This is a genomic window from Cellulomonas denverensis, assembly GCF_012396125.1.
In the GTDB taxonomy this organism is placed as follows: domain Bacteria; phylum Actinomycetota; class Actinomycetes; order Actinomycetales; family Cellulomonadaceae; genus Cellulomonas; species Cellulomonas denverensis.
Genome location: NZ_JAAXOX010000015.1, coordinates 1 through 57,671, shown reverse-complemented (window position 1 = coordinate 57,671; position 57,671 = coordinate 1). Strand labels below are relative to the sequence as shown.

The window sequence follows — 57,671 nt, the reverse complement described above, 5'->3', positions numbered from 1 at the left end:
GCTCGAAGGGCTCATGGGGCCGGTATCCTACGAAAGGCGAACGTTCGCGGCAATCGCGGACCCGCTCCGTTCAGGGAGGATCGCACCCGTGACGACTCGACCGGCCGCCCCCGCACCCGCCGCCTCCACGCAGCGCCGGACCTCGTCCTCGCGCTCGGCGAACGTCGCACGGGTGCTCGACAGTCTCCGAGCCGAGGGGCCGACGTCCCAGGCCACCCTCGCCCGCCGCACCGGGCTGGCGCCGGCGACCGTCAACTCGATCGTCAAGGCGCTGCGCGAGGACGGCCGTGCCGAGATCAGGCCGGTCAACGGGCGCGAGGCGCATGTCGCGCTGGTGTCCTCGACCACCACGCTCGTGGCCGCGGAAGTCATGCACGACGCCGTGCGAGCGAGCGCCTACGCGTTCACCCAGGGACACAGGTTCGACGTGCTCGTACCCGGCAGCCGGCCCGAGGCGGTCACCGAGGCCGCGCGTGCGGTCGCCGACGCGAGCGGCACGCCTCTGGACCAGGTCGGGGGCGTCGCCGTCGCGGTCCAGGCGCCCATCGAGCGGTCGAGCGGCGCCGTCGCCGGGTGGGTCACCGACCGTCTGCCCGAGTGGCGCGGCGTGCCGCTGCGCGCGACCTTCGAGCGCGCCCTCGGTGTCGAGGTGCTCGTCGACAACAACGTGAACTTCGCCGCACTCGCCGAGTGGAGCTGGGGCGTGGGTCGCGGGGTGGACGACTTCCTGTACGTGCACGCCGGGCAGGGGGTGGGGGGCGGCCTGGTGATCGACGGCTCGATCTACCACGGCGGCAGCGGCATGGCCGGCGTGCTGGGGCACATCGTGCTCGAGCCGTCCGGCGAGGTCTGCTACTGCGGGAGCCGAGGGTGCCTGACCACGCTGGTCTCCGAGGCGGCCATCCTGGCGCAGCTGCACGCGTCGCACGCGTCCCGCGACTCGCTGCGCAGCGTGATCGCCGGCGCCCGGGACGGGGACCCCGCGTGTCAGCGGGTGGTGGGCGAGGCGGGGCGTCACCTGGGGCGCGCGCTCGCCAACGCGGCCAAGGTCGTCGCCCCGAGCGTGATTGCGATCGGCGGCAGCCTGGGCACCGCCGGGCGCCTGCTGTTCGAGCCCCTCGCCTCGACCATGGCCGTCAACAACCTGCGCCTGGTCGCGCCGGCCACCCGGTTCCGCCCCGCTCACCTGCACCAGCGCCCCGCCATGCTCGGCGGCGTCGCGGCGTTGCTGGCCGAGGCGGGACAGGGCCTGAGCGACCTGCCCGCCTGGGCGTCGGAGAGCGCCGCGCCTTCCGCCTGAGGCACAACCGTTCGTAAGTCAAAGGGTTCCGGCAGAGCGTCCTTGCTGGTGTTCCGATCATTCGCCTAGGTTGAGCGCACTTCCCTCCCGATCCTTCGGATCCCAAACGGTTTGAGGAGCTCAACGATGAGCGGACACGCGACGACGCCGTCCCACGCGTCTCCCACGACCACTGGTACCACCTTCGATCACCCGGCCCCGGCGCGGGCCATGGGCATCCGCCTCGTGGCGATGATGCTGCTCGAGTTCGTCGTCTTCGGTTCGTGGTTCGCGACCTTCGGGCTCGTCCTGGCCAGCAACGGACTGCCCACGATCATCGGCACCGCCTACACCCTCGCCGCCGTCGCCGCGATCGTCTCCCCGATGTTCCTCGGGGCCCTCGGTGACCGGTTCTTCTCCTCGCACCGGGTGCTCGGGGCCGCCCACCTGCTCGGTGGCGCACTGATGTTCCTGCTGCCTGGGGTCGTGACGTCCGGCAACGGCACCCTGGTGCTCGCGCTGATCTTCGGCTACATGCTCCTGTTCCAGCCGACGCTGGGCCTGGCCAACTCGATCGCGTTCCGCCACCTCGGCGCGAACGGCCGGCTGTTCCCGTACATCCGGGTCTTCGGCACCCTCGGGTGGGCCGCCGCCGGACTGCTCGTCGGGGCCCTCGGTCTGTCGGCCTCGCCGAACCTGTTCCTCGTCACCGCGATCGCCAGCCTCGTGCTCGGCGTCTACGCGTTCACGCTCCCGGCGACGCCGCCGCCGGCGAAGGGTGCGAAGTTCTCGCTGGGCGACGTCATCGGCGCCCAGGCGCTGAAGCTGTTCCGGCACCGCAACTTCGTCGTGTTCTTCGTCTGCGTGCTGCTGACCGCGGTCTCCCTGGGCGTGTACAACTCGTTCGCCGCGACCTACCTCGGCGCCCTCGGGATCGAGAACGTCGCCGGCGTGCTGGCCCTCGGCCAGCTCTCCGAGGTCGTGTTCATCCTGACCATCCCGTGGGTCATCAAGCACCTGGGCACCAAGTGGGCGCTGTTCGGCGGCATGGTCATGTGGGGCGTGCGGTTCGCGCTGTTCGCCCTGGCCGCGGCCAACGGCGGCGCCTGGATCGCCGTGGTCGCCATCTGCCTGCACGGCATCTGCAACGACTTCTTCCTGGTCGTCGGCGCGATGTACATCGACCAGGTCGCCCCGCTGGAGATCCAGTCCCAGGCGCAGAACCTGCTCATCCTCGCCGTCTCCGGCATCGGCGCCTTCATCGGCTCCTTCGTCTCCGGCGAGGTCTACGGCCGGGCGATCGCGCCGCACGAGGCCACGCTCGGCGCCGCCGCGTGGACGCCGCTGTGGTGGATCCCGATCGGCGCCGCGGTCCTCACCGCGATCCTCTGGATCGGCTTCTTCCGCTACGACCGCCACGTCGGCGTCGAGCGGTGGAGCGCGGACGTGCCGGCGCCCGCACTCGCCGCCTCCTGACCCCCGAAACAGCACCACCGAAGAAAGGACGACACCGTGTTCGACAGGTTCCTTGTCCGCGCGGACAGCCTGCGCAACGAGCGGGTCGGCGACCAGATCATCGGGTTCACCCTGGCGGTCAAGCACGCGAACTACCGCGGCTGCTACCTCTCCCTGCACAACGGCTACTTCCTGGAGATCGACGGGGTCGAGTACCCCGTCGAGGCCCAGACCTTCGAGATCAACGGCAAGCCGCCCCGCACGTTCGCCGAGCTCACGACCCGGGTCTGGGAGCACTGGGACTACCCGGACGAGGCCATCCTGCACGTCGCCGCGCCCGGCGGGCTCACCCCGGGCGACCACACCATCCGGTTCCAGCAGTCCGTCCTCGCGGCCTACGGGTACCAGCCCACCGACGAGGAGTGGGTGGCGAACCCGCCGAAGCCGGGCACCGGTGCCGGGTCGGACAAGACGCCCTACATCGTCACGTACACCCTGCCGCTGCAGGACGAGAAGGAGGTGGTGCGCCGATGACCATCAAGCGTGGCGTGTCGCTCTACAGCTACCAGCAGGCCCAGTTCCTCGAGGAGCTGACCCTCGAGGACGAGATCCGGGAGGTCGGCACCAACCTCGAGGGCGCCACCGGCATCGAGATCGTCGACGAGATGTCCCTGCGCTACCCGGACCCCGGCGAGGAGTTCGTCTCCCGCTGGTTCTCCTGGATGGACACCTACGGCACGACCCCCGTGACCATGGACGTCTGCATGGACGTCCTGCAGTTCCGCGACCATGTCATGACGTACGAGGAGTGCGCCGAGCGGCTGCGTCACGACCTGCGCCTGGCCAAGCGCCTCGGGTTCTCGAACGTGCGCGTCCTGTCGATCGTGCCGTTCGAGATCATGAAGATGGTCCTGCCGCTGGCCGAGGAGCTCGACATCCGACTCGGCAAGGAGATCCACCAGCCGATGCCGCTCGAGGGCGGCCAGGTCACCGAGATCGTCGAGTACGCGCAGAAGGCCGGCACCCGCCACCTGGGCATCGTCCCGGACTTCGGCATCTTCCAGTTCGCGCCCTCCGAGGTGCAGCTGGCGCTGTTCGAGCGGCGCGGCGCCCAGCCCGAGGCGACCAAGGCAGCCTCGGAGCTCTCCGAGCTGCTGCGCGCCGGCGACGCCGGGTTCGGCTACGTCGATCTGTCCTACGCCACCGCCGGGAACTTGCGCGCCGACTTCGGTCGCTTCCTGACCACCGGGGAGCGCACCCCCGAGTTCGCCGACGCGTTCGAGGGCATCAAGCGGTTCGCCGACGAGCGGGTCCCCGACCCGCAGCGCGTCGACTACACCACCGTCGCCGAGGCGCTGATGTTCTCCAACACGTCCGCCCAGACCCTCGGCGAGCTCGCCGACTTCGTGGTGAACATCCACGGCAAGTTCAACCACATGTCGGAGATCCCCGGACGACCCGGCGAGTACCACGACGCGACCATCGACTACGAGGCCCCGATCGCCGCGCTCAAGGCCGCCGGCTGGGACGGCTGGATCAACACCGAGTACGAGGGCCAGCGCTACCACCAGGACCAGGAGCGCGAGCTGCTCATGGACGAGGTCGACCAGGTCCGCCGCCACCACGAGATGCTGCGCCGGCTCATCGGCGCCTGACCTCGCAGGCGACCCGCCGCGCGCACCCGGGCCGGGTGCGCGCGGCACCCGGGCCGCACCCGCGTCGGCCACGCCGGCTGCCCCAGCACCCGCGCCCACCATCGGGCGAGAGCACCATGGAGCGACCTCAATGACGAGCACCCCCGAGCCGACCGCCACGACCCTCAGCACCGAGGTAGTCGACGACGCCACGGCCCCGAGCACGCCCCCGACCGGCCGCGCCGTCCCGTTCCGGCTGATCCTGATGATGTTCCTGCAGTTCTTCGTCCCGGGGACGTTCACCGCGACGCTCGGCCTGATCCTCATCACGTACGACCTGCCGACCATCGTCGGCACGACCTACGCCCTGACCGCGATCGCCGCGATCATGTCGCCGATGGCCTTCGGCGCCGTCGGCGACCGTCTGATGTCCGCCCAGAAGGTGCTCGGCCTCGCGCACATCGTCGGCGGCGCGGTCATGATCTTCATCCCGCAGGCCATCGGTGCCGGCAACGGCGCGCTCGTCCTGGGGCTGATCTTCGCGTACAAGATCTTCTACCAGCCGACCGTCGGGCTCTCGAACTCGATCGCGCTGCGCCACCTCGGCGCCAACCAGCGGATGTTCCCGTACGTGCGGGTGTTCGGGACGCTCGGCTGGGTCGCCGCCGGGCTCACCGTGGGCTGGCTCGGGCTGTCCGCGTCCGTCGACGCGCTCACCCTGACCATCGTCGGCAGCTTCGCGCTCGGCCTGTACGCGTTCACGCTGCCGTCCACCCCGCCCGGCGCCAAGGGCGCACGGTTCACGATCAGCGACATCGTGGGCTCCAAGGCGTTCGTCCTCCTGCGTGACCCGAGCTTCCGGGTCTTCATGATCTGCGCGCTGATGACCTCGATCTCACTGGGGACCTACAACTCCTACGCCTCGCCCTTCCTCGCCGCGCTCGGCATCGAGAACGTCGCCGGCGTCCTGGCGATCGGGCAGGCGTCCGAGGTGTTGTTCATCGTCGTCATCCCGGTGCTGCTCAAGAAGCTCGGCATGAAGTGGGTCCTGCTCACCGGCATGGCGATGTGGGGCGTGCGGTTCGTGCTCTTCGCCCTCGCCGCGGAGAACGGCAACTGGCTGGCCATCAGCGCGATCGCCCTGCACGGCATCTGCAGCGACTTCTTCGTCATCGTCGGTGCCATGTACATCGACCGGGTCGCGCCGGTCGCGCTCGCCTCGCAGGCCCAGAGCATGCTGATCCTAGTCATCCAGGGCTTCGGCGCCTCGATCGGCTCCATCGTGGCCGGGTTCGTCTACAACTCCGTGGTCAGCACCAACGCCGACGCCACCGCCTCCGACTGGCTGCCGATGTGGATCCTGCCGATCGTCGCCGCGGTCGCCACCACGGTCCTGTGGGCCACCAGGTTCCGCGCGCCGCGCGACGATGACTCCAGCCGGATCGTCGTACCCGTCAAGGACCCGGCGCGCGTGTAGCCGCCGAGCGCACCACCGCACCGCCAGGGCGGGCAGGTGGAGCGGCCTCAGCCGTCCGCCATCTGCCCGCCCCGAGTTCGCATCTGAAGAAAGGACGGGGCATGAGCACCCCGACTCACCAGCCGCTCGTCGCGTTCGTCGGCTCCTACACCGGCGACACCACGGCCGGTGGCATCACGGTCCTGAGCATCGAACGTGACGGCGCCACCCTGCGCCTGACCCCGACCAGCCACGTCGGCAAGCCGACCGAGGCCGGCTACCTGATCCACGATCCCGAGCGGGGCACGCTGTACGCCGTCGACGAGCGCAAGACCGACGGCCGCGGCCCCGCGGGTGCACCGGCTGCGGTGCACGCCTTCGCGGTCGACCCGACCGACGGGCATCTCACCGTCCTGAACACCGTGGTGACGCCCGGGCCGTTCCCCACCTACCTCGCGCTCGACGGGGCGCGCGGGCTGCTCGTCAGCGCCAACCACGGCGGGTTCGACCACGTCGAGAAGGTCACGCGCACCGCGGACGGCACGTGGGTCGCGGGCTATGACTACGACGACTCGACCGTCGTGGTCTACCGGCTCGGACCCGACGGCTCCCTCGCCGGGATCACCGACGTGCAGGTCATGGCCGGGCACGGGCTGGACCCCAACAACTCCCTGCAGGCCGGCGGTCACGCCCAGTCCGCGCCCCACGCGCACAGCGCCGTCATCGACCCCAGCGGCGCGTTCCTGCTCGTCGGGGACAAGGGGACGGACCGCATCCGGGTCTACCGGCTCGGTGACTCCCTGGAGCTGGTGCACGAGCTGCACACCGGCGACGAGACCGCGCCGCGGCACCTGGCCTTCGACCCCACCACCGCACTGCTGTACGCCACGTACGAGCTGTCCTCCGAGCTGGCCGTCCTCGAGTTCGACCAGGCCACCGGCGTGCTGCGGGAGCTCACGAAGAGCTCGACCGTGGCCGGTCCGGTGGGCCGGACCAACGAGCCTGCCGACGTCCGCGTCCACCCCGCAGGTGGCCTGGTGTACGTGAACAACCGCGGCGAGGACTCTCTCGCGTGGTTCCGTCACGACGGTGACGTCCTTCGCCGCCTCGGGGCGGTCGAGCTCGCAGCCTCGATCCACCCGGGGCTCGCCGCGCGGAGCTTCGCGTTCGACCCGACCGGGACCTTCCTGCTGCTGGCCGACCGTCCGGCCGGGCTCGTGCGCGCGTACGCCGTCGATCCCGGGACCGGGGCGCTGCACCCGGCGGGTCAGGTCGAGGTCCCCGAGGCGGCGTTCGTCACCGTGATCCAGCTGCCGGGCCAGGCGAGGCGATAGCCGGAGCAGCGAGCACCACCCGTCGACTCCCGAACTCGGCGAACGGCGGCAGGACGGACCGTCAGGCCTGCATGTCCACGAACCGCGAGTAGTGCCCCTGGAACGCCACCGTGATGGTGTCCGTCGGGCCGTTACGGTGCTTGGCGACGATCAGGTCGGCCTCGCCGGCCCGGGGCGACTCGCGCTCGTAGGCGTCCTCGCGGTGCAGCAGGATCACCATGTCGGCGTCCTGCTCGATCGACCCGGACTCACGCAGGTCGCTCATCTGCGGCTTCTTGTCGCCACGCTGTTCGGGGCCACGGTTCAGCTGCGAGAGAGCGATCACCGGCACCTCGAGCTCCTTGGCCAGCAGCTTGAGGGCACGGGAGAACTCGGAGACCTCCTGCTGGCGGGACTCGACGCGCTTGCCGGAGCTCATCAGCTGCAGGTAGTCGATCATCACCAGCTTGAGGTCGTGCTTCTGCTTGAGCCGCCGGCACTTGGCGCGGATCTCCATCAGCGACATGTTCGGGGAGTCGTCGATGAACAGCGGGGCCTCGGAGATCCGGCCCATGGTGCTGGCCAGCTTCTGCCAGTCCTCGTCACCCATCTGCCCGGTGCGCATCTTCTGCAGGGCGATCCGGGCCTCGGCGGACAGCAGTCGCATGGTGATCTCGTTGCGGCTCATCTCCAGGGAGAACACCACCGAGGTCATGTTGTGCTTGATCGAAGCGGCTCGGATCATGTCGATGCCGAGCGTCGACTTACCAATAGCGGGCCGCGCGGCGATGATGATCATCTGCCCGGGGTGCAGCCCGTTGGTCAGGCGGTCGAAGTCGGCGAAGCCGGTGGGGACGCCGGTCATCCCGTCGCCGCGGTGCCCGGCGGCCTCGATCTCGTCCACGGTGCCGCCCAGGACCTCGCCGAGGCGGTGGTAGTCCTCGGTGGTGCGGCGCTCGGAGACGGCGTAGATCTCGGCCTGGGCGTTGTTGACCAGCTCGTCGACGTCGCCGCCGTCGGTGGCGTAGCCGATCTGGACGATCTTGGTGCCGGCCTCGACCAGGCGGCGCAGGACGGCCCGCTCGCGCACGATCCGGGCGTAGTACCCGGCGTTGGCGGCGGTGGGCACCATGCTGATCAGGGTGTGCAGGTAGGAGACGCCGCCGATCCGGCCGATCTCGCCGCGCTTGGTCAGCTCGTCGGCGATGGTGACGGCGTCGGCGGGCTCGCCGCGGCCGTACAGGTCGATGATCGCGTCGTAGATCGCCTCGTGCGCGGGCTTGTAGAAGTCGGCGCCGCGGACCTGCTCGACCACGTCGGCGATGGCGTCCTTGGAGATCATCATGCCGCCGAGCACGGACTGTTCGGCGTTGAGGTCCTGCGGCGGGGTGCGGTCGTACGCCCCACCGCGGCCGGGGTCGGCCGGGGCCGAGTACTCGAGCTCCTCGATCGACACTGTGGTCCTCTCCCCCGCCTCGCGCGTGCTGCCAGGGCACCAGTTGTACCCGGGGCCGCCCACACTCCCGCCGGCGCCTTCGCGAGGTTAGGTGCCTGCGGCCAGGCCCGGCAAACGAGTCGTCCACAGGGCCTGGGGACGACGATGTGGAAGGCTGTGGACGGCCCTCCTACAGTTGTCCACAGGCCGTGGACACAGCTGTGGAGAACGGTGGACGACGGCCGCGGGTCGCCCGTTCTGACCGGCGACAACGCCGTACACCGATGTGGACACCAGAAAGTTGACCGCGATTTCACCCTTTGGACGCCCCACGTCCACCGTCGACCGGCAGATCCTCGGTCTGGCGGTGCCCGCCCTCGGCGCTCTGATCGCCGAACCGCTGTTCGTCCTGATCGACTCGGCCATCGTCGGGCGGCTGGGGACCACCGAGCTGGCCGGGCTGTCGCTCGCCTCGACGCTGCTGGTCACGGTGGTCGGGCTGTGCGTGTTCCTGGCCTATGCGACCACGGCGGTGGTGGCCCGCAAGCTCGGCGCCGGCGACCGGGCCGGAGCGTTGCAGACCGGGGTGGACGGGCTGTGGCTGGCGGCCGGGCTCGGGGTGGTGTTGGCCGCGTTGGCGCTGGTCACGGCGCCGTGGGCGGTGGCCGCGCTCGGGGCGAGCGGGGAGGTGGCGACCCAGGCGGAGCACTACCTGCGGGCGTCGGCCCCCGGGCTGCCCGGCATGTTGCTGGTGCTCGCCGCCACCGGTGCGCTGCGCGGACTGCAGGACACCCGGACGCCGCTGGTGGTGGCCGGGGCGGGTGCGGCGGTGAATGCGCTGCTGAACGTGGTGCTGGTCTACGGGGCCGGGCTGGGGATCGCCGGGTCCGGCCTGGGGACCGCGCTGACCCAGCTGGCGATGGGCGCGGTGCTGGTGGTCGTGGTGGTCCGCGGGGCACGGCGCGCCGGGGCCTCGCTGCGACCGGCGCCGGGCGGGATCCTGGCCGGGGTGCGTACCGGCATCCCGCTGCTGGTCCGGACGGTGTCGCTGCGGGCGGCGATCCTGGTGACGGTGTGGGTGGCCACCGGGCTCGGGCCGGTCGCGCTGGCGGCGCACCAGGTGGTCAACTCGCTGTGGGGCTTCGCCGCCTTCGCGCTGGACGCGCTGGCGATCGCCGCGCAGGCGCTGATCGGGCACGCGCTGGGCTCCGGCGACCTGGCCCGGGTCCGGGCACTGCTACGCCGCACGCTGACCTGGGGTGTCGGGGCGGGGGTGGTGCTGGGCGTGGTGCTCGGGGCCGGCGGCTGGTGGTTGTCCGCGCTGTTCAGCACCGACCACGACGTGCGGCACGCGATCACGGTGGCGCTGGTGGTGGTCGCGGTGCTGATGCCGATGGCCGGCTGGGTGTTCGTGCTGGACGGGGTGCTGATCGGTGCCGGGGACGGGCGGTATCTGGCCTGGGCCGGGCTGGTCACGTTGGCGGCCTACCTGCCGTGTGCGCTGGCGGTGCACGCCTGGGCGCCGGAGGGCTGGGCGGGGCTGGCCTGGCTGTGGGGGGCGTTCGCCGGGGTGTTCATGCTGGCCCGGGCGGTGACCACCGGCCTGCGGGCCCGCGGCGGCGCCTGGATGGTGACCGGCACCTGAGCGCGCCGGCGCCCCGAACTGACCACGACCCTCCCTCGGGCCTGGCTTCCGCATCGAGGGTGCACGAATGCACGCTTCCGGAGGGTGGGAGGCGTGCATTCGTGCAACCTCGGCGAGACGGGGGGTTGCGGGGTCGGGCACGGGGGCGGGTCAGGCGGGGTGGGACGCTCGCGCACTCGCGACGACACGACCCTGACAGTCAGGCGACCAGCCGCGCCACGATCACCACGTTGTCCAGCGACCGGCCCTCGGCGCGCTGCAGGCAGGTGACCACCACCAGGCGACCGGGCACGTCCACCCACAGATCCGCCTCGGTGGGCAGGGCGGTCTTGGCGACCGATCGGGTCTCCTCGACCCGGTAGGTGTGCTCGCCCACCAGGATCTCGTCCCCGGCGGCGACCGTGGCGCGCGCCCGCGCGGTGTCGATCAGGTAGTTGCCCGGCGCCCGGCCGTTCTGCACCGAGTGCAGCGCCACGTACACGGTGCCCTCGGCGGCGTCCGCGAGCGCCACCCCGCGATTGCGGATCAGGTAGGCCGACTGGAACCCGGGCGGCCGGATCATCCCGCCGACCTCACTCATCGCGCCCAGCGGCACGTCCAGCCCCACGGAGGGTGCCTGGAACCGGTCACCGGTGTCGTCGACCAGGTCCATCCGGCCGAGTTCCTCCTCGGTGGGGACACTGCCCGGGTCGGGGTCGACCGGGGTGCCGTCCAGGTCGGTGAGCACCGCGGCGTCGGCGGCCTGCGGCGCGGTGAGCAGCAGGGCGGTGAGCGTCCCGGCCGAGAGCACGGTCAGCAGCACCGACAGCACCAGGACGACCCACTGCCGGCGGCGGCGGGTGCGACGCCCGGTCGCGGCGCGGTGCGCGGAGCGGCGGTCGTCAGTCATGGCGGGCATCCTTCCTCAACCGGGAGCCGGAGCGGACCGCACCACCCGCCCCTACGAGCAGCAGTGAGGCCGGGACGGCCCGAGCCCGAGCCCGCGCGCGGCTCAGTCCGGGTCGCCCTCCGGACGGGGCGGCCGCTGGGCGCGCTGCTTCGCCTGGAGCGAGGCCAGCAACCAGCCACCGCCCACGATCAAGCAGCCGAGGGCCGCGATCTGCAGCAACGGGCCGGCCGCGCCGCCGGCCGGGACACTGAGCGCGAACAGCACCAGGCCCACCGCGCTCAGTGCGGCGCCCCGTGCGGTGCGATCCCGTTCCGGTGCCGGCATGCCCCCCAGCCTAGGGACACCCACCGGCACCCGCACAGCACAGCGCCCCGCCCCGGGAACCCGGGACGGGGCGCTGGGTGCGAAGCGTGGGATCAGGCCGCGACGACCGTGACCTTCAGCTTGGCGGAGACCTCGGGGTGCAGGCGGACCTGCACCTCGTACTGGCCGAGGGCCTTGATCGGCTGGGCGACCTCGATCTTGCGGCGGTCGACCGACGGGCCACCGGCAGCCTTGACCGCGTCGGCGATCTCGGCGGTGGTGACCGCACCGAACAGGCGACCACCGTTGCCGGCCTTGGCGGACACGGTCACGCCGGAGGCCTGCAGGGAGTCGCGGACGGCGCGGGCGTCGTCCAGGGTCGCGATCTCGCGGGTCTTGCGAGCCCGGCGGATCGCCGTGATCTCCTTCTCGGCACCCTTCGACCACGGGGTCGCGAGGCTGCGCGGGATGAGGTAGTTGCGGGCGTACCCGTCCTTGACGTCGACGACGTCGCCGGGGGCACCCAGACCGGTGACCTCGTGGGTCAGGATCAGCTTGGCCATGGTGGTGCTCCTTCTCAGCGAGCCGACGACGAGTAGGGCAGCAGCGCCATCTCGCGGGCGTTCTTCACGGCCCGGGCGATCGCACGCTGCTCCTGGACGGTCACGCCGGTCACGCGGCGGGCGCGGATCTTGCCACGGTCGGAGATGAACTTCCGCAGCAGAGCGGTGTCCTTGTAGTCGACCGACTCGATCTTCGCCGCCTTGAGCGGGTTCTGCTTCTTCTTGGGCTTCCGGACAACGGCCTTGGCCATCGTGGTGCTCCTTCTCTTGGAGCCCGGGGCGTTGCCATGCCCCGGGATGGGGTGTGAATGGGGTGGGCGGCCTCAGGCGACCGCCCGGATACGGATCAGAACGGAGGCTCGTCCGAGTAGCCGCCACCGCCGCCGCCCTGGGGGGTGGCCCACGGGTCGTCGGCGGGCTGGTTGCCCCCGCCGCCGCCTCCAGAGCCGGCGCTGTAGCCGCCTCCGTTGAAGCCACCACCGCCGCCACCGCCGCCGAAGCCGCCGCCACCGCCGGACCGCTGGGTCCGGGTGAGCTTGGCCGAGGCGTAGCGGAGCGACGGGCCGACCTCGTCGACCTGCATCTCGTAGACGGTGCGCTTCTCGCCCTCGCGGGTCTCGTAGGACCGCTGCACCAGCCGGCCCTGCACGATGACCCGGGTGCCCTTGGTCAGGGACTCGGCGACGTTCTCCGCGGCCTCACGCCAGATCGAGCAGCGCAGGAACAGCGTGTCGCCGTCCTTCCACTCGTTGCTCTGGCGGTCGAAGGTCCGCGGGGTGGACGCCACGGTGAAGTTGGCCACCGCCGCGCCGGACGGCGTGAACCGCAGTTCCGGATCGGCAGTGAGGTTTCCGACCACCGTGATGACAGTGTCACCGGCCATGGGTGCTCCTCGGGCTCGTGGGTGAGTGAGTTCCGTTGCACGCTATCCGCGTGGACCGACGCTCAGGCGTCCTTGCGGTGCACCTTGGTGCGCAGGACGACCTCGTTCAGGCCGAGCTGGCGGTCCAGCTCCTTGGCGGTCGCCGGGGTGGAGGAGAAGTCGACCACCGCGTAGATGCCCTCGGACTTCTTCTGGATGTCGTACGCCAGGCGGCGACGGCCCCAGATGTCCACCTTGTCGACGGAGCCACCGTCGGTCGTGATGACCGACAGGTACTTGTCCAGCGACGGGGCGACGGTGCGCTCCTCGATGTCGGGGTCGAGGATGATCATCATCTCGTACTGACGCAGGCTCATACCCACCTCCTCTGGTCTCGGCGGCCACGGTCGTTCCGTGGCAGGAGGGTTCGCACATGACGTGCGAGCTGCGTGATGCGCCGTACCGTCCGGCCCGTCGATGGCGACGGCGGAAGGCACAGCAGTCGAGCAGTCTACCCGGTCAGCCGGACTGCCCGCCCGCATTGTTCGCACCGGCCTGATCAGCGCCGGGCTGTGGCGCCTGGGTGGTCGGGTCCGGTTCGGGTTGCTGGACCTGGGGGCCGGTGGACACCACGACGGTCACCACCGATCCGGGCGCCACCTGGGCACCACCACCGGGACTGATCGAGATCACCCGGCCGGAGGCCACCGACGAGGACGACTGCTCGACCACCTGCACCCCGAGTCCGGCGTTGACCAGGGCGGCCTGGGCATCGCTGCTCAGCCGGCCCTCCAGCCCGGACGGGACCGCGACGGTGGTGGGCTGCTCCGGCTCGACCGGGGTCTCCTCGGTGGGCGCCTGGGTCGGCTGCTGCGTCACCTGGGGGGCGGCGGTGGCACCGACGTTCGCCCGCTCGGGGAAGCTCAGCTCCTCGGCGTACTGCGGCAGCGTGAAGATCTGCTCCATGTAGTTGGCCCACAGTGCGGCCGGCCAGGTGCCACCGGTGACCTCGCTGACCCCGCCCCAGGGCGTGATCGTGGCCCGGTCGGAGCCGTTCTCCCCGACCTCGCTCAGCGCGACCGCGGTGACGATGTTCGGCGTGAAGCCCATGAACCAGGCGGAGCGGTTCTCGTTCGAGGTACCGGTCTTGCCGGCGATCTCCCGGCCGAGCGGCTTGACCCAGGTCTTGCCGGAGCCCTGCTCGACCACCTGGGTCATGGCGTAGGTGGCGTCGGCGGCCACGTCCGCGCTGTAGACGGTGGTGGCCGGGTTCTCGCCGCTGTAGGCGACCTCGCCGTCCGGGTAGACCGCCTCGCGGACCATGTAGGACTGGTGGTGCTGGCCCTGGGCGGCGATGGTGGCGTAGGCGTTCGCCATGTCGACCGGCTTGACGTCGTCGACGCCGAGCACGTTGGACGCCACCGAGGTCACCGGGGTGGTGATGCCGGAGTTGGTCGCGACCTCGGCGGTCCGCTCCGGGCCGACCTCCAGGTTCAGTTCGGCGTAGACCGTGTTCACCGACTGGGCGGTGGCCTTGGTCAGGTCGATCGTGCCGTAGCTGGTCCGGCCGAAGTTGTTCACCGCCGCGCCGTCCCAGCCCTCGATGGTGCGCGGGCTGTTGCCGTTGTAGCGGGAGGTCAGCGGGATGCCCTCCTCCAGCGCGGCGATCAGGGTGAACGGTTTGAACGTCGACCCGGCCTGGATCGGGTAGGTCGCCCGGTTGTACTGGTCGGTCAGGAAGTCGTCGCCGCCGTACATGGACACGATCGCGCCGGTCGCCGGGTCGGTGCTGACCACGCCGACCTTGAGGTTCGGGCTGGGTTGGTCGCCGTCGGACAACTCACCGCTGCGCAGCCGGCCGACCGCCTCGACCGCCATCTGCTGGGCACTGGCGTCGATGGTGGTGGTGATCGTCAGGCCGCCGGAACTGATCTGCTCGTCGGTGATCCCCGCGGCGGATAGCTCGGCCTTCACGTACTGCAGCAGGTAGCCGTTGGTGCCGCCGTAGGTGTCGGAGCGCTCGAAGGGCACCACGGTCGGGAAGGTCAGCGCGTCCCGGTCGGCCTGGGTCAGATACCCGTCCTCGACCATGTGCCCGAGCACGTACTCCCAGCGCTGCTGCGCCTTCTCCGGGCTGACCGCGGGGTCCCAGTTGTTCGGCGAGGGGATGATGCCGGCGATCATCGCGGCCTCGGAGACGGTCATCTCCGCCGCCGGATGGCCGAAGTACGCCTGGGACGCGGCGTCGATGCCGTAGGCGTCCCGGCCGAAGTAGATGGTGTTCAGGTACCGGCCGAGGATCTGCTCCTTGGTCTCGGTCTGGGCGATCTTGATCGCCAGCAGCGTCTCCTGCGCCTTGCCCAGGTAGTCGGTGGTGGTCGAGCCGACGTAGTACCGCTCGACGTACTGCTGGGTCAGCGTGGACCCACCCTGGGTCGGACCGCCGGTGAGGTTGTTCCAGAACGCGCGGGCCATGCTCGGGATCGACACGCCCTGGTTCTCGAAGAAGGTCCGGTCCTCGGCGGCGACCACGGCCTGCCCGACGTACTCGGGCAGCGTGTCGTAGCCGACCAGGTTCCGGTTCGGGCCCGGGAAGGTGCCCAGCTCGGTGGTGCCGTCGGAGAAGTAGGCGGTGCTGGACTGCTCCTCGACGAAGGAGTCCGGCTCGGGCACCTCGGTCAGCGCATAGGCGGCGACCACGATGCCGAGGCACAGGAAGATGAACCCGATGATCGAGCCGACCACGAACCGCCAGGACGGGATCCAGCGGCGCACGCCGGTGTAGCCCCGGCGGGGGTAGTCGATCAGCCGGCGGCGGCCGCCCTTGTCGGTGCCGGCCGTCGTGCGACGCGCGGTGGTGGACCGGGTCGACGCGCTCCCGGAGCGGGAGCCGGACGAGCCGGACGACCGTCGGTTGGTGCCTGCCACGGTGTGCCTTCCTGTCTGCCTGGCCCGCGGCTCGGTGGCCGCCGGGCCCGGATCAGTATGCGTGAGCCGCCCTGGTCGCCCGAACCCGGGGGCGGATCGACCGACGACCTTCACGCGATCGCCACCGGGTGTCCCGCGATCCTCTCAGCCCGCCGCTCCGCCCGGGAGGGACCCGGCCGATCCGGGGTGCTTGCCCGGATCGTCCCACTCCCCTACTCTCACCGATGTATCAATCCGATACATCAAGTCGAGCTCTCGATCCGTACGGGAGCGCACCCTGACCGAGGAGGACCGATGCGCGCACGCTCCGATGTGCTCGAATCGGCGATCCTCGGGCTGCTGCACGACTCCCCGATGCACGGCTACGAGCTGCGCAAGCGGTTGAACCTGCTGCTCGGATCGTTCCGCGCCCTCAGCTACGGGTCGCTGTACCCGTGCCTGAAGTCGCTGGCCGCCCGCGGCTGGATCTCCGGCTCCGACGCCAGCGAGGCCCCGGCCCACGCGCTGTCCGGCAAGCGGGCCCGGATCGTCTACCAGCTCACCGCGGAGGGCAAGGAGCAGTTCCAGACCGTGCTGGCCTCCTCCGGGCCCGCCGCCTGGGAGGACGAGAACTTTGGCTTCCGGTTCGCCTTCTTCGGGCAGACCGACGCCGAGACCCGGCTGCGCATCCTGGAGGGCCGGCGGACCCGGCTCACCGAGCGGCTGGAGATGATCCGCGACTCGTTGAGCCGCACCCGGGTGCGGATGGACGAGTACACCCTCGAGCTGCAACGCCACGGGCTCGACCAGGTCGAGCGCGAGGTCCGCTGGCTCGACGACCTCATCGACCACGAGCGCCGCACCCGCGGCGCCCGTCCCAGCGGAGACGGCGACCATGCCGATTCCCGCACGAACGCCGTGGGTGCTGACCCAGCGGCACAACCTCAGAAGGAGCGAGGATGACTGCCATCCGCGTTGCGATCGCCGGTGTGGGCAACTGCGCCTCGTCGCTTGTCCAGGGCGTGCACTACTACGCCGACGCCGACCCGGCAGGCAAGGTGCCCGGTCTGATGCACGTCCAGTTCGGCGACTACCACGTCTCCGACCTGGAGTTCGTCGCGGCGTTCGACGTGGACGCGAAGAAGGTGGGCTTCGACCTCTCCGAGGCGATCGGCGCCTCCGAGAACAACACCATCAAGATCACCGACGTCCCGCCGCTGGGCGTCACCGTGCAGCGTGGTCCGACCCTGGACGGTGTCGGCAAGTACTACGCGCAGACCATCACCGAGTCGGACGCCGAGCCGGTCGACGTGGTGCAGGTGCTCAAGGACGCCAAGGTCGACGTCCTGGTCTCCTACCTCCCGGTCGGCTCGGAGGAGGCGGACAAGTTCTACGCCCAGGCCGCCATCGACGCCGGGGTCGCCTTCGTGAACGCCCTGCCGGTGTTCATCGCCTCCGACCCGGTGTGGGCCAAGAAGTTCGAGGACGCCGGCGTCCCGATCGTCGGCGACGACATCAAGTCCCAGGTGGGCGCGACCATCACCCACCGGGTGCTGGCCCGCCTGTTCGAGGACCGCGGCGTGATCCTGGACCGCACGTACCAGCTGAACGTCGGCGGCAACATGGACTTCAAGAACATGCTCGAGCGCGAGCGCCTGGAGTCCAAGAAGATCTCCAAGACCCAGGCCGTCACCTCGAACCTGCAGGACGGCCCGCTGGCCGGCAAGAAGGACGACCGCAACGTCCACATCGGCCCGTCGGACTACGTGGCCTGGCTGGACGACCGCAAGTGGGCCTACGTCCGCCTGGAGGGTCGCGCCTTCGGCGAGGTGCCGCTGAACCTGGAGTACAAGCTCGAGGTCTGGGACTCCCCGAACTCGGCCGGCATCATCATCGACGCCGTCCGCGCCGCGAAGATCGCCAAGGACCGTGGCATCGGTGGCCCGATCCTGTCGGCGTCGACCTACTTCATGAAGTCCCCGCCGGTCCAGCACGAGGACACCGAGGGCCGCGGCCTCGTCGAAGCCTTCATCCGCGGGGACATCGAGCGCTGACCGGAGGGCAGCGAAGGGTGAGGCCGAGCGCAGCGAGGACTCGCCCGTAGCGGAGCGCAGGTCAGCGCGAGCAGTGAGCACAGGCGCTGACCGGAGGGCAGCGAAGGGTGAGCCCGAGCGCAGCGAGGTCTCGCCCGTAGCGGAGCGCAGGTCAGCGCGAGCAAAGAAACAGCGCGCGTCCCCTCGCCCGCACACCCCGCACCACACGACCCCGTCACCCCCCCCGGGTGGCGGGGTCGTGGCGTTCCTCGGCGCGGCCGAGCTCACCCCTCGGGGCCGCATGGTGCTGCCGGCGGTTGGCTGGCTACCGTGGCCCGGTGGACTCCCCCGTCCCGGAGCCCGCCGGCTCCGCCCCACTGCCCGCCGTCCCCCGCGCACCCGCCTGGTACGCCCGCCGACTGCTCTGGCGCGCCCTGGTCTGGGCGGTGGTCCTGGTCGCCGCCTACCTGGCGGTCGAGTTCCTGGTCGGCCGGGTGGACTGGGCGGCGGTCGGCTCCGCGCTGGACCTGCTGCCGTGGCCGGCCGGGGTGCTGCTGGTCGCGCTGCTGCTGGTCCGCCAGGCGTGCAGTGCCGCGCCGATGATGTTCTACCTGCCCGGGCTGCGGCTGGTCCGGTCGATGCAGAACGACCTGACCGCGAACCTGGTGGCGACCTTCGCCCCGACGCCCTCGGACCTGGTGATCCGGGTGTCGATGTTCCGGTCGTGGGGACTGGACCCGGCGATGGGCCTGGCTGCGAGCGCGATCAATTCGGTGAAGTTCTACGTGATCCGGTTCGGTGCGCCGGTGGTGGGCCTGGTGCTGCTGGCCGGGCAGGCGGTGGAGCCGGGGCTGTGGTGGTTCGGTGCCGCGAGCGCCGCGGTGTCGGTGGCGATGGTGGTGACGCTGGTGCTGATCGCCCGCGCCGATCACCTGGCCGCCTGGGTCGGGCGGACCGCGGGCCGGATCGGTCGCCGGTTCAGTGCCCGGGTCGATCCGGAGCGGTGGAGCCAGGTGGTGGTGGAGACCCGGGCCGGCACCGCGCGCGGGTTGCGCCGGGGGCTGCTGCCGTCGCTGGCCGAGCTGCTGGTGATGGTGCTGCTGGATGCGGTGATGATGCTGGTCGCGCTGCGGGCGGTCGGGGTGGACGCCGCGCAGCTGCCGACGCTGGCGGTGCTGGGCGCGGTGCTGGTGGCCTACCCGGTGACCTCGCTGCCGCTGTTCGGGCTGGGCGTGCTGGATGCCCTGCTGGTCGGTTTCTGGGTCGGGCTGGCCGGCCCGGAGCTGGAGCCGGCGGCGATCGCCGGGGTGTTGCTCTGGCGGGTGGTGACGCTCGGGGTGACCTACCTGCTGGGGCTGGGCAGCCTGGCCTGGTGGCGGCTGGACCAGCGCCGCGGGCACTGATTGCGTGCCACGGCGCGCGTTCTAGGTGGTGACGGCGCCGGATTGAGCGGTCCGGGGGTGCGGCGCGTGGGTTCCCGGGGGATGTCACCTGTCTAGCGTCATGCCCGACCGGTGCGAGGCCGGACACGGGAAGCACGAGGGGACGCGATGACGGGCGGCACGGGGCAGTCCTGGTGGCACGGCGGGGCGAACGGGTTCGGTGTGGGCGCGGAGATCGTCCCGGCGCCCGAGTGTGGCCGCAGCTGGGTGCCGGTCAGCACCGACCGGGAGCTGGCCCGGGCGGACGCGTCGGTGAACACCCGGCCGCGCGGCGGCACGCTCTACCGGGTGCAGCCCGGCACCGAGCCGGTGGCCGAGCCCCGGGACGGCAGCGCCGCCGGCTGGTCGACCACCGACCGGGTCCGGGTGCTCGCCGTCGAGGAGGTCAACCCGGTGCTGGACTGCCGGGAGCACACCCGGCTGTGCGCCCCGGCGATGTTCTGGGTGGACGACAGCCCGGTCTACGACCCCGAGGGCCATCTGCTGCCCTCCCCCGCCCAGCGCCGTCGTGGCGTCGACCCGGTGCGGCTGCGCGAGCTCGGGCCCTGGCTGCCGCTGGTGGTGCTGCAGGGCTGGCTGGGCCAGCACGAGGGCGAGCTGCCCGGCCCGGAGGGTGCCGCGTGGTTGGTCGAGCAGGAGAACCGGCGGTTGCAGGCGCTGAAGGAGAACGCCGACCGGGCGGCCGAGTCGGTCAGGAACGGTCGAGCTGCTCCTGGATCACCCGCTGGAACTCCGCCAGAGGCTGCGCCCCGACGACGAGCTCATCCCCGATGAGGAAGGTCGGCGTGCCGGTGACCCCGGCCTGCTCGGCGCGCTCCACGTCGGCCTGCACGGCGGCGCGCAGCTCCGGGTCCACCAGTCCATCGGCGAACCGGTTCAGGTCCAGGCCGTCGATTGACCCGCCGAGCTCGATCAGCGCCTCGGAGCTCCACACGGTCTCCCGGGTGGGCATGGTGGCGTACAGCGCGTCGACGAACTCCCAGAACAGGCCCTGCTCGGCGGCGGCCCGGGCGGCGATCGCGGCCTCGGTGGAGGTGTCGCCGAGCACCACCGCGGGGTGCCACTCGATCCGCACCAGCCCTTGGTCGACGTACTCGCTGATCAGCGCGGGCAGGGTCTGCTCGGAGAACACCCCGCAGTAGTAGCAGCGCAGGTCGGCCCACTCGATCATCAGCACCGGCGCATCCGGGTCGCCCAGCGCCATCGGGTCCTGCGGGTCGGAGCGGGCCAGGTCCGCGGCGGCGGAGGCCGTGACATCCGGCACCGGCTCACCGGCGGCCGGGCTCCCGGCGGTCAGGCCCACGGCGACCAGGGCGGCGACCACGGCCGCCGCGGCGGTGACCGCCCATCCTCGGGTACGTCGGTTCATCGCTCTCCTCACCTTCCGGAACTGGCGGTCACCCGGGCGGCCGGCTCACCGGCCCGGGCAGCACCAGCCTGCGGGGGCACACCGGGGTCCGGGCCGGGCGGGTGCGCCCCACCGGCCACAGGTGGCCGGATTGAGGGGCACGGGGGCGGCACTGGGTGGCGGTTCAGCGGCGATGGAGTGCTCGCTCCAGCAGCGCCATCAGGTCGCCCCGGGGCAGTCGGCGACCCCGCGGGAGGCGCCCGGCCAGGCCGGTGCGGACGCTGAGCATCCCCAGCCCGGCCAGGCCGAGCCCGAGCAGCACCGGCCAGGTCGCCTGCCACAGCGTGACCAGGTCCAGCGACGGCACCGACAGCACCGGCACCCAACGGGCGACCAGCACCCAGGCCAGCACCGTGCCGCCCAGGCAGAACCCGCTCCAGGCCAGCAGCTCGAGGTCGGCGCCCACCGTGCCGGGCCGCAGGTGCCGGCGCAGGGTCAGCCCGGCCCAGATCAGCAGCAGGGTGGACCCGGTACTGATGAACGGCAGCGCCGCGACCACGTCCACCACGAACGGCGCCTCGGACAGGGTGCGCTTGGCGGCGTACTTCGCCACCGCCCCGCTGCCCAGTGGCGCCCCCACCACGGCCAGGGCGAGCATCGCGCTGCCGCCCAGCACCCACCAGCGCAGCCGGCTCGCGCCGTGCCGCTCCCAGATCGACACCGCCAGGATCAGCCCGCCCTTGGCCATCGCGTGGTGCACGGCGTAGACCACCGCGGACAGCACGCACGCCTCGGCCAGCTCCGGCACGGCCAGCGCGGCCCCGATCAGCACGGTGACGAAGCCCAACTGGCTGACCGTGCTGTACCCGAGCGAGATCTCCGGGTCGGGGTCGAGCAACGCGGGCAGCACCACCAGGAACGACCCGGTCAGCGCGAAGGCGACCAGCGCACTCCCCCAGCCGGGCAGCGCGGTCTCGCCGAGCGGCAGCAGCCGGATCCAGCCGATCAGCCCGGTGCTGACCACCATCCCGCTGAGCACTGCGCCCACCGGCACCGACGACCGGGACTCCACCAGCGGCAGCCAGCCGTGCACCGGGAAGACGCAGGCCCGGACCCCGAAGCCGAGCAGCAGCAGGCAGACGATCGGCACCAGCTGCGGCGACCCGGCCACCACCTGGGGCACCTCGGACAGCCGCCAGCCGCCGGACCGCAGGATCAGCACCAGCGCACCGGCCACCGCCAGGTCACCGGCGCCGGTGACCACCAGGTAGACCCGGGCGGCCCGGGCGGAGGCGGCGGACGGGCCGGTGCGGATCAGTGCGGTGACCGCCAGGGTGGTGCCGACGCAGGCGACCAGCAGCTGGGCCAGATCGGTGGCCAGCAGCAGCAGCCCGTGCGTGGCGAAGCAGAGCAGCACCAGCGCGCTGAGCCGGTCGCCGCGGGTGGTGCGCAGCCGGGTGGTGGTGACCAGGGTGGCGGTGCAGATCAGCGCGGCGACCAGCAGCAGCGGCCGGGTCATCGATCCGGCGCCCGGCGCGAACCCGGCACCGGTCACCGCGAGCGCCATGGCGGGCAGCGGGGCGGCCGGGGCGAGCGGGGCGATCAGCCGGCCGACGGTCTGCGCGCCGCCGCCACCGGGGGCGGTGGTGATCAGGCCGGGGACGTGGGCTCCGGGCTGCTCCGGACCGGGGACCGGTCCCCCGGGGCGCGCCGGACCCGTGTGCGGGCCGCCGCGCCCCTGGCTCCTGGCCGCGCCGAGCAACACGACGGCCAGCGCCGCCGGCAGCGCGACGACCAGGAGCAGGAGCACCGGGCCGCTCAGAAGTCGACGGCGTCGCGGATCAGCGGGCAGGTCATGCAGTGCCCGCCGCCGCGACCGCGACCGAGTTCGGCGCCGACGATGGTGATCACCTCGACCCCGGCCCGGCGCAGCGCGGCGTTGGTCTGGGTGTTCCGGTCGTAGGTGAAGACCACCCCCGGCTCCAGGGCGACCGCGTTATTGCCGGAGTCCCACTGCTGGCGCTCGGAGGCGTAGACGTCGCCGGCGGTCTCGACCACCCGCAGCTTCGGCACGCCGAGCGACCGGGCGACCACGTCCACGAACCGGCTGCCGTCCTCGTCGGTGACCTCCACGCCGGAGGCGCCGTCGCCGGGCCGCAGGGTGAACGGGTGGATGCCGTCCACGATCGCCGGGTGCACGGTGACCAGGTCCCGGTCGGCGAAGGTGAAGACCGTGTCCAGGTGCATCGCGGCGCGCAGCTTCGGCATCCCGGCGACCACGACCCGTTCGGCCGCACCGCGCTCGAACAGCGCCCGGGCGACCTGGGTGATCGCGTGCCGGGACGACCGCTCGCTCATCCCGATCAGCACGGTGCCGTTGCCGACCGGCATCACGTCGCCGCCCTCCAGGGTGGCCTGGCCCCAGTCCTGCTCGGCGTCCCCCCACCACACGGTGGCGTCGGCGAACTCCGGGTGGAAGCGGTAGACCGCCTGCATCAGCAGCGTCTCGTCGTGCCGGGCCGGCCAGAACAGCGGGTTGAGGGTGACCCCGCCGTAGATCCAGCAGGTGGTGTCCCGGGTGTACAGGGTGTTCGGCAGCGGCGGCATCAGGTACTCGGCCGCCCCGGAGGAGTCGCGGGCGAGCGCCACGTGCCCAGTCCGGTAGTCCTCGGGCAGGTCCCGGGTGGACAGTCCGCCGATCAGGAACCGCGCCAGGTCCTTGGGGGCGAGCGACTCCAGGTAGGCGCGGGTGCCCTCGACCAGGCCCAGCCCGACCCGGTTCGGCACGATCTTGCGGTCCAGCAGCCACTCCCGGGCCGCCGGGTCGGCGACCGTGTCGGCGAGCACGTCGTGCAGCTCCACGACCTCAACCCCGCGGTTGCGCAACTTGTTGACGAAGTCCAGGTGATCGCGCTGGGCGGCCTCGACCCACATCACGTCGTCGAACAGCAGCTCGTCGGCATTGGTCGGGGTCAGCCGCTCGTGCGCCAGACCCGGCGAGCAGACCAGCACCTTGCGCAGGCGCCCGACCTCGGAGTGCACCCCGAGGGTGGCGGTGGTGTCGATGGTCATGGGAGTACCTCCTGTGAGACGGGACGACATCAGATGCTGATCCAGCCGAGAGCGAGGGCGACCACGCCGAGCACCGCGGCGGCGGTCACCACCAGGAACAGGACGAGCTCCGTCGGCCCGAACACCCGGCGGCCCTGCTCCCGGCGGGTCAGGGCGAACAGCACGGTCAACGGGGCGTAGAGGATGAACGACATCAGCACCAGGTCCAGCCCGGCCGCGAACAACAGGAAGACCGTGTAGGCCGAGGCGATCAACGGGATCACCAGCTCCCCGCCCCGGCCCGAGGCGATCCGCACCGCGAAGGCCGCGGCCAGCAGGTACGGAATCAGGCTGGTCACCGCCGTCATGTCCAGCGCGAAGTCGAAGGCGTCGTCGGAGAAGTACGTGATGACCAGGATCACCTGGGACAGCGCGGTGGACAGCAGCAGCGCGTTCACCGGCACCTCGCGGTCGGTCTGCTTGGCCAGGAACCGCGGCATGTCCCGGTCCTTCGCGGCGACGAACAGCACCTCCGCCGCCATCAGCGTCCAGGCCAGGTAGGCGCCCAGCACCGAGATGATCAGCCCGATCGACACGAAGACGCTGCCCCAGTGCCCGACCGCGGCCTCGAGCATCCCGGCCATCGACGGCTGGCGGAGCTCGGCGATCTCGCTCATCGGCAGCACGCCGTAGGACACGATCGTCACCGACGCGAAGATCGCCAGCACGCTCAGCAGGCCGAGAACGGTCGCCCGCCCTACGTCCTCGCGGCGCCGGGCGTGCCGGGAGTAGACGCTCGCGCCCTCCACCCCGAGGAAGACGAACACCGTGACCAGCATCGTGTTGCGCACCTGGCTGAACAGCGAGCCGGCGTAGTCCGCACCCCGGAAGTTGTCCGCGAACACCGCCGGGTCCAGCACGAACAGCGCCAGCACGATGAACACCAGGATCGGCACCAGCTTGGCGACCGTGACGATCCGGTTGATCGCGGTCGCCTCACTGATCCCGCGCCGGACCAGCAGGAAGAACCCCCACAGCCCGAACGAGGACAGCACGATCGCCAGCACGGTGTCCCCGGCGCCCAGGGCGGGGATCCACGCGCCCAGGGTGGACATGATCAGCACCCAGTAGGTGACGTTCCCGACGCAGGCGCTCGCCCAGTACCCCGCCGCGGAGAAGAAGCCGGTGAACTCCCCGAACCCCGCCTTGGCATAGGCGTATACCCCGGCGTCCAGATCCGGTCGCCGCAACGCGAGCCGCTGGAACACCAGCGCCAGGGTGAGCATGCCGGCACCGGCCACCACCCAGGCGATCAGCGCTCCGGCCACCCCGGTCTCCTGGGCGAACCGCCGGGGCAGGGAGAACACCCCCGCACCGACCATCGACCCGACCACCATCGCGGTCAGGGTCAGCGGCGACACCGTGACCCGTGCCGCACCGGCCGTCTGTCCTGCCTCCACTGCCATGTCGCCCTCGCTTCGTCAGAACCGCCAGTCTTCGGTCAGGCCTTGCAGATCGGCGCGGGTGGACAGGCCGAGCTTGCGCAGGGCCCGGCTCATGTGGTTCTCCACCGTGCGCACACTCAGGAACAGCCGTTCGGCGATCATCCGGTTCGGCAGGCCCTCCTGGGCGAGCAGCGCCACCTCCCGCTCCCGCGCGGACAGCGTCTCGACCTGGCCGCCGGGCATCCCCTCGCGGCCACGGCCACCGAAGCCGGCCGGCACGTCCTCGGGCTCGACCAGCTCCAGGGCGACGTCGACGATCCCGCCGGGCAGCGCGCCGGTCTCTCGCAGCCGGGCCGCGATCGCCGGGGAGTCCGCCGCGGTCATCGCCTGGTGCAGCCGCAGGTAGGGCTCCAGCAGCGGCAACCGCACCCGGCGGTACGCCTCCTCGATCCGGGCCATCCGTTCTGGGGGGTGCACCCGCGGGTACAGCAGCCAGGCACTGAGCGCGGGCTGCCAGCGGCCGGTGCGCTCCAGTTCCAGCCCGGTCCGCCACAGCTCCTCGCCCGGGTCCTCGCCCTCGGCCAGCGCGACCGCGGCCCGAGCCAGCGGCAGGCCGGAGTGGATGGTGCCGACCCGGCCGGGCGGGCTGTCCTCGATCTCCGCCAGCAGGGTCCGGGCCAGGGTCAGATCGCCGGCCTGCGACCGGTTCACCACCCCGACCACCAGGCCACGGTCGTAGAACGCCCGCTCCAACGGCCCGGGCGGACCCAGCCGCAGCGAGGTGCTGAGCACCCGCCACGCCTCCTGCGGGCGACCGGTCATCGCGTACAGCTCGGCCAGCACGGTGGCGTGCACCCGGATGCCGGTCAGGTCGAGGTCCTGGTAGGCCTTGCCCAGCAGATGCAGTTCGGCGCCCTCGGCGTCCGGGACCCGGCCGGAGTGCAGCAGGCTCAGGCCGACGATGCCCTCCTGGTAGTGCTGGATCGACGACCAGCGCCACTCCAGGGACAGCGGGCTGCGCTCGGCGTTCAGCAGGGCGAGCTCCGGCCGCCCGGCCTCCAGCAGCGCGGCGGTCCGGGTCATCACCGCCCAGCCCTCGGCCGGCCCGGGCCGCTCCTGCACCGGGCCGAGCAGGTCCTCGTCCAGCGCCCCGGACCGGACCCGCGCGGCCACCTCGTCCCGGATCACCCGGACCGCGGTGGCCATCCCACCCAGCGTCCCGGTGTCGTCGTCCGGGTCGAGGTCGTCGCCGCCGTCCCACAGCTCCCACCGCCGGCGCAGCGCGGCGAACATGCTGCGCTCCTCCGGCGGGTCGGCCGGGGACACCTCGGTCGCATCGAAGACGGACTGCACCTCGGCCGCCGTGGCCGGTCGGCGCAGCAGCGCGGTGAGCAGGGCGTTCGCCGGCACCACGGTCGGCGACAGCTGCCAACTCGCCCGCAGCGACCGCTCGCGCAGCCGGTCCTTCTCCTGGATCAGCCCGGCGACCTCCGCCGACCACCGCCGGAACTCCTCGCCGTTCCAGTTGTCGGTGCCGAGCACGAGCTCCGGCAGGCCACCGAACACCTGGGACTGCGCGGGGCCGTCCTCGTGCTCGATCCGCTCGAACATGTCGTACCGGCGTGGCCAGGTCAGCCGGTCGTTCAGCGCGTGCATCAGCGCCGGCGGCGACACCGACAGCACCTCGTCCCCGTTCGCCGCGGAGAAGCACACCACCCGGCCGCAGTCGATCAGTTCCACGATCATCGGGTCGCCGACCAGCTCCACCGCGGCGGGCCGGGGCATCGGGCCGCTGCCGGCCAACACCTCCAGCGCGGCCACCTGCTCGGGGGGCAGGCCCGCGGTCAGGGCGAGGGCGACCGAGTCCAACGGGATGTCGTCCAGCGGGCGCCGCTTGGTCCACCGGCCCTCGACCTGGCGGATGTTGCCGCCGAACAGGGCGCCGTCGACCAGGGCGGCCGCGATCCGGGGGCTGCCGCTGGACCGGGCCATCACGCTGGAAGTCAGCGCGACATCCGCCGGGCCGCCGAGCCGGTCGCTGATCAGCCGGTGCATCTGTTCGTAGCTGAGCCGCTTGAGCCGGATCTCGGCCGGTGCGCGATCGGCGACCAGCGCCCGGGCACCGGGACGGCCGCCGCGGGTCAGGTCCCGCCCGGTGGAGCAGACCAGCAGCGCCGACACCCGTTCCAGGGCCCGCCGGATCACCAGCAGCGAGACGTCGTCCACCTCGTCGATGTCGTCCACCGCCAGCAGGCTGCGCGGACCCTCCAGCTCCTCGGTCAGCCAGGAGATCAGCACCGGCACCCCGGCGGCCGCCGAGGGCACGGCCGGCGCGGAGGGGTGGCTGAGCAGAGCAGACCCGGGGCCCTCCCCGGCCGCACGGATCACCAGCCCGCCACCGACGGCATCGGCGCCGGACAGGCGTTCCAGTGCGGTGCTGCGACCCGACCCCCGGTCGCCACGCAGCAGGACGTCCCGGCCGATGGCCAGCCAGCGCCGCCCGTCGTTCACCACATCGTCGATCCAGCCGGCCGTCATGGCTCTCCCTCCCCGGGACCGAACAGCGACACTCTCGCGCAGGTCACCCCACCGGGCAACGGCTCCGGCTCAGACCGGCGCGCTGGTGCCCTCCCGGGACTCGCGCGGAGTGGGCACGCTCGCTGCCCGGGCGGCGGCCTGGGCGGCCTCACCGGTCGGGGTACCGGCCGGCGGCGGAGCAGGGGTCGGCGGCGGGGACGGCTCCCGGGACGCCAGGCCCAGCACGGCGCCGAGCTCGCCCCGGTTCGCGCAGCCCAGCTTCTGCAACGCCCGGCTCATGTGGTTCTCCACGGTCCGGATGCTGAGGAAGAGCGCATCGGCGATCTGCTTGTTGGACAGCCCGGAGACGGCCATCCGGGCCACCTCCAGCTCGCGGTTGGACAGGGTGCCGACCATCTCGTGCACCCGGGCCCGGTCGCGGCTCTGCAGCAGGCGCTTGACCGGCGTGGGCAGCTCCCGGCCGCGCCACAGGCCGACCAGGCGGTCGACCACCGGCAGCGGCACCAGCGGCAGCTGCGCGAGCACGGTCATGGTGGTCGCCTCGTCGTCGGCCGCCATCGCCTCGTGCAGCCGCAGCCAGCCGTCCAGCCGGTGACCGCGGAGCCGCGCGACCACCGAGCGCACCCGGGCGATCCGGGTCTTGTCGTACGGCCCCGGCGCGCACAGCCAGCACAGCGCGGCGGTGTACGACCAGCCCGCGGCGTCCGCCTCCACCCCGGCCTGCCACAGGTAGGACTCGCACCCCAGCTGGCGGGCGGACATCAGCGCGGCGCGGGCGACCGCGGCCAGGTCGCCGACCACGGACAACCGCGCCGGGGCGGCCCGGTCCAGTTCGGCCTCCAGGGCGGGCAGCATCAGCGCGTCCCCGGCCTGCAGCCGCAGCACGATCGACAGGGAGACGCCGCGGCGGTAGAAGCTGTTGTCCACCTCCCGGGGGGCGCCGCACTGCAACGCGGTGGACAGCGCACTCCACGCCTCGTCCTCCCGGCCGGTGAGCAGCAGCACCTCGGCCAGCACCACGTTGAGCACCTGCACCGCGTCGGCGTCCACCGCGTCCTCGGCGCAGCGCAGACCGCGGCGGATCCAGTCCTCCGCCTCCTCGTCCATCCGGTCGTACAGCAGGGACAGCCCGCGGATCGCGTGCAGCCGCACCCGGACCGCGCACGGAGCCTCCGGTCCGACCTCCTCGGCGGCGACCTCCCCGGCCAGATCCGCCCGGCCGACCTCGACCAGCGCGCCGGCCCGCAGCACCCGCGACCAGGCCCGGGTGTAGGCGTCGGCACCGGGATCGGCGTCGGTGCCGGTCAGGGCGGCGGCCGGGTCCCCGGCGGCGATCTGGGCGATCACCTCGGGCCGGACCCGGGTCAACGGGGACTCCTCGCGCGCGGCCGGTGGGGCGGCCGGGGCGAACTCCGCCACCGGCACCCCGGCCTGGTAGGCGGCCTCGTGCAACCGGGCGGTGAACTCGGCGACCTGCGCCGGGTCGTCGCCCTCGCAGAACTGGGTGCCGGCCATCACCTGGCGCTCGGTGACCGTGCTCCCGGTCCCGAGCAGGCGCAGCAGCTCGGTGGCCCGGCCGAGGTCGCGGGACACCCGCCAGGCGTCGACCGCCTCCTCCCGGCGCCGGCGGCTCTGCTCCACCACGAACGCGGTCAGCGCGCCCGGTCCCAGGCGGCGCGGCTCGGCGGACGGACCCACCGCGGCGAGGGTGTCCGGCAGCGGGTCGTCGGTCACCGCGAGCTGCGGCACATCGGCCAGCCAGCGGGAGAACCGGTGCTCACGGACCCGGGACAGCCGCTGGCGCAGCCCGACCGCGAGCGCCGGCGGCGTCACCCACAGCACGGTGGAGCCGTCCGGGCGGGTCCGGGCCATCAGCCGGCCCTCGTCGGCCAGTTGGTCCAGGGTCTCGCGGCCCAGCAGCGGTTCGGCGGCGGCGGCGTCCACGGTGCCGCGCCAGGCGACGAACTCCAGCGCGGTCATCGCGGTGGCGTCCGCGTCGGCCACCAGACCGTGCACCACGGCATCCATCGGCACCTGCTCCAGCGCCCCGGCCACGGTCCAGCCGGACGGGCCCTCGAGGATCGCCCCGGCGTACAGCGCGCTGTCGACCACGGCGACCGCGGCCCGCGGGTTCCCTGCCGACCAGGACGACACCGCGACCACCAGCCGCAGGTCCAGCGGGCCACCCAGCCGGCGCATCAGCAGCTGGTGCATCTGGTCGGCGGCGAGCGGCTCCAGGTGCACCTCGGCCGGGGACAGTTCGGCGAGCAGGGCGGCCAGGCCGGGCGACTGCCCGCGGTCCACCCCGGTGCCGGCGGTGGCGACCACCACGGCGCCGGTGGACTCCACGGTCCGGCGCACCACGCTGAGCGAGGCCTCGTCGATCTGCTCCAGGTCGTCGATCAGCAGCACGCTGTGCGGGGCCTCTAGCTCCTTGCGCAGCCAGCTGACCAGATCGTGCTCGCTCACCACTCCGGCGGCGCGGCGGACGTCCCGGGTCGAGCTGTGCGCCAGGAGCGCGGCCAGTGGTCGCTGCCCGGCAGGTTGCAGCAACAGCCGCCAGCTGCCCATCGACACGGCGGGCCGCATCAGGCCGGCCAGGATGCTGCTGCGGCCGGAGCCACGGTCGCCGCGGATCAGCACGCTGCGGCCGTAGCCCATCCAGCGCTGCACCGCGGCGGTGCCCTCGTCGATCCAGTCGGCGCTCACGGCCGGCCCCGCAAGCAGGGGGTGGGACGGCGCGAGTCGGTTCGGACGGTCACGAAGGGCCTCCTGGAACGAGCTGGGCTGAGGTCGGCTGAGCTCGCATACTTTCCCGGCGCCGGCCCATGCTCGGTGTCCTGAGTACCTGTCCGCCTAGGTGTAGGTGCGATTTGAGGTGGGTCACCCCGCCCACTGAGTGGTCGAGTCACCAGATCAGGGTCCAGCGGTGGACAGCTGGCACCTGCCTGGGTGCTGGCGCCGGAGAGTGGCGGTCAGCGGTCCAGCACCCGGCAGTCGGCGCACAACACCCGGCGCCGGCCGTCGATGTGGTGGACCGTACAGTCCTCGCCCCGGCGGATCGGGCGACCGCAGTCGTCGCAGCGGGTCCGGCGCCGGGCGATCAGGACCAGCAGCCAGCCGACCACGAGCAGGCCGAGCACCAGCAGGGCCACGCCGGCGACCTGGGCCCCGGTGATCGCCAGCTCCGGGCTGCTGGGCACCACGCCGGTGGTCTCGCCCTGCATCCGGGCCTGCACCTGGAACTGCAGCGCGGTCGAGTCGGTGCCGGCGTTGGTGTGGCGGGTGACGTCGGCGGGCAGCTCGAAGCCGATCGTGACCCGGACGGTCTGGCCGCGGGGCACCGCCACCTCGGCGATGGTGGGCCGGTCCTGGTCCAGCAGCACGGCGAACCGCTCACTGCCGGTCACCCCGGCGATGTCCCAGAACAGGTCCACCGCCTCGGCCAGATCGGCGTTGGCGGTGCCGGCCGGCAGCTCCTGGCCGACGCTGAGCTGGACGGTCATCACCGCGTCGGAGGGTCCGTCGTTGGCGAGGTCCAGGGTCCGGGTCACCCGGTCGCCCGGTGCGGCCACCCGGTCGCCGACAAACTCCGCCTCCACGGTGGCGTACGGCGCGCCGGTCCAGTCCACGTGCACGGTCCCGCCGTCCCACTCCGCGCGGATCGCCCCGTCGACGGCGGTGCCGGTCGAGGTCTCGGTGCCCCCGGTGGTCGCGGTGCCGGTCGAGGTGCCGACGCCGCCGGTGGTCGCAGTGCCGGTCGAGGTGCCGGTCGAGGTGCCGGTCGAGGTGCCGGTCGAGGTCCCCGCCGCCGGTGCGGGCTGGGCGGGGGTGCGGGCCCCGGTCAGCGGGGTCAGGCCGGCCGCCGCGAGCACCCCGGCGCCGCCGATCAGCAGCACGGTGGCGATCAGCCAGGCCAGCACCCGGGCACGGGCGGACAGCGCGCCGTCGTCGTAGCGCAGCACCTGCGGCTCGGCGCCGGGCAGGATCACGGTGCGAGCGGCCATCAGCGGTCGGCCTGGCGCCGGGCGAAGTCGAGTTCGCGCTCCCGCAGGGCGAGTTCGCGCTCGCGCAGCTCCAGCTCGCGCCGGCGCAGGTCGTCGTCGGGGGCCTGTGGCGCGGCATCCGGGACGACGTCCGGGGTGGTGACCGGTCCGGTGCCGGGCACGGCGTACACCCGGGTCCTGGGCCGCCGGAGCGTGGACCACAGGCCCCAGCCGATCAGCGCGATGGCGCCGGCGATCATCAGGACCTGGACGTGGTCGCCGGTCCACTGCCGCAGCCAGCCGAGCTTCGGGATGCCGTACAGGAACACCCCGCGCACCTGCTCGGGGGAGACCGGCTCGTCCACCGCGGAGTTCGCGTCGCCCTGGGTGACCAGCCGGCAGTCGGTGCCGTCCTCGAAGCTGCCGATGGTCTTGCCGACCACGCGGTGGCTGATCAGGGTCGGGTCGTTCGGCTCGGGGAAGTAGGTCACGATGTCGCCGACCCGGACGTCGGCGCACACGTCCTCGGTCGTCACGCCCTTGACCACGATCACATCGCCGGGGGCGAAGGTCGGCTCCATCGATCCGGACAGCACGGTCATGCTGGTGCCACCGGTGAGCTTCGGCACCACGAACAACGCCACGGTCAGGGCGATCAGCGCGATCACCAGGGCAGAGGAGAGTGCCTGACCGGCGATCCGCCACGGCGAGTCGTACCAGGAACGGCGCACCCGCAGCGGGGTGCGGCGGCCGGTGACGGCGACGCGGGCCATGTGCTTCTCCTCGGGTGCGCGGCTGGTGCGGGTGGGGATCGGGGTGCGGGGGCGGCGCCAGGGGGACACGCCGCCCCCGCACGTCAGGGGAACCGTCAGTACTGGGCGCCGGTGCCGCGCACCTGCTTCAGCGTGACGGTCAGGTCGGCCAGGGTGTCGGCCGCGGCGACCTGGTCGCGGTCGACGGTCGCGGCGTCGAAGGAGCCGTACACCACGACGGTGAAGTCCTCGGTGGGGGCCGCCATCGGGTGCACGGTGATGCCGTCGGCGTCCTCCAGACCGGCGTCCTGGCCGGCCGCCGGGGCGGACAGGTACATCAGATCGACGGCCCCCGCGGTCGACAGCGGGGTCTCCGGCACGAGCAGTGCGCCGGCCTGGTAGACCTCGTAGGTGTAGGTCATCCCGGTGTTGGTCAGGGTGTTGCCCTGCGCGCCGTCCAGGGTCAGCGAGCCGACCAGGTTGTCGCCCTCGAGGGTGACGGCGGCGGAGAAGGACGCGGCGACCTTGTCACCGGGCACGATCCGCCAGTCGGTGATCGCGGTGATCGGGTGGCCGAGCTGGGAGCCGTCGGTGCCGGTCACGATGTCGGTGGCGTCGTTCCGGTCCGCGGAGACGTCCCAGAAGGTGGTGTCCGCGGCCTGCTCGATGTTCAGGTCACCGGCGGTGACCGTGCCCCCGGCGAAGGTGCCGGTCGCCGACCACAGGGCGAAGGTCGAGCCGCCGAGCAGCAGGGCAGCGCCGCCGGCGACCCAGAGCAGGCCCTTGCGGCGCTTCTTCTCCTCGGTGACGACGATGACCGGGGACTGGGAGGTGGTGGTGTTCATCGTGCGGGGTGTCCTTCCTGGTGGCCCCGGTTCGGGTCAGGGGCTGAGGGGGTCATGGGGTGGTGCGGTTCAGGGGGTGGTGAAGACGGGCTGGTCGCCCGTGGCCACCTGGGGGTTGAGGTTCGTGATCGAGGGGTCGAGCGTGAGCTGGATGCCCGGCTCGCTCGAGGGGTCCGGATAGACGACCGCGCTCCACGAGTCGCTGTCGCGCGACGTGGTGCCGTCCATGGCCAGGGCCTCCACCCACGCCTCGTTCACGTAGGTGCCCAGCGGGTCGAGCTGCCGCGGGAAGGCGATCTCACTGCGCCACTCGGCCAGGCCGGTGTTCACGGTGCCGTCCTCGGCGGTGCCGATGACCTGGACCTCGTTGACGTAGAGCCCGTCCGGGTCGTCGATCCAGTCCATCGCCACACACCATTCGCGGGTGACCAGGTCGCCCTCCGGGTTGACCCCGGCCGCCTGCACCTGGTCGGCCTCGCCGTCGTAGACGAGGACGTTGCGGTCTTCCTGCCCCGCCGGCACGTCCGGGACCGCCGAGCAGTCGCCGCCCGCCGCCGCGGGGTAGATCTTGACCACCGATCCGGCGAGCACGGTGCCCGCCTCGGCGATACCGGTGGTCAGGTCATGGGTGGTGCCGTCCGCGGCCACCTGGGCGGTGGCGCGCACGTCGGCGACCAGTCCGGTGATGCCCATCGCGGCTCCGGTCATCCGGAAGTGCCAGAACACCGGCTCCGGGTCGGGACCGCGCTGGTCGAGCACCCGGATCAGCTCCGAGCCGGGGATGGTCAGGGTGACCGCCTCCCCCACCGTCGAGACCACCCGGGTGCTCGCGTCGTGACCGACCTGCGCGGCGAAGCTCACCGCACCGGTCTGCATCGCCGGCTCCAGGCTCTGCCGGCCGTCCGACCACAGCGCGTTCGCGGCCAGGCCTCCGGCCAGCACCGCCGCCGCAGCGGCCACGACCACCCGGCCGAGCCTGCGCGGGGCGCTCATGCCGCGCCCCCGAAGCCGGCTCCCTGGCGGACCTGCTGCAACTCGACCAGCACCTCGCCGGTCGACCACAGTCCGGTGCCCGCGGCCGGGTCGCCGTCGGTCCACACGTAGTCGCCGAGCACGTCGACCCGGATCACGACGGTCCAGTCGTCGGTGACCCCGGCGTCGGCCCCGGTCAGGCCGGGAACCGCCACGGTGCTGCCGAGCTCGGCTGCGCCGGTGGCCGGGGCGACCTGGGTACCCGCGTCGTCCAGCACGACGAAGCCCACGTCGATCCGGCCGGCCGCGATGTCCGGCGCCACGGCCGACGGGTCGGCGAACCGGACCGTCATCCCGGCGGACAGGTTGTCCCCGGTCAGCTCGGTGGTCACCGGCTGGCGGATCTCGATCACGTCGCCGGGCATGGTGAAGAAGTCCTGCGGCACCGAACCGTCGAACTGGCCGGACCGCGGCGAGCTCACGCCCGGGGTGACCTGCTCCCAGGTGGTGGCACCACTGGTCAGCGCGAGGTCGCCCGCGATCACCTGACCGCCGCCGAACTCGGCATTCGCGGCCCACAGCGCCATCGTCCCGCCCAGCAGGAGCACGGCGACCACGACCGTGGCCAGCGCCGGCGGGATCAGCCGCCGGATGCGTGAGCCGCCGGTCACGGAGTCACCGCCGTGGTGTCGGTCGGGATCAGCACGGCGCAGGCGGACAGCTTCTGCTGCTCGCCGATGCCCAGGGTGCCGATGGTGCCGATCACGCCGCCGGTGCCGAGCCGGGTGTCCGAGTCGGTGACGGTGATCCCGGTCAGCGAGGTCGCCCAGTCGTCGGCCGACACGTTGGTCACGGTGTAGACCCAGCAGACGGCCTGGCCGTCGACCAGCCGGGTGCCGGACAGCGCCTCGGTGCCGGTGGCCTCGATCTGTGCCGGGCTGGAGCTGTCGGTGACCTCGGTGTAGGCCCGCTTGGTGATCTGGACCGTCGGGTCGGTGGCGAACAGGTGCGGGGTGACCGAGGGCACCACCAGGCCGTCGTAGTTCGGGTCGGCGGAGGAGACCTCGTGTGCGATCACCACCCGGGTGTTCGCGGTGACCTGGCCCTCGGCCGCGGTCACGGTGATCGGGTCGGTCTGCTCGGCGTCCACCGCGATCACCGGCGAGGTGGTGGACAGGGCGACCCCGTGGGTCACACCGGTCTGGTCCACCGTGGCGGTGAAGGTGAGCTCCGCGCCGGGCTCCGGCGCACCGGGCCGCAGGCCGATCGTGTAGTCCTTGCCGTTCGGCTCGCCGGTCACCAGCGTGAACTTCGGCGGGTCGACCACCAGCGGGTTGGTGAAGGTGATCTGGTTGTCGGTGCTGGCCGCCGGCTGGGAGTTGGCCAGGCCCAGCTCGGAGGTCACGGTGCCGGCGCCCAGGGACGCGGTGACCGTGGCGGAGTCGTCCACCCGGGCGATCACGTCGAACTCGGTGTTGTCCGACCCGGCGACCGGGGTGACCGACACCACGCGCGGGTTCAGCCGGGCGGCGTCGATGGTGTCCGCAGTCGCGGTGGCGGTCAGTGCCAGGTCCTCGGCGGTCAGGCTGGCCGGGTCGAGCGCCATCGACGAGCGCACGGTGAAGTGCAGGTCGCGGGCCAGGGTCGGGTCGTTCTGGTCATCGGCCTGGTCGATGGTCAGCTCGGGCTGGCAGGTGCCGTCGATCAGCGCCACCCGGGAGTACTGCGAGGAGGCGGTGGTGTCCCCGGCATTCGGGTCCTGGGTCTGCAGCCGCAGGCCGCCGGAGACCGCACCCGTGGTCGGGTCGACCGGCAGGGTCGCGCCGTCGGGCAGGTGGTCCAGCCGCTCGTCGCCGGGCAGCGGCAGCTCGACCTGCAGCGTGGTGCGGGCGTCCGAGGCGACCTGGACGGACTCCAGGTAGACCTCGGCGGTCCGGGAAGCGGTCCAGTACAGATCCAGGGTCACCGGGGTGGCCGGGTAGCGCGAGCCGCTGATGTCGGCGTTGTTCGCCGAGTCGCTGGGCGGGGCGACTTCCAGGTCGATGGTGCAGCGCTGGGCGGTCAGGTTCGCGGACTGGACGTTGGCGCTGCTCCGGGCGGTCGGGAACCAGGTGTTCATCTTGCCGTTGGCGCCGTAGGACCAGTTGCTCAGCATCGTGGTGGCGTAGGAGCCGGAGGCGGTGCCCTCCTCGGTGACCGTGTTGGTCTGGGTGCCGGTGGTGGTGCCGAAGGTGTTCTGCCGGACGGTCACCGCACCGGTCTGGTACATCCGGATCGTGGACCGCGAGCTGTTGTCGCCCCAGCCGTCGAAGTAGTTCTTCTCGATCACGACGTGGGAGGCACTGACGTTCACGGCGTCCGAGTACGGGCCTTGCCAGTAGATCGCCTGCGACTGCGCGTCGCCGGCCAGGAACGTGTTGCCGGAGATCAGGCCGGTGCCGGAGATCGACTTGTTGGCCGGCAGCCGGATGATGCCGTTCATCTCCTCACTGGCCACCTGGACGTCGGTGAAGACGTTGTCGGTGATGGTGAAGGAGCCGACGGTGGCGCCCGCGCCGGAGACGCCGAAGTCGATCAGCGAGTCCGCGGAGTACTGGCGGGGGTTGGTGATGGTGTTGCCGGACCACAGCACGGTGCCGACGGTGGCGTTGCGCAGGTTCAGCAGCCGGTTGTTGTTGTCGCCGGCCCGGTTGAAGTTGGTCACCGTGTTGTTCGTGAAGGTCAACTGGTTGACGTGCTGACCCTCGGCCTGCACCGGGGTGGAGGAGCAGCCGGTGGCCGAGGAGCTGTCGCAGGAGCCGGACAGGTTCGCGTTGTAGCGGACGTTGTCGATGGTCAGACTGGTGACCGCGGTGGCGGCGGTGGTGGCGCCGTCGACCCAGCCCCATCCCCACTCGCTGTTGTTGGAGGCGAAGCCGGCCACGTCGTAGTTGCGCACCGTGACGTTGCTGGCGCCGCCGCGCACCACCAGGAACCGCTCCGGGTAGTAGTTGGCGGTCTGCACGGCACCGTCGCGGATGGTGACGTTCGCGGCATTCGGGCCGACGTAGAACGCGGTCTCGCCGGAGTAGGTGTTGTCGACCCCGATCAGCTCGATGTCCGAGCCGTTCAGGTAGAACGCGGCGGCGCCGGGGCCGTCCAGCGTGCTCACCGGCGCGGCGGTGACCTTGTGCTCCAGGTCGATGATCACCGGGGCCGTCACCTCGAAGATCGCGCCCCCGTCGCCGCCGATCGAACCACCGGAGTAGACCGAGGTGGTCCGCATCCAGGTCGAGGTGCTGGTGGTCAGGTCGATCCGGCCACCGGCGAACGCCGGGTCCATGCCGATCCGGATCTCGTCGGCGGCACGGTTCAGGGTGTTCGACTCCTGGATCGCGGCCCGCAGGGTGCACTCGCCGGCGGCGTCCGCGCAGATCCCGTCGCCGGGGTTCGCGTCGGCGGTGGTGTTCAGCGAGTTCACCAGGAGCTCGAGCTGCGGGGTCGCGCTCTGGGCGGCGGTGATCCCGGTGGCGACCAGTGCCACGGCGGCCAGCACCGCGGCGACCGGACGGCTCCACCGCGCCAACCGCGCCGACGTCCGCACACGGCGGGGCCGGGACGCAGCGGGGGCGATGCGTGCCGTCATGGGCGGACCTCCAGGGGTTCGGGTGGCGTCGACCGGCTCTCGGCGACGGAAAAGATGATCTGGTCGAATTCGGGCATTCGGTGATCGGATCGCGTGAGACCGGGGGCCGTCTGAGTAGTCGGCGCACGCACCTCGGTGGCGTCTGAGTACCGAATGCCCCCGAACCGTGGGTAGCGACACCGACATCCGCGCAATCGCGCCACCTCGTCGAGTCCGCAAATCGTGGGACTACTCAGACGTGGTCCCCACCACCCGGCGCGGGACCCGGCGCGGTCACACTCAGCCGATACCCTGACCGCCGTGCAGGTGGTCTCCGATCTGAAGCAGCTCTGGCCCCTGGTGGACTTCCGGAAGCTGCTGGTCGTCCGCCTGACCAGCCAGTGCTCCGACGGCCTGTTCCAGGCCGGGCTGGCCACCCTGTTCTTCTTCTCCCCGGAGAACGCCACCACCGCCACCGGGGTGGCCGCCGCCTTCGCCGTCCTGCTGCTGCCGTTCACCCTGGTCGGGCCGTGGGCCGGGGTCTTCCTGGACCGCTGGCGGCGACGGCAGGTGCTGCTGGTCGGCAACCTGGTCCGGGCGGTGCTCTCGGTGGTGATCGGCCTGATCATCCTGACCACCGGGGTGAGTCCGGTGGTCTACGTCCTCGCGCTGGTCACGCTGTCGGTGAACCGGTTCCTGCTGGCCGCGATGTCCGCCTCCCAGCCGCGGGTGGTCGCCGGGGAGCTGCTGCTGACCGCCAACTCGATCACCCCCACCCTCGGCACCCTGTGCAACGGGCTGGGCACCGGCATCGGCCTCGGGCTGGGCCTGATCCTGCCCCAGACCACGGTCCGCGACTTCGTGATCCTGCTGCTGGCCGCCGCCGTGATGACCGCTGCCTCGATGCTGGCGGGGCGGATCGGCGCCGACCGGCTCGGCCCGGACACCATCGCCGACGCCCGCCAGATCAAGCAGCAGCTGAGCACGATCGTCCAGGGCTTCGCCGACGGCGCCCGCTACCTGGTCCGCCGCGGCACCCCCGGCCGGGCGCTGGGCGTGATGACCGTGCACCGCTTCCTGTACGGCATGGTCTTCATCGCCAGCATCCTGATCGCCCGCAACCTGCTCTCCGACCCCGCCGACAGCCGGCAGGGGCTGCTCACCTTCGGGGTGATCGGCTCGGCCACCGGCATCGGCTTCGCCCTGGCGATCGTGCTCACCCCGATCGTGTCCCCGCTGATCGGCCCGCACTCCTGGATCGCCGCCTGCATGGTGCTGGCCGCGCTCACCCAGGCCGTCCTCGCCTTCACCGTGGCCTGGGCCGCCGTGATCGGGGGTTCGCTGCTGCTCGGCCTGGCCGCCCAGGGCGCCAAGATCGCCGTCGACACCATCGTGCAGCGGGACACCGCCGACGAGTACCGCGGCCGGGCGTTCTCGCTCTACGACGTGCTGTACAACGCGGCCTTCGTCGGGGCGGCGGCGCTCGGGGCGGTCACGCTGCCGGACACCGGGTGGTCACGGCCGGTGTTCGCCGCGCTGGCAGTGGTGTACCTGGCGGTCGGGGTGTTCTACCGGACCCGGGCCACCGAGCCGAACGCGGTGCCGGCTGCGGCCTGAGGGCTCACCCCTCGCGCTGTGCCCACCACGCGAGCAGCGCCTCACGCGCCGCGTCCTCGCCCAGCGGCCCGTGCTCCATCCGCAGCTCCAGCAGGTGCTGGTAGGCGGCACCCACCTCACGCCCCGGCGGGATACCCAGGATCGCCATGATCTGGGTGCCGTCCAGGTCGGGCCGGATCGACGCCAGCTCCTCCTGCTCCCGGAGCTCGGCGATCCGCTGCTCCAGGTGGTCGTAGGCCTCGGACAGCCGCCGGGCCTTGCGCTGGTTGCGGGTGGTGCAGTCCGAGCGGGTCAGCCGGTGCAGCCGCTCCAGCAGCGGCCCGGCGTCGGTGACGTAGCGGCGCACCGCGGAGTCGGTCCAGGCACCGTCGCCGTAGCCGTGGAACCGCAGGTGCAGTTCCACCAGCCGGGACACCTGCTTGATCGTGTTCTTGTCGAAGTGCAGCGCCCGCAGCCGCTTGGCGGCCATCTTGGCGCCGACCACCTCGTGGTGGTGGAAGCTGACACCGCCGCCGGACTCGAACCGGCGGGTGGGCGGCTTGCCGATGTCGTGCAGCAGGGCGGCCAGCCGGAGCACCAGATCCGGGCCGGGCACCGGGCCGTCCGGGCCGGTCTCCAGCGCGATCGCCTTGTCCAGGACGGTCAGCGAGTGCTCGTAGACGTCCTTGTGCCGGTGGTGCTCGTCGATCTCCAACCGGAGCGCGGGCAGTTCGGGCAGCACCCGCTCGGCCAGGCCGGTGTCCACCAGGACCCGCAATCCGGCGCGCGGGTTCGGCGACATCAGCAGCTTGACCAGCTCGTCCCGGACCCGCTCGGCGGAGACGATGGTGATCCGGTCGGCCATGTCGGTGGCGGCCGCGAGCGCCGCCTCGTCCACGGTGAAGCCGAGCTGGGCGGCGAACCGTGCGGCGCGCATCATCCGCAGCGGGTCGTCGTCGAAGGACTGCCGCGGGTCGACCGGGGTGCGCAACACCCGGCGGGCCAGATCGCGCAGTCCGTCGAAGGGATCCACGAAGGTGAGGTCGGGCAGCCGGATCGCCATCGCGTTCACGGTGAAGTCGCGCCGGGACAGGTCGCCGTCCAGGGTGTCGCCGAACACCACCTCGGGCTTACGGGACGCCGGGTCGTAGGCGTCGGTGCGGTAGGTGGTGACCTCGACCACGATCTCCGGGGTGTCGCCGGATGCGCGCTTCTGGGCGCCGATGGTGCCGAACTCGCGGCCGATGTCCCAGTGCGCGTCGCCCCAGCGGGCCAGGATCCGCTCCGACTCGTCCGGGGTGGCGGAGGTGGTGAAGTCCAGGTCGGCGCTGGCGCGGCCGAGGAAGGCGTCCCGGACCGGTCCGCCGACCAGTGCCAGCTCGTGACCGGCCGCCCGGAACAGGGCGCCGAGTTCCAGCGCGGCGGGGGCCAGCTCGGCGATGACCGTCAGTGCCCGCTTGCGCAGGGTGGCGAGGGTGTCGTCGTCGGCGGCGGGGTTCGTGGGGTCGGACACGACGCCCAAGCCTGCCAGATCGTGGCAACCGGGGCCTTCATCCAGGGGTCCGGGTTCATCCAGAGGTGCCTTGGCTACAGTGGCCGCATGCCCGAGCCGACCCGAGCCATGCCCCCGGCCGGCGTCCCCGCGCCCCCGGGTGGCCACGCGCTGCGGATCGATCCGCGCGGCGCGCGGGCCCGTGGCGCCCTGCCCGTGGTCGAGGAGACCTCGGCCGGTGGCCTGGTGGTGCGGGTGGCCGACGGGGTGCACGTCGCCGCGGTGATCGCGCGGCGCAATCGGGCCGGTCGCCTGGAGTGGTGCCTGCCCAAGGGTCACCTGGAGGGCACCGAGACCGCCGAGGAGGCGGCCGTGCGGGAGATCGCCGAGGAGACCGGCATCATCGGCACCATCGTCCGGCGGCTCGGGGTGATCGACTACTGGTTCACCGGTGACGACCGCCGGGTGCACAAGATGGTGCACCACTATCTGCTCGGTGCGGTCGGCGGCGAGCTGACCGTCGAGGGCGATCCGGACGGCGAGGCGGAGGACGTGGCGTGGGTCCCGGTGTCGGAGCTGCCCACCCGGTTGGCCTATCCCAACGAGCGACGACTGGCCGAGGCCGCCTCCGCGGTGCTCGACGACGAGGCATGAGGCTGGATGTCCCGCGGCGCCGGTGGTCGGCGCTGCTGCTGTCGGTGCTGACCCTGGCGGTCCTCACCGGGTTGGTGGCCTCCCCGGCCGTCGCCGCACCCTCCACCGACGATCTGCCGGTCGCGGTCGGCCTGAGCTCGATCAGCCCGCAGGTGCTGACCCCGGGCGAGGACCTGACCGTCACGGTGAACCTGCGCAACAACGGCGACGAGGAGATCACCTCCCCGCGCGCGTCGGTACGGATCTACCGGTACCGGATCTCCACCCGTGACCAGCTCGACACCTGGTCGGCCAGCGGCGACACCGGCCCGTACGGCGACGTCGCGGCCACCGAGATCCTGGACGAGCCGCTGCCGCCCGGTGGCACCGCGACCGTGACGATCACGGTTCCCGCCCGCTCGATCGGGCTGTCCCGCAGTGCCGACGCCTGGGGCCCGCGCGGCCTGACCGTCGACGTCTCCGACAACGGCGATCGGGTCGGGATCGAGCGCAGCTTCCTGCTCTGGAACTCCGACGAGGACGTCACCGCGACCCACGTCAGCGTGCTCACCCCGGTCACCGGCCCGGCCGTCACCCCGCCGGCCGCCGACGAGGAGGAGGACGAGGACGCAGCCCCCACGCCCGCCCCGACCGCGAGCCCGACCGAACCGACCGCCGACGCCACGGATTCCACCGACGCCACGGACAGCGGCACCGGCGACGACTCCGCGGAGACCGGCCTGGACGCGCTCACCTCGGCCGGCGGACGGCTGAACCGGCTGCTGCAGGCCACCTCCGGCCACGACTCGGTGTCCTGGGCCATCGACCCCGCCCTGCTGGACCAGGTGTCCACCGGCAGCCGGGCCGACCGGGCCTGGGCCGACTCCCTGACCGCCGCCGGTGACGGGCGCGAGGTGTTCCGGCTGCCCTGGGCCGACCCCGACCTGGCCGCGCTCGCCCACTCCGGGCGGTCCAGCAGCGCCGACCTGCTGAGCCAGGCCCTGGACTCCTCCGCCGCCGCCACCGACTCCGTGCTGGACGGCGCGGACAGCCTGCTCTGGGGCTCGAACCCCGAGCTCGACCAGGCCACGGTCGACCTGGCCGCCGGGCACGCCGCCGGTGCCGCGCTGATCGCCGGGACCGAGTCGATGCCCGCCGACGACCCGGACACCGCCTCCGCACCGGTCACCGTCTCCGGCGTCACCACCCTGGTGCCGGACGCCGGCCTGTCCGAGCTGCTGACCGACCCCGACGCGGTGCAGGCCGGCAGCACCCCGGCGGTCGCCGCGCAGCGCATGCTGGCCGAGACCGCGGTGATCGCCCGCGGCGACGACTCCGGTGGCAGCTACGTCCTGATCACCACTCCCCGCGACTGGAGCCCGAACACCGAGGCCACCAACGCCCAGCTCTCCGCCCTGGAGTCCGCACCCTGGGTGGAGACCACCTCGGTCACCGACCTGGTCGCCGCGCAGGCCGCCGGCCGGGTGTCCGGCAGTGACCGCGCCCCGCTGCCGGAGGTCGCCCGGGACTCCGCCGAGCTGACCCCGGCCTGGGTGAACGCGCTGTCCGCCGGGTGGGAGGCCGCCGAGGAGTTCGCCAGCGTGGTCGCCGACCCGCAGGCCCTGCTCAGCGGCCTGGACGGCGACGTGCTCGCCCCGCTGTCGGTGGCCTGGCGGGCGGACCCGGACGGACGTGCCGAGGCGGTCGGCGCCGCACTGGACCAGGCGTCCGCGCGGCAGAGCGGCCTGTCGGTGCTGTTGAACGAGCAGTTCACCGTGATCAGTTCGTCCTCCCAGATCACCGTCACCGTGCGCAACGAGCTCGCCCAGGACGCCACGGTCCGGGTCGAGTTGCGCCCGCAGATCGAGTTGCGCCCGCAGAAGGGCTGCCTGGAGACCGCGCGCTCGCCGCTGGTGTCGGTGGGCGCCGAGTCGGAGACGCCGGTGGTGCTCTCCCTGCGCGCCACCGCCAACTGTGACGTCACCGTCGACGTGTCGCTCACCGCCGAGAACGGCCGCGAACTCGCGATGCCGGCCACCTTCGACGCCCGGGTCGCCCCGACCGTGGAGAGCGTCGGCACCATCGTGGTGGGCGCCCTGCTCGCCGCCGGGCTGGTGTTCGGCATCTGGCGGACCGTGCGGCGCGGGCAGACCACCCGGCGCGGCGCCCGGGTGCTGGCCGACGGTGCCGGCGAGACCACCGGAAAGACCGAGGACGACGCATGACCACCCCCCTGCCCGGTCCGGAGAACGCGCCGGACCCGGAGACCGCCTCGACCGAGGAGGCCGCCGCCTCCACCGTCCGGCTCGGCCGCGCCTCGGCGATCATGGCCTCCGGCACCGCGGTGTCCCGGATCTTCGGTGTCCTCAACATCACCCTGCTCGGCTGGGCGATCGGCGTCACCACCAACGTGGCGGACGCGTTCTCGGTGGCCAACAAGCTGCCCAACACGCTCTACCTGCTGATCGCGGGCGGGGTGCTGAACGCGGTGCTGGTGCCGCAGGTGGTGCGGGCCTACCGGCGACCGGACGGCCAGACCTACGTCGACCGGCTGCTGACCGTCGGGATCGTCTTCCTCGGTGGGCTGACCCTGATCCTCACCGCGGCCGCCCCGCTCTGGGTCCGGCTCTACTCCGACTACCCCGACCCGCGGACCACCGCGGTCGCCACCGCCCTGGCGTTCTGGGCGATCCCGCAGGTGTTCTTCTACGGCCTGTACTCGCTGCTCGGCCAGGTGCTGAACGCGCGGGGGTCCTTCGGGCCGTACATGTGGGCGCCGGTGGTCAACAACCTGGTGTTCATCACCGGGATCCTGGTCTTCCACCAGCTGTTCGGCGGGGTCGACCAGGCCACCGACCTGGACACCTGGTCCACCGCCCAGACCGTCGTGCTCGGTGGCTCGGCCACCCTCGGCATCATCGCCCAGGCGCTGATCCTGCTGATCCCGCTCTACCGCAGCGGCTTCCGTTACCGCCCGCGCTGGGGGCTGCGCGGCTCGGGGCTCGGCACCGCGGGGCGGGTCGCCACCTGGACCTTCGCCGGGCTGCTGGTCGGGCAGGTCGGAGTGTGGGCGGTCAGCGTGGTCGCCAGCGCCGTCGACGGGGAGAACCTGGCCGGCAACGCGGTCTACGACCGGGCGTTCCTGATCTTCATGCTGCCGCACTCGCTGGTGACCGTGTCGCTGGCCACCGCGCTGTTCACGCGGCTGTCCGCCAAGGCCGCCGCCGAGGACACCGCGGGCGTGCGCGCCGACCTCTCGCTCGGGATGCGCACCGTCGGGCTGTTCACCGTGCTCGGCACCACCGGGATCGCCGTGCTCGCCTACCCGATCAGCCGGTTGCTGGTCGTCGACGGACCCGACGCGGCCGTGCACGCCCTGGCCCAGGTGGTCATCACCATGGTGCTCGGGCTGACCGGCTTCGGCGTGTGGTCGTTGTGCCAGCGGATCTACTACGCCTACCAGGACGCCAAGTCGATGTTCCCGATCCAGGTCGTGATGGCCGTGATCGTGGTCGCCGGGACCCTGCTCGGCCGGTGGGTGCTCGACCAGGCCTACTGGGTCGCCGCTGCCACCGGGTCGATGGCGGTGTCCTACTGGGTCGGTGCCGGGATCGCGCTGGTGATGATCCGGCGGCGACTGCGTGGCATCGACGGCCGCCGGGTGCTGCAGACCCACGTCAAGGCCCTGCTCGCCGCCGCGCTGTCCGCCGGCGCCGGGCTGGGACTGCTCGCCGTGCTCGGCCCGGTGCGCAGCTTCGGCGACGCCCTGCTGGCCTGTGTGCTGGGCGGCCTGCTGATGTCGGTGGTGTACCTCGGTGTCCTGGTGCTGCTGCGGACCACCGAGCTGCGCGCCGCCGTTGCCCCACTGCTGCGCCGCCTCAAGCGCTGATCACCGCCGCGCCGACCCGCCGCACCGGTCCCGGCTGACTAGCATGGCTCGCAACCACGACCCGAGCCCAGCACCGTGAGGAGGACCCGCGTGGCAGACCAGCGCCCCGGCACGCCCCCTGCCGGTGCCCGACGCGGAGCCACCGGTGCCACGGTCGGCGGCCGCTACCGGCTCGCCCGCCCGCTGGTCCCCGACCTGCCCGGCGCCGAACCGTGGGCCGCCACCGACACCATCCTGGACCGCCCGGTCCGGGTCGACCTGATCTCCGGCCCCCGCACCGGCGCCGCTCTGGATGCCGCCCGGCGCGCCGCCCTGGTCACCGAGCCGCGGCTGACCCGCATCCTCCAGGTCGCCCAGGACGGCGACCTCGGCATCGTCGTCACCGAGCAGGTCGAGGGCCGCACCCTCGCCGAGCTCGCCGGGGCCGGCCCGATCGCCCCCGACCAGGTCCGCGCCATCGTCGGCGAGGTCGCCGCCGCCCTGGAGGAGGCCCGCCGCCGCGGACTGCACCACCTCGCGCTGCGACCCGGCGCCGTCGTCATCACCCCCGCCGGCCGGGTCAGCGTGCGCGGCCTCGCCGTCGACGGCGCACTGATCGGCCACGCCGACACCCGGGCGCACGCCGCCAGCCGCCGCGACGCGATCGATCTGATCCGGCTGCTGTACGCCGGCCTCACCGGTCGCTGGCCCGCACCTCCCACCACCACCGGTGCGCTGCCCACCTTCGCCGAGTGGTCGCACTCCGGCGCCCCCGGCGACGAGCCCGCCGACCCGGACCCCGGCCTGCCCGCCGCCGCCGACAACACCCCTCCCGGCGACCTGGTCCCCGGCACCCCCGCCGACCTGGACACGCTCTGCTCGGTCACCCTCGGCCCGCACGAGGACGGACCGCACAGCCCCGGCGAGGTCGTGCGCGAACTCGAACCGTGGCGACCGGTGCACCCGCAGGAGCTGTACCGGGCCGCGGACGCCGGGCGGTGGCCGACGGTGACCACCGGGGCCGCGGGGGGCGCAGCCGGGTCGGTGGGCGGCGCTGGACGCAGGGCCGAGTCGTGGCTGCCCGCCGGTGCGGGCGGTGCCGGCGCGGCGGGTGGCGCTCCGGTGGCCGGTGCTGCAGTAGCTGGTGCTGCAATGGGCAGTGCAGCCGTGGCTGGAGCTGCGGCTGCCAGCTCCGTCGCCGGCGGTGCCGCTGCCGCGGGGAGCGGTGCCGGAGCTGTCGTGCCCTCCGGAGCGGGAGCCGAGGCCGACGTCGCCAAGGCTGGCGCCGCAGGAGCCGTCTCCCGAGCCCGCGCCTCCGCAGCCGGCGCCGCCGACACCGCCGGCCCGAGTCCCGCCACCTCCGCCCCGGCACGACCGAGCGCGGTGGGCCGCACCATCGCCACCCCCGACACCGCGACGTCCACGCCCGGCGACGACGACCCGACGCCGGAGCAGCCCGCACCGTGGATCGCCACCGGCGCCGGCCATTCGGCCGATGCCCCGGCACCCGAGGCTCCGCCCGTCGCCTGGGCCCCGCTGCGACCGGCCACCGACGGCGCCGAGCCCTCCACGCCCGCCGCCGATCAGTCGACCACCGGCACGAGCGCAGCCGCGAACCCTGGATCGCGCCCGGACGGTGCCACTCGCGCCGAAGCGCCGGCCACCCCCACCCAGAACCGGACCGGTGGCTCCGAGGCCGAGGCCGACGACCCCGCGGACGGCAGCAGCCCCGTGGCCCCTCCCCGTGCGACGGCGGCGGCGTCCACCCCCGAGCGACCGACTCCGGTCCCGCAGTCGTCGGCGTCTGCCGCCTCGGCCCCGGACACCACCACGCCCGGTTCCGGCACCTCCGCCCCGGCCGAGCCCGGGAACGCCGCCCCCGCGACCGCCCAGCCCACCCCCGCCCCGGACGCGCCGCGCACCGCGACGCCGTCCGAGCCGCCGACCCGCCCCGGGTCCCCGACCTCCGACGGGCCGACCGCCTCGGCCTCCACCCCTCCGACGGGAATCTCCGCCATGACCGACCAGAAGAAGCCCACCCCGTCCGAGGGCGCCGATGCCGGTGGCGCGGCCACCCCGGCGCGCCAGTCGGTCCGGCAGTCCTTCGTCTCCGGTGACGGTGCGGGAGCCCGGCGACCCGGCACCCCGCCGCCGGCGATCCCGCCGCGCACCTCCACCCGCCCCGCTGCCGGCACCGCAGCGGGAGCGACCACGCCGAGCCCGCCGGCGACTCCGGCGCCCCAGCAGGCCCCCCCAGCCACTGCCCCGCGGCAGTCGTCCGGCGCCACGCCGCCGTCCAGCCCTGCCCCGGCCACCGCGGCTGCCCCGGCCGGTGGTTCCGGCGGCGGATCGGGCACCCCGGACTGGGGCCTGCCCTTCGACCCGGAGTCGCAGCGTCCGGCCCGTGCGCCGCGGACCCAGTTCGACCCGACCCGGTGGGTGCTCGGCCTGGTCGGCGTCGGCCTGGTCGTGGTCCTGGTGATCGCGATCGGCAATGTGACCCGCCCGTGGGGTGCCGGCCGGGACGACACCGCCGGCACCGCGGTCACTGCGCAGCCCACCGCCGCGCCGAGTGAGGACGCGAGCGCCCCGCCCGCGGAGGAAGAGCAGCCCGCCGCGCCGGTCGTCGCACCGGTGATCGCCGGGATCACCACGATCGATCCCTCGGACGACAACGGTGAGAAGGAAGAGCTGATCGGCCGGATCAACGACGGCGACCCGAACACCGCCTGGTACACCCACACCTACAACCGGCCGGACTTCGCCGGGTTCAAGGACGCGGTCGGGATCGCGATCACCCTGGCCGAGCCCGCGACGGTGAACGAGGTGATCCTGGAGGTCAACGGCTCCGGCGGCAACGTCGAGGTCCGGGCCACCGACGCCGCCAACCCGACCGCCGGGGACATCCTGGCCTCCGGCCCGCTGAACGGGCACACCGTGCTGACCCTGAGCCAGCCGACCGAGACCCAGAACATCGTGCTGTGGTTCACCGCCCTGGCGCAGACCCCGGACGGCAAGAACCGGATCGAGATCTCCGAGCTGTCGGTCGGCTGAACCCGGGAACACCCGGCCGCCGCGCGCTGTTCTCCCCACGTCTTTCCAGCACGTCCCCCCGAGAGGTAGTCCCGTGACCGAGACCCCCATCCGCGACATCGTCATCGTCGGCTCCGGCCCCGCCGGCTACACCGCCGCCGTGTACGCGGCCCGCGCGGGTCTGGCGCCGCTGGTGATCGCCGGGTCCGTCACCGCCGGTGGCGCCCTGATGAACACCACCGAGGTGGAGAACTTCCCCGGCTTCCCGACCGGCGTCATGGGTCCGGACCTGATGGAGGCGATGCAGCAGCAGGCGGAGAAGTTCGGCGCCGAGGTGGTCTGGGACGACGCGACCGAGGTCCAGCTCGAGGGTCCGGTGAAGACCGTCACCACCGCCGGCGGCGATGTCGTGCAGGCCCGCGCGGTGATCCTGGCCACCGGGTCGGCCTACCGCCAGCTCGGCCTGGACGACGAGCAGCGGCTGTCCGGTCGCGGCGTCTCCTGGTGTGCGACCTGCGACGGCTTCTTCTTCCGGGACCAGGACATCATCGTGATCGGCGGCGGCGATTCGGCCGTCGAGGAGGCGACCTTCCTGACCCGGTTCGGCAAGTCGGTGACGATCGTGCACCGCCGCGACGAGCTGCGCGCCTCCAAGATCATGGCCGACCGGGCCAAGAACGACCCGAAGATCTCGTTCGCCTGGAACTCCGAGGTCGTCGCCATCCACGGCACGGACAAGGTCACCAGCGTCACGCTGCGCGACACGGTCACCGGCGAGGAGCGCGAGCACGGCGCGACCGGCGTGTTCGTGGCGATCGGCCACGTGCCGCGCACCGAGCTGCTGCACGGCCAGGTGGACCTGGACGAGAACGGCTACATCCTGGTCGAGGGCCGCTCCACCCGGACCAACCTGCCCGGGGTGTTCGCCTGCGGTGACGCGGTGGACCACACCTACCGGCAGGCGATCACCGCCGCCGGTTCGGGCTGCGCCGCCGCGCTGGACGCCCAGCACTACCTGGCCGCGCTGGCCGATGCCGACCCGGCCTCCCCGGACCAGATCCCGGCCGCGGTGGAGAGCCTGGGTGACGACGTCACCGAGGCCGACGCCGAGCGGGCCGAGGTCGCCGGGGCCCTCGCCGAGGGCTGAGCACGATGACGCTGCCGGCAGTCACGGAGAGCACCTTCGACACCGAGGTGCTGGGTTCCGGGCTGCCGGTGGCGGTCGACTTCGGGGCCGACTGGTGCGCCCCGTGCCGGGCGGTCCGCCCCGTGCTGGACGAGCTCGCCCGCAGCTACCAGGGCCGGCTGCGGGTGGTCACCGTCGACACCGAGGCCGAGGCCGACCTGGTCCGCCGGTACGGGATCGTCTCCATCCCCACCCTGTACGTCTTCCACGACGGGGAGCTGCTGCGCACCATCCCGGGCGCCCGCACCAAGCTCGAGTACGCCGCCGAGTTCGACGCCGCACTGACCGAGGCCGCCACGCTCTGAGCCGGCCGTCCCACGCGGTGGACCGGTGAACATCCGGCGCGCCGACGGTGGACGCCGCCCCGGTGGGTTGACCGTCCGTGCCACACTCGGGGAATGACCGCAGAATCGCGGCCCGGCGAGCAGACGTCGGGCCCCCTCCCGACCTCAGCCGCCAACGGCACGCGACTCGACCGGTGGATCGGCTCCTACGCCGACCGCACGCGCGGGATGCGCGCCTCCGAGATCCGCGCCCTGTTCGCCGTCGCCAACCGCCCCGAGGTGGTGTCGCTGGCCGGCGGGATGCCGTGCCTCGACGTGCTGCCGATGGATGTCCTGTCCGAGCTCAGCCAGCGGGTGGTCGCCACCCGCGGCGCCGTCGCCCTGCAGTACGGCTCCGGCCAGGGCGACGAGGGCCTGCGCGAGCAGATCCTCGAGGTGATGCGGCTGGAGGGCATCCAGGCACACCCGGACGACGTGGTGGTGACCACCGGTTCGCAGCAGGCGCTCGACCTGGTGACCCGGCTGTTCATCGACCCGGGTGACGTCATCGTCGCCGAGGCACCCTCCTACGTCGGCGCGCTCGGGGTGTTCCGGGCGTACCAGGCCGACGTGGTGCACGTCCCGCTGGACGCCGACGGCCTGGTCCCGGAGGCGCTGGAGGCCACCCTCGCCGATCTCGCCCGCCAGGGGCGCCGGGTCAAGTTCCTGTATACGGTGCCGAACTTCCACAACCCGGCCGGGGTCACGCTGTCCGCCGAGCGCCGGCCGCGGATCCTGGAGATCTGCGCCCGCTACGACGTGCTGGTGCTGGAGGACAACCCCTACGGCCTGCTCGGCTTCGAGGGCGACCCGCTGCCGGCCATGCGCTCGATGGACGAGGACGGGGTGATCTACCTCGGATCGTTCTCCAAGACCTTCGCGCCGGGCTACCGGGTCGGCTGGGCGGTCGCCCCGCACGCGGTCCGGGAGAAGCTGGTCCTGGCCAGCGAGTCGGCGATCCTCTGCCCGTCCAATGCCTCGCAGCTGGCGATCAGCGCCTACCTGGAGACCTGCGACTGGCGTGGCCAGGTCAAGCAGTTCCGGGAGCTGTACCGCGAACGCCGCGACGCCATGATCGGCGCGCTGGCCGAGCACCTGCCGGACGCCACCTGGACCGTGCCGGACGGCGGGTTCTACACCTGGGTGAAGCTGCCGGACGGACTCGACGCCAAGGCGATGCTGCCCCGCGCGGTGACCGCCCGGGTGGCCTATGTCCCCGGCACCGCGTTCTACTTCGACGGACAGGGCACCGACCACGTCCGGCTGTCGTTCTGCTACCCGACCCCGGAGCGTATCCGCGAGGGCGTCCGTCGCCTCGCCGGTGTCGTCCAGGGCGAGAGCGAGCTGGTCTCGCTGTTCGGCACCGGTGGCGGCGCACCCGGCGACAGCGTCCAGGCGCCCGGCCCCGACCTCGCATGACCGGCGGCGGGCGCGCCGGAACCCCTGCGCGCCCGCCGTCGCTCCGCACCCCTGACTAGGCTGAACACCGACGTCTGCCCACCGTTCCCGGAGGAACCAGTGCCCCCCGCACTCCCTGACAGCCCGCGCGTCGTCGTCCTCGCCGGGGGCCTGTCCCACGAGCGTGATGTGTCGATCCGCTCCGGCCGCCGCGTCGCCGACGCCCTGCGCACTGCCGGTGTGGACGTCTCGGTGCACGATGTCGACGCCGACCTGGTGCCCGCGCTCACCGAGACCCGTCCCGACCTGGTCTGGCCGCTGCTGCACGGCGCCTCCGGCGAGGACGGTTCGGTCCGGGACGTGCTCGCACTGCTCGACCTGCGCAGTGTCGGCACCGGCCCGCGCGCCAGCCGGATCGCCTGGTCGAAGCCGATCGCCAAGACCACCGTCACCCGCGCCGGGATCGCCACCCCCGACTTCGTCACCCTGCCGCAGTCGCTGTTCCGCGAGCTCGGCGCCAACCGGATCCTGGACGCCGTGGTGGGCAAGCTCGGGCTGCCGCTGGTGGTGAAGCCCTCGCGCGGTGGATCGGCGCTCGGTGTCACGCTGGTGCACTCCGCCGACGACCTGCCCCGGGCCATGGTCGCCTGCTTCGCCTACTCGGACACCGCGCTGATCGAGCAGGCCGTCATCGGCACCGAGGTCGCGGTCAGCGTGGTCGAGCTGGACGGCGAACCGGTCGCGCTGCCCGGCGTCGAGGTCGTCACCGACGGTCCCTACGACTACGACGCCCGGTACAACCCCGGTCGCACCGAGTACTTCTCCCCCGCCCGGCTGGCCCCGGAGCTCGCGGAGCGTGCCGCCGAGGTCGCCGTCGCCGCCCACCAGGTGCTCGGCCTCCGGCACCTGTCCCGCACCGACCTGATCGTCGACGAGCAGGGCCGGCCCTGGTTCCTGGAGGTCAACGTCGCTCCGGGTATGACGGAGACGTCGCTGTTCCCGCAGGCCGCCGAGGCCGGTGGCTACGACCTGCCGACCCTGTACCGGCGGGTGGTCGAGGGCGCGCTCGGCGACTGACCGGCGGCGGCGTCAGCCCTTCCGGCGGCGGCGTCAGCCCTTGAAGATCCCCGGGTCGTCCGGCGCCAGGCTGGACAGGATGCGGTTGAGGTCCTGCACCGAGGCGAACTCGACGGTCAGCTTGCCGCGGTTCTTGCCCAGGTCGACCTTCACCCGGGTCTCGAACCGGTCGGACAGCCGGCTCGCGAGGTCGTCCAGCGCCTCGTTCCGGATCCCGGCGCGGGGCGCGCGCTTGCGCTTGCCGGTCCCGTCCTCGGCACCCAGGGCGACGATCTCCTCGACTGCGCGGACCGACAGCCCTTCGGCGACGATCCGCTGCGCGAGCCGCTCGATCGCGGCCCCGTCACTGAGCCCCAGCAGCGCCCGGGCGTGACCGGCGGACAGCACACCGGCGGCGACCCGGCGCTGCACCAGGGGCGGCAGGCGCAGCAGGCGCAGCGTGTTGGAGATCTGCGGCCGGGACCGGTGGATCCGGCCGGCCAGCTCCTCGTGGGTGCAGCCGAAGTCGTCCAGCAGCTGCTGGTAGGCAGCCGCCTCCTCCAGCGGGTTGAGCTGGGAGCGGTGCAGGTTCTCCAGCAGCGCGTCCCGGAGCAGGTCGCCCTCGTCGGTCTCCCGGATGATCGCGGGGATCGAGTCCAGGCCGGCCTCCTGGGTCGCACGCCACCGGCGCTCACCCATGATCAGCTCGTAGCCCTCCCCGGCGGGGCGGACGACGACCGGCTGCAGCACGCCGACTTCCTGGATCGACCCGACCAGCTCGGCCAGCGCGTCCTCGTCGAACACCGTGCGGGGCTGGCGCGGGTTCGGCCGGATCGCCGCGACCGGCAGGGTCGCGAAGCTCGCGCCGGGCACCGGAACAAGCCCCTGACCTGCGGAAACGTCCTCGCCGGACGCGTTGTGGGCCTCCGGAGCCGCCGAGTCCTCCTGCGCCGGACGCTCGGCCGAGCGGTCCGGGAAGAACACGTCGACCGGACGGGTCGAACCGTCGGGCCGGGTGTCGGCGGTGGGGATCAGTGCCCCCAGGCCCCGACCCAGACCCCGTCGCTTCTCGCTCACTCGCCCTCCTTCTGCGCCGCGCCGGAGACACCCCGGTCGGCGAGTTCACGCGCGGCATCCAGATACGCCAGCGCGCCGCTCGACGTCGGATCGTAGGTCATCACGGTCTGGCCGTAGGACGGCGCCTCCGACACCCGCACCGACCGCGGGATCGTCGCCGACAGGGTCTCCGCCGGGAAATGCTCGCGCACCTCCTGGGCCACCTGCTGCGCCAGGTTGGTCCGGCCGTCGTACATCGTCAGCAGGATCGTGGACAGGTGCAGCGTCGGGTTCAGGTGCGCCTGGATCAGCTCGATCGACTTCAGCAGCTGACTCAGCCCTTCCAGCGCGTAGTACTCGCACTGGATCGGGATCAGCACCTCGTCCGCGACCACGAAGGCGTTCACGGTCAGCAGGCCCAGGCTCGGTGGGCAGTCCACCAGCACGTAGTCGATCCGCGACTCCCCGCGTTCGACCCGTTCCTTGAGGTAGGCGTGCAGCGCGTTCCGCAGCCGGGTCTCCCGCGCCACCATTGACACGAGTTCGATCTCGGCACCGGACAGATCGATCGTGGCGGGCACGCACCACAGGTTGTCGATCCCGGCGGCCGGCGTGACGGTCCCGGACATCGGCGCACCGTCGACCAGGATGTCGTACACCGAGGGCACTCCGGCCCGGTGGTCGACCCCGAGCGCGGTCGAGGCGTTGCCCTGCGGGTCGTTGTCGATCACCAGCACGTTCAGCCCGGACTTGGCCAGCGCGGCGGCGAGATTCACCGTGGTGGTGGTCTTGCCCACGCCGCCCTTCTGGTTCGCGACGGTGAGGATCCGGGTGTGTTCGGGTCGCGGGAACGCCCGCCCGCTCAGCTGGATCCGCCGGCTCGCGTCGATCCGCAGTTCGGCGAGTAGCGGGGTGTCCTCGTCCGCCGGGGGAAGTGAGGCGACGATCGCAGCGCGCCGCTCCTCGTCATCACCCGTCCGGGGCGCAGTCCAGTTCGAGTCGGAGGTCACCGGCGCGATCCCTTCTTCGCGGTGCGTCGCCCACGGCGACCACCGGTTGTTTCACGTGGAACGGAGCTCGCGCGGGGCGGCGCCGATCCCTCGGAGTCCTTGCGGACCACGACCACCGTCGTCGGGTCCAGTCCGTCCAGGGTCGGAGCGGTCTCGATCCGGACCTCTCCCCCGCCGTACGTGGCCATCACCTCGCGGCCGGCCTCGGCCTCATCCGCGGCACGTCCGCCCTTCAGCGCGACCAACTCGCCGCCCACTCGCAGCAGCGGCAGCGTCCACGGGTACAGCTTCGCCAGCGCCGCGACCGCCCGGGCCGTCACCGCGTCGGCGTGCAGCAGACCGACCTGGTCCTCTGCCCGGCCCCGCAGCACCCGGGCATTCGTCAGCCCCAGCTCCGTCACCACCTCGGACAGCCACTCCGTGCGGCGCTCCATCGGCTCCAGCAGCACGACCTCGGCCGCCGGCCGCATCGCCGCGATCACCACACCCGGCAGTCCCGCACCGGAACCCACGTCGACGATCTGACCGGATTCCGGCAAAAACGGCACCACCGCCGCCGAGTTCACCAGGTGTCGCTCCCACAACCGGCTCAACTCACGCGGACCGACGAGCCCACGCAACACTCCCTGGTCGGCCAACAGATCGTGGAACCCGAGAACCGTCGACCAGGCACTCCCGAACAGCTCCGGAAGCCGGTCGTCACCCGACAACGGGTCCAGTTCGGGCTGATTCGGCACTTCGTCCGCAGTCGATCGCCCCGCAGCTGAGCGGTCTGAGGTGTGGTGCGGACGCACAGAGGACTCCTGCTCTCGTAGCCGTGGCGGGTCCGCCCGGATCGGCCGGCGATCGCACGAGCGGACAGGAGACAACGGTACCCCGCGGGACCGTCAGACGGAGCGCGTCGCAACGGATCCAGGCGTCATCGGGGGACGGACGAGCGATCTGCGCGGAGGTGCACACCCTCGATCATGGCTCGACAGCCCGCCCGGCACTTGGGTGAGTGTCCCAGTCTCCCGGCGCAGCACGACGGGCTGCGCCACAGCGGACGGCGCGCATGGGCGCGCGTTCCTTGTCGCCACATCGGGGCCTCCTCCCCCGAGCAAGGACGACATCCGCGTGGTTCCACGTGAAACAGACATCGTGTTGCACCCGTTGTGCGGCCAGCGCGCTGCGCGCGGTGTGCGGCGAGCACGTCGCGCGCAGCGGATGTGGTCGGCGGTAGCTGGCGCGGTGGTCCGGCTCTTGCCCGGGGGCGATTCCCGTGTCGCGAGCGTGTTGCGCGGCCCTCGTCAACGTCAGGACGCGCGAAGGCACCCCACCGTGTTCGTCCGGGCGACGTCGGCCTGTCTCCGGGTTCGGCGATCATCGCTTGTCTGGCACCTCCGACCGTTTCGCGTGGAACCACGACTGTCGGGCCGAGGGCCGCTTCTGCCCTCTCGCCACCGCACCCGCGCTCAGATGCGTGACCCGCACTCCGCCCCGCCCGCTCACCGTGACTCGGTATGGGTCGCCAATTGCGGCGGCGTCTTGTGCTGTCCGGACTCTCGGTGCAGTGCCACCTAGGTGCACCTCCCACGTCCGCGCGGTCAGCGGCCGTGCCGAGTTCCGTGCCGACCGGGCCGGCCCACATCGCGCTGGCATCGCGCCCGGGCGCTCAGCGTCGGCGCGTTCCGTCGCAGATCTGGACCCTTAGCTACGCGTTCACGTGAAACCAGCCCTCGTCGGCGGCCCGACATCCCCACGCCCGGATGGCCGCGCGTAGCGTCGTCCGCTGCGCGCTACCCGCGGTTCCGCTCGCGCCAGCACAGCAATTCCGCCGACAGCGGCGGCTACGGCATCCGCGTCGAGGCCAAGGCCGATACCGACGACTCCTTCCTCGATAGGCCTCCAGCGACGGTCGACCGTCGCGGTACCGCCACACCGGATGTTCGTTCCACGTGGAACATGGCTCGCCCCGAACATGGGTCACCCCTCTGGCGGGCAGATCCATCGACGCTGATGTCGATGCGGCGGTTCCACGTGAAACGAAGCCCTCGATTGACCGTCTGAGCTCACACTCTCCGACACAATCCACTGATCACTGCGGCTCAGAACGCGGATTCTCCGAGCGCCGGCCGAGCACCCAAGCCCAGGTCCCGAGGCGGCGACTCGCAGACGTGGCACTCAGCTCCGAAACGAGCGCTACCAACCCGCAGGACCCTCCCCTTGCGACTTCGGCGCGGGCCAATTCCAGGGCAGTCCGGGCCGAGCGGGTCCGTCTAGGCCGGTCGGAGACACAGGGCATCAGCGACGCGTGCCTTGTCTGCCCGCAGTCCAGACGCCGCCGCTCGGAGCCATCAAGACGACCAGAACGCACGTCCGGAGCGTTCACCGGGCGCGAGACCGCCCTCGTCATGCAGACCTGCACAGCTCGCCACCCGCTCCGCAGATCCGGTCCCGATTCGATCCCGATCCGATCCCGGTCCCGATTCGGTCCCGATTCGGTCCCGATCCGATCCCGATCCCGATCCCGATCCCGATCCCGATCCCGATCCCGATCCCGATCCCGATCCCGATCCCGATCCCGATCCCGATCCCGGAACGACGGTATCGAGGCCGGTGGTGGGCGCCCGCCCCCGCTCGGCGAACCTGCCGCCATCGCGGAGTCTCACCAGCCCTGGCGGTGGCGACCCGTTCACGAACAGAGCGGCCGAGATCAACTCCTGCTCGGTGACAGGCCACTGACGGCACGAGACGTGATCAGACCGATTCCACCCTGTCGTGCGCGCCGAGCCGATCGCCCAGTTCCCGGAGCTACCGTCGCGACCTGCGTCCCCTGAACATCACCAGCCCCCGACGGCGCCACTCTGCCCTTCCTGTCTGCGTCAGGGCGGTCAGCGCTGGCGACCCGCCCACGTCCCGCAGACCCGCGCCGGTGCGAGGCCCAACCCGGCGGATCGAGTGGTCGGCTAGCCAGGGACGGACGAGGGTCGGTGCCGCGAGCCGATGTGCCTCGCCTCGATGCGGGGCACGGTTGCGGAGACACGCGACCTACGCCGGGGATGGTCGGATGCATTGCCAACCGCGCGGACCCGGATTCCGATCCCGGCCGACGCAAGCTATCGCCGAGAGGAACCGGCGTGACCGGTGGGCTCCCGGCTCCCGGCTCCCGGCTCCCGGCTCCCGGCTCCCGGCTCCCGGCTCCCGGCTCCCGGCTCCCGGCTCCCGGCTCCCGGCTCCCGGCTCCCGGCTCCCGGCTCCCGGCTCCCGGCTCCCGGCTCCCG

Annotated in this window: 44 protein-coding genes; 20 read left to right on the top strand and 24 right to left on the bottom strand. The window is 72.5% G+C overall.

Annotation, left to right across the window (positions count from 1 at the left end; genetic code table 11):
- The first annotated feature begins 88 nt into the window (after positions 1–88).
- The 6 genes from HGA03_RS17480 (at position 89) to HGA03_RS17455 (ending at position 7,158) form a co-directional block, all read left to right on the top strand.
- Positions 89–1,300 (top strand): ROK family transcriptional regulator, encoded by a 1,212-nt coding sequence (locus tag HGA03_RS17480; protein WP_168631572.1) that lies wholly within the window; start codon positions 89–91, stop codon positions 1,298–1,300.
- Between the two features lie 210 nt (positions 1,301–1,510).
- Positions 1,511–2,755 carry an MFS transporter gene (locus tag HGA03_RS17475; protein ID WP_168631571.1) on the top strand — a complete coding sequence of 415 codons (1,245 nt, stop codon included), beginning with the start codon at positions 1,511–1,513 and terminating at the stop codon, positions 2,753–2,755.
- A 36-nt stretch (positions 2,756–2,791) separates the two neighbouring features.
- Positions 2,792–3,268: a C-glycoside deglycosidase beta subunit domain-containing protein gene (locus HGA03_RS17470; RefSeq protein ID WP_168631570.1), complete on the top strand. Its 477-nt coding sequence runs from the start codon at positions 2,792–2,794 to the stop codon at positions 3,266–3,268.
- Positions 3,265–4,389: a hypothetical protein gene (locus HGA03_RS17465; protein WP_203767629.1), complete on the top strand. Its 1,125-nt coding sequence runs from the start codon at positions 3,265–3,267 to the stop codon at positions 4,387–4,389. Before HGA03_RS17470 ends, HGA03_RS17465 begins: the two co-directional genes overlap by 4 nt.
- Positions 4,390–4,519: 130 nt before the next feature.
- Positions 4,520–5,845: an MFS transporter gene (locus HGA03_RS17460; RefSeq protein WP_168631569.1), complete on the top strand. Its 1,326-nt coding sequence runs from the start codon at positions 4,520–4,522 to the stop codon at positions 5,843–5,845.
- A 101-nt stretch (positions 5,846–5,946) separates the two neighbouring features.
- Positions 5,947–7,158 (top strand): lactonase family protein, encoded by a 1,212-nt coding sequence (locus tag HGA03_RS17455; RefSeq protein ID WP_168631568.1) that lies wholly within the window; start codon positions 5,947–5,949, stop codon positions 7,156–7,158.
- A 61-nt stretch (positions 7,159–7,219) separates the two neighbouring features.
- On the opposite strand, the gene dnaB is transcribed toward HGA03_RS17455, so the two are convergent.
- On the bottom strand, positions 7,220–8,593 hold the full coding sequence (dnaB, locus tag HGA03_RS17450; RefSeq protein WP_203767631.1) for a replicative DNA helicase: 1,374 nt from the start codon (positions 8,591–8,593) through the stop codon (positions 7,220–7,222).
- 280 nt (positions 8,594–8,873) lie between these two features.
- Here dnaB and HGA03_RS17445 point away from each other — a divergent pair, with 280 nt between their 5' ends.
- Positions 8,874–10,217 (top strand): MATE family efflux transporter, encoded by a 1,344-nt coding sequence (locus HGA03_RS17445; protein ID WP_210732630.1) that lies wholly within the window; start codon positions 8,874–8,876, stop codon positions 10,215–10,217.
- A 199-nt stretch (positions 10,218–10,416) separates the two neighbouring features.
- Here HGA03_RS17445 and HGA03_RS17440 read toward each other — a convergent pair whose 3' ends face one another.
- The 7 genes from HGA03_RS17440 to HGA03_RS17410 all read right to left on the bottom strand — a co-directional run bounded on the left by HGA03_RS17440 (position 10,417) and on the right by HGA03_RS17410 (position 15,762).
- On the bottom strand, positions 10,417–11,106 hold the full coding sequence (locus HGA03_RS17440) for a class F sortase (protein WP_168631564.1): 690 nt from the start codon (positions 11,104–11,106) through the stop codon (positions 10,417–10,419).
- Between the two features lie 102 nt (positions 11,107–11,208).
- Positions 11,209–11,430: a hypothetical protein gene (locus HGA03_RS17435; protein WP_168631563.1), complete on the bottom strand. Its 222-nt coding sequence runs from the start codon at positions 11,428–11,430 to the stop codon at positions 11,209–11,211.
- A gap of 92 nt (positions 11,431–11,522) precedes the next feature.
- Positions 11,523–11,972 (bottom strand): 50S ribosomal protein L9, encoded by a 450-nt coding sequence (gene rplI, locus HGA03_RS17430; protein ID WP_168631562.1) that lies wholly within the window; start codon positions 11,970–11,972, stop codon positions 11,523–11,525.
- Positions 11,973–11,986: 14 nt separating this feature from the next.
- Positions 11,987–12,223 carry a 30S ribosomal protein S18 gene (rpsR, locus tag HGA03_RS17425; RefSeq protein ID WP_122149621.1) on the bottom strand — a complete coding sequence of 79 codons (237 nt, stop codon included), beginning with the start codon at positions 12,221–12,223 and terminating at the stop codon, positions 11,987–11,989.
- Positions 12,224–12,318: 95 nt separating this feature from the next.
- Positions 12,319–12,855, bottom strand: a complete 537-nt coding sequence (locus HGA03_RS17420; protein WP_168631560.1) for a single-stranded DNA-binding protein — start codon at positions 12,853–12,855, stop codon at positions 12,319–12,321.
- A gap of 62 nt (positions 12,856–12,917) precedes the next feature.
- Entirely contained in the window at positions 12,918–13,211 is a 294-nt protein-coding gene (rpsF, locus tag HGA03_RS17415; RefSeq protein ID WP_168631559.1) for a 30S ribosomal protein S6, read from the bottom strand.
- Between the two features lie 142 nt (positions 13,212–13,353).
- The gene (locus HGA03_RS17410; protein WP_168631558.1) at positions 13,354–15,762 is read right to left on the bottom strand and encodes a transglycosylase domain-containing protein; all 2,409 of its coding nucleotides are present in this window, start codon (positions 15,760–15,762) and stop codon (positions 13,354–13,356) included.
- 294 nt (positions 15,763–16,056) lie between these two features.
- Here HGA03_RS17410 and HGA03_RS17405 point away from each other — a divergent pair, with 294 nt between their 5' ends.
- From HGA03_RS17405 to HGA03_RS17390, 4 genes are all read left to right on the top strand, one after another.
- A complete protein-coding gene (locus tag HGA03_RS17405) occupies positions 16,057–16,704 on the top strand; it encodes a PadR family transcriptional regulator (protein WP_168631557.1) in 648 nt (215 codons plus the stop codon).
- On the top strand, positions 16,701–17,795 hold the full coding sequence (locus HGA03_RS17400) for an inositol-3-phosphate synthase (RefSeq protein WP_168631556.1): 1,095 nt from the start codon (positions 16,701–16,703) through the stop codon (positions 17,793–17,795). Before HGA03_RS17405 ends, HGA03_RS17400 begins: the two co-directional genes overlap by 4 nt.
- A 317-nt stretch (positions 17,796–18,112) precedes the next feature.
- The gene (locus tag HGA03_RS17395) at positions 18,113–19,177 is read left to right on the top strand and encodes a lysylphosphatidylglycerol synthase domain-containing protein (RefSeq protein WP_168631555.1); all 1,065 of its coding nucleotides are present in this window, start codon (positions 18,113–18,115) and stop codon (positions 19,175–19,177) included.
- A gap of 147 nt (positions 19,178–19,324) precedes the next feature.
- Positions 19,325–19,990 carry a hypothetical protein gene (locus tag HGA03_RS17390; protein ID WP_168631554.1) on the top strand — a complete coding sequence of 222 codons (666 nt, stop codon included), beginning with the start codon at positions 19,325–19,327 and terminating at the stop codon, positions 19,988–19,990.
- Here the strand turns inward: HGA03_RS17390 and HGA03_RS17385 are convergent.
- The 12 genes from HGA03_RS17385 to HGA03_RS17330 all read right to left on the bottom strand — a co-directional run bounded on the left by HGA03_RS17385 (position 19,908) and on the right by HGA03_RS17330 (position 37,778).
- Positions 19,908–20,585 carry a DsbA family protein gene (locus HGA03_RS17385; protein WP_168631553.1) on the bottom strand — a complete coding sequence of 226 codons (678 nt, stop codon included), beginning with the start codon at positions 20,583–20,585 and terminating at the stop codon, positions 19,908–19,910. The two genes, HGA03_RS17390 and HGA03_RS17385, sit on opposite strands and share 83 nt — an antisense overlap.
- Before the next feature lie 163 nt (positions 20,586–20,748).
- On the bottom strand, positions 20,749–22,374 hold the full coding sequence (locus HGA03_RS17380) for a proton-conducting transporter transmembrane domain-containing protein (RefSeq protein ID WP_168631552.1): 1,626 nt from the start codon (positions 22,372–22,374) through the stop codon (positions 20,749–20,751).
- A gap of 8 nt (positions 22,375–22,382) precedes the next feature.
- Positions 22,383–23,636, bottom strand: a complete 1,254-nt coding sequence (locus tag HGA03_RS17375) for an arginine deiminase (protein ID WP_168631551.1) — start codon at positions 23,634–23,636, stop codon at positions 22,383–22,385.
- Between the two features lie 29 nt (positions 23,637–23,665).
- A complete protein-coding gene (locus HGA03_RS17370; RefSeq protein ID WP_168631550.1) occupies positions 23,666–25,081 on the bottom strand; it encodes a basic amino acid/polyamine antiporter in 1,416 nt (471 codons plus the stop codon).
- A 15-nt stretch (positions 25,082–25,096) separates the two neighbouring features.
- The gene (locus HGA03_RS18535; protein WP_203767633.1) at positions 25,097–27,598 is read right to left on the bottom strand and encodes a helix-turn-helix transcriptional regulator; all 2,502 of its coding nucleotides are present in this window, start codon (positions 27,596–27,598) and stop codon (positions 25,097–25,099) included.
- Positions 27,599–27,667: 69 nt separating this feature from the next.
- Entirely contained in the window at positions 27,668–30,307 is a 2,640-nt protein-coding gene (locus HGA03_RS19665; RefSeq protein WP_275407610.1) for a helix-turn-helix transcriptional regulator, read from the bottom strand.
- Between the two features lie 266 nt (positions 30,308–30,573).
- Positions 30,574–31,605, bottom strand: a complete 1,032-nt coding sequence (locus tag HGA03_RS17355) for a hypothetical protein (protein ID WP_168631535.1) — start codon at positions 31,603–31,605, stop codon at positions 30,574–30,576.
- The gene (locus HGA03_RS17350) at positions 31,605–32,357 is read right to left on the bottom strand and encodes a signal peptidase I (RefSeq protein WP_168631549.1); all 753 of its coding nucleotides are present in this window, start codon (positions 32,355–32,357) and stop codon (positions 31,605–31,607) included. The genes HGA03_RS17355 and HGA03_RS17350 overlap by 1 nt, the downstream gene beginning before the upstream one ends.
- 95 nt (positions 32,358–32,452) lie before the next feature.
- Positions 32,453–33,181: an alternate-type signal peptide domain-containing protein gene (locus tag HGA03_RS17345; RefSeq protein ID WP_168631548.1), complete on the bottom strand. Its 729-nt coding sequence runs from the start codon at positions 33,179–33,181 to the stop codon at positions 32,453–32,455.
- Between the two features lie 69 nt (positions 33,182–33,250).
- Positions 33,251–34,174, bottom strand: coding sequence for a hypothetical protein (locus tag HGA03_RS17340; RefSeq protein WP_168631547.1), 924 nt, complete (start codon positions 34,172–34,174; stop codon positions 33,251–33,253).
- Positions 34,171–34,824, bottom strand: a complete 654-nt coding sequence (locus HGA03_RS17335; RefSeq protein ID WP_168631546.1) for an alternate-type signal peptide domain-containing protein — start codon at positions 34,822–34,824, stop codon at positions 34,171–34,173. The genes HGA03_RS17340 and HGA03_RS17335 overlap by 4 nt, the downstream gene beginning before the upstream one ends.
- The gene (locus HGA03_RS17330) at positions 34,821–37,778 is read right to left on the bottom strand and encodes a hypothetical protein (RefSeq protein ID WP_168631534.1); all 2,958 of its coding nucleotides are present in this window, start codon (positions 37,776–37,778) and stop codon (positions 34,821–34,823) included. Before HGA03_RS17330 ends, HGA03_RS17335 begins: the two co-directional genes overlap by 4 nt.
- Positions 37,779–38,084: 306 nt before the next feature.
- Between HGA03_RS17330 and HGA03_RS17325 the strand changes: the two genes are divergently transcribed.
- Positions 38,085–39,374 (top strand): MFS transporter, encoded by a 1,290-nt coding sequence (locus HGA03_RS17325; protein ID WP_239073694.1) that lies wholly within the window; start codon positions 38,085–38,087, stop codon positions 39,372–39,374.
- Between the two features lie 4 nt (positions 39,375–39,378).
- On the opposite strand, the gene HGA03_RS17320 is transcribed toward HGA03_RS17325, so the two are convergent.
- Entirely contained in the window at positions 39,379–40,866 is a 1,488-nt protein-coding gene (locus HGA03_RS17320) for a CCA tRNA nucleotidyltransferase (RefSeq protein ID WP_203767635.1), read from the bottom strand.
- An 87-nt stretch (positions 40,867–40,953) separates the two neighbouring features.
- On the opposite strand from HGA03_RS17320, the gene HGA03_RS17315 reads away from it, so the two are divergent.
- The 8 genes from HGA03_RS17315 (at position 40,954) to HGA03_RS17280 (ending at position 52,363) form a co-directional block, all read left to right on the top strand.
- Positions 40,954–41,499, top strand: a complete 546-nt coding sequence (locus HGA03_RS17315; protein WP_168631544.1) for an NUDIX hydrolase — start codon at positions 40,954–40,956, stop codon at positions 41,497–41,499.
- The gene (locus tag HGA03_RS17310; protein WP_168631543.1) at positions 41,496–43,703 is read left to right on the top strand and encodes a DUF6049 family protein; all 2,208 of its coding nucleotides are present in this window, start codon (positions 41,496–41,498) and stop codon (positions 43,701–43,703) included. The genes HGA03_RS17315 and HGA03_RS17310 overlap by 4 nt, the downstream gene beginning before the upstream one ends.
- Positions 43,700–45,367 (top strand): murein biosynthesis integral membrane protein MurJ, encoded by a 1,668-nt coding sequence (gene murJ / locus HGA03_RS17305; protein WP_168631542.1) that lies wholly within the window; start codon positions 43,700–43,702, stop codon positions 45,365–45,367. Before HGA03_RS17310 ends, murJ begins: the two co-directional genes overlap by 4 nt.
- A gap of 90 nt (positions 45,368–45,457) precedes the next feature.
- The gene (locus HGA03_RS17300) at positions 45,458–48,400 is read left to right on the top strand and encodes a protein kinase family protein (protein ID WP_168631541.1); all 2,943 of its coding nucleotides are present in this window, start codon (positions 45,458–45,460) and stop codon (positions 48,398–48,400) included.
- Between the two features lie 73 nt (positions 48,401–48,473).
- Positions 48,474–49,526 (top strand): thioredoxin-disulfide reductase, encoded by a 1,053-nt coding sequence (gene trxB, locus HGA03_RS17295; RefSeq protein WP_168631540.1) that lies wholly within the window; start codon positions 48,474–48,476, stop codon positions 49,524–49,526.
- 5 nt (positions 49,527–49,531) lie between these two features.
- On the top strand, positions 49,532–49,870 hold the full coding sequence (locus HGA03_RS17290) for a thioredoxin family protein (RefSeq protein ID WP_168631539.1): 339 nt from the start codon (positions 49,532–49,534) through the stop codon (positions 49,868–49,870).
- Between the two features lie 93 nt (positions 49,871–49,963).
- Positions 49,964–51,307: an aminotransferase-like domain-containing protein gene (locus HGA03_RS17285; protein WP_168631538.1), complete on the top strand. Its 1,344-nt coding sequence runs from the start codon at positions 49,964–49,966 to the stop codon at positions 51,305–51,307.
- Positions 51,308–51,406: 99 nt separating this feature from the next.
- Positions 51,407–52,363: a D-alanine--D-alanine ligase family protein gene (locus HGA03_RS17280; RefSeq protein ID WP_168631537.1), complete on the top strand. Its 957-nt coding sequence runs from the start codon at positions 51,407–51,409 to the stop codon at positions 52,361–52,363.
- Between the two features lie 33 nt (positions 52,364–52,396).
- Here HGA03_RS17280 and HGA03_RS17275 read toward each other — a convergent pair whose 3' ends face one another.
- Genes HGA03_RS17275 through rsmG form a run of 3 tightly spaced genes read right to left on the bottom strand, consistent with a single transcriptional unit; the run spans position 52,397 to position 55,031 of the window.
- Entirely contained in the window at positions 52,397–53,419 is a 1,023-nt protein-coding gene (locus HGA03_RS17275) for a ParB/RepB/Spo0J family partition protein (RefSeq protein ID WP_168631536.1), read from the bottom strand.
- Positions 53,416–54,408 (bottom strand): ParA family protein, encoded by a 993-nt coding sequence (locus HGA03_RS17270; RefSeq protein WP_373307708.1) that lies wholly within the window; start codon positions 54,406–54,408, stop codon positions 53,416–53,418. The genes HGA03_RS17275 and HGA03_RS17270 overlap by 4 nt, the downstream gene beginning before the upstream one ends.
- Positions 54,405–55,031 carry a 16S rRNA (guanine(527)-N(7))-methyltransferase RsmG gene (gene rsmG / locus HGA03_RS17265; protein ID WP_239073697.1) on the bottom strand — a complete coding sequence of 209 codons (627 nt, stop codon included), beginning with the start codon at positions 55,029–55,031 and terminating at the stop codon, positions 54,405–54,407. Before rsmG ends, HGA03_RS17270 begins: the two co-directional genes overlap by 4 nt.
- Positions 55,032–57,671: the final 2,640 nt, after the last annotated feature.

What these genes read in the sequence shown, in the direction of transcription:
- HGA03_RS17455 (WP_168631568.1), top strand. Translation starts at nt 5,947, where the DNA reads ATGAGCACCCCGACTCACCAGCCGCTCGTCGCGTTCGTCGGCTCCTAC.
- HGA03_RS17290 (WP_168631539.1), top strand. Translation starts at nt 49,532, where the DNA reads ATGACGCTGCCGGCAGTCACGGAGAGCACCTTCGACACCGAGGTGCTG.
- HGA03_RS17355 (WP_168631535.1), bottom strand. Translation starts at nt 31,605, where the DNA reads ATGGCCGCTCGCACCGTGATCCTGCCCGGCGCCGAGCCGCAGGTGCTG.
- HGA03_RS17390 (WP_168631554.1), top strand. Translation starts at nt 19,325, where the DNA reads ATGACGGGCGGCACGGGGCAGTCCTGGTGGCACGGCGGGGCGAACGGG.
- HGA03_RS17460 (WP_168631569.1), top strand. Translation starts at nt 4,520, where the DNA reads ATGACGAGCACCCCCGAGCCGACCGCCACGACCCTCAGCACCGAGGTA.
- HGA03_RS17310 (WP_168631543.1), top strand. Translation starts at nt 41,496, where the DNA reads ATGAGGCTGGATGTCCCGCGGCGCCGGTGGTCGGCGCTGCTGCTGTCG.
- HGA03_RS18535 (WP_203767633.1), bottom strand. Translation starts at nt 27,598, where the DNA reads ATGACGGCCGGCTGGATCGACGATGTGGTGAACGACGGGCGGCGCTGG.
- HGA03_RS17440 (WP_168631564.1), bottom strand. Translation starts at nt 11,106, where the DNA reads ATGACTGACGACCGCCGCTCCGCGCACCGCGCCGCGACCGGGCGTCGC.
- HGA03_RS17385 (WP_168631553.1), bottom strand. Translation starts at nt 20,585, where the DNA reads ATGAACCGACGTACCCGAGGATGGGCGGTCACCGCCGCGGCGGCCGTG.
- rpsR (WP_122149621.1), bottom strand. Translation starts at nt 12,223, where the DNA reads ATGGCCAAGGCCGTTGTCCGGAAGCCCAAGAAGAAGCAGAACCCGCTC.
- HGA03_RS17315 (WP_168631544.1), top strand. Translation starts at nt 40,954, where the DNA reads ATGCCCGAGCCGACCCGAGCCATGCCCCCGGCCGGCGTCCCCGCGCCC.
- HGA03_RS17350 (WP_168631549.1), bottom strand. Translation starts at nt 32,357, where the DNA reads ATGGCCCGCGTCGCCGTCACCGGCCGCCGCACCCCGCTGCGGGTGCGC.
- HGA03_RS17435 (WP_168631563.1), bottom strand. Translation starts at nt 11,430, where the DNA reads ATGCCGGCACCGGAACGGGATCGCACCGCACGGGGCGCCGCACTGAGC.
- HGA03_RS17465 (WP_203767629.1), top strand. Translation starts at nt 3,265, where the DNA reads ATGACCATCAAGCGTGGCGTGTCGCTCTACAGCTACCAGCAGGCCCAG.
- HGA03_RS17375 (WP_168631551.1), bottom strand. Translation starts at nt 23,636, where the DNA reads ATGACCATCGACACCACCGCCACCCTCGGGGTGCACTCCGAGGTCGGG.
- rplI (WP_168631562.1), bottom strand. Translation starts at nt 11,972, where the DNA reads ATGGCCAAGCTGATCCTGACCCACGAGGTCACCGGTCTGGGTGCCCCC.
- HGA03_RS17405 (WP_168631557.1), top strand. Translation starts at nt 16,057, where the DNA reads ATGCGCGCACGCTCCGATGTGCTCGAATCGGCGATCCTCGGGCTGCTG.
- HGA03_RS17345 (WP_168631548.1), bottom strand. Translation starts at nt 33,181, where the DNA reads ATGAACACCACCACCTCCCAGTCCCCGGTCATCGTCGTCACCGAGGAG.
- HGA03_RS17340 (WP_168631547.1), bottom strand. Translation starts at nt 34,174, where the DNA reads ATGAGCGCCCCGCGCAGGCTCGGCCGGGTGGTCGTGGCCGCTGCGGCG.
- HGA03_RS17330 (WP_168631534.1), bottom strand. Translation starts at nt 37,778, where the DNA reads ATGACGGCACGCATCGCCCCCGCTGCGTCCCGGCCCCGCCGTGTGCGG.
- murJ (WP_168631542.1), top strand. Translation starts at nt 43,700, where the DNA reads ATGACCACCCCCCTGCCCGGTCCGGAGAACGCGCCGGACCCGGAGACC.
- HGA03_RS17475 (WP_168631571.1), top strand. Translation starts at nt 1,511, where the DNA reads ATGGGCATCCGCCTCGTGGCGATGATGCTGCTCGAGTTCGTCGTCTTC.
- rpsF (WP_168631559.1), bottom strand. Translation starts at nt 13,211, where the DNA reads ATGAGCCTGCGTCAGTACGAGATGATGATCATCCTCGACCCCGACATC.
- HGA03_RS17370 (WP_168631550.1), bottom strand. Translation starts at nt 25,081, where the DNA reads ATGGCAGTGGAGGCAGGACAGACGGCCGGTGCGGCACGGGTCACGGTG.
- HGA03_RS17400 (WP_168631556.1), top strand. Translation starts at nt 16,701, where the DNA reads ATGACTGCCATCCGCGTTGCGATCGCCGGTGTGGGCAACTGCGCCTCG.
- HGA03_RS17420 (WP_168631560.1), bottom strand. Translation starts at nt 12,855, where the DNA reads ATGGCCGGTGACACTGTCATCACGGTGGTCGGAAACCTCACTGCCGAT.
- HGA03_RS17285 (WP_168631538.1), top strand. Translation starts at nt 49,964, where the DNA reads ATGACCGCAGAATCGCGGCCCGGCGAGCAGACGTCGGGCCCCCTCCCG.